Genomic DNA, 57,223 nt, shown 5'->3' with positions numbered 1-57,223 from the left:
TGCGTTGCCTCTTTTGGCGGCAGTTTGTCCTCAACCATGACACGTTCAACGTTCTCGACAACCACGATAGCGTCATCAACCAGCAGACCTATCGCCAGCACCATCCCGAACATCGTGAGGGTATTGATTGAGAAGCCGAATGCTGCCAGCACCGCAAAAGTGCCCAGCAGGACGACCGGCACCGCGATAGTCGGGATGAGCGTCGCCCGCAGGTTTTGCAGGAACAGGTACATGACCAGGAAGACGAGAACGATCGCTTCAAACAGGGTCTTCACCACTTCGTGGATGGAGATTTTCACAAACGGCGTGGTGTCATACGGGTAGACAACCTTCAGACCTTGCGGGAAGAATTGTTGCAACTGCGCCAGTTTGCTCTTGATGGCTGCTGCCGTATCCAGCGCGTTTGCCCCGGTTGCCAGTTTAATCCCCAGACCTGTTGCCGCCTGCCCGTTGATTTTGGTCACCATATTGTAGTTTTCGCCACCCAGTTCAATGCGAGCCACGTCCTTCAGGTGAACCATGGAACCGTCCTGGTTCACCTTGAGCGTCACGCGGCCAAACTCTTCCGGTGATTTCAGACGGGTTTGTGCGATGATCGAGGCATTCAACTGCTGTCCTGGGATGGATGGCGTCCCGCCCAACTGGCCTGCCGCTATCTGGTCGTTCTGCGTTTTCAACTGGTTGATAATATCCAGCGGCGTCAGCTGGTATTTGTTCATCGCATTGCTGTCGAGCCAGATGCGCATCGCATATTGGGCGCCAAACAGCTGCACGTCACCGACACCAGACGTTCGGCTGATGGCATCTTTGACGTTCGAAGCGACATAGTCGGAGATGTCATTCTGCGTAAGGTTTTTATTGTCTGATACAAAACCGGCGACCAGCAGGAAGCTGCTGCTGGATTTCTCCACGCCAATCCCTTGCTGCTGCACCTCTTGCGGCAGCAGCGGCATGGCGAGCTGCAGCTTGTTTTGTACCTGCACCTGGGCGATGTCCGGATCGGTTCCTGACTGGAAAGTCAGGGTGATAGTGACGTTACCCGCTGAATCGCTGGTGGAGGACATATACATCAGGTTATCAATACCGTTCATGTTCTGTTCGATAACCTGGGTCACGGTATCCTGCACCGTTTGAGCATCTGCTCCCGGGTAAGTTGCGGATATGGCCACGGCGGGAGGGGCGATGGTCGGATACTGTGCGACGGGAAGTTTGAGAATGGCCAGCCCGCCTGCAATCATCAAAATGATGGCAAGTACCCAGGCGAAAACAGGCCTCTGAATAAAGAAATTAGCCATGTCGTCGTCCCTTAACCGGCTGGTGTCGTGGTGGTATCCGGCGTGGCGACGACGGTAGCCCCCGGTCTGACTTTCTGTAAACCGCTGACAATCACACGGTCACCGTTTTTTAAACCTCCTGTCACCAGCCACCGATCGCCAATCGCCTGAGGCGCAACAACGGTACGCGACTCCACCTGGTTTTTGTCGTTAACCAGCAGTACGGTAGCGTCGCCCTGTGGTGTGCGTGTCACACCTTGTTGTGGAACCAGAATGGCATCCGGTTGTATGCCTTCATCAATACGGGCGCGAACAAACATACCGGGTAACAGCAGGTGTTGAGGATTAGGGAAAATGGCACGCAGAGTAATCGAACCGGTACTTTCGTCGACGGTAACATCAGAGAATTGCAATGTGCCTTTCAGCGGATAGGGCTGACCATTCTCCATCAGCAACTCAACGGTGCTGGTGGCATCGCCTTTCTGCAGGCTGGTCTGTTTCAGTCGCATGAAATCATTGCTGGACTGTGTGACATCGACATAAATCGGATCAAGCTGCTGGACTGTTGCCAGTGCGGTGGCCTGTCCGCTCGTAACAAGCGCTCCCTCGGTTACGCTGGATTTACCGATGCGACCAGCGACAGGTGACGTCACTTTGGTATAGGCAAGATTGATACGTGCAGATTCCACACCTGCCTGGGCGGCGGCAACGCTGGCGTCTGCCTGTTGAGCCGCCGCCACTGCCTGATCGTATTCCTGTTTGCTCACATATTGTGTGCCAACCAGCGGGAGATAACGCTTCACCGTCAGATGCGCGATATTCGCTGCTGCCTGAGACTTCAACAGTTCGGCTTTGGCGTTGTCATAGGCCGCCTGCCAGGTCGCGGGATCAATCTGGTAAAGTGACTCACCTGCTTTAACATCGCTCCCTTCCGTGAAATTGCGACGGAGGATTATGCCGCTAACCTGCGGGCGAACCTCCGCAACGCGAAATGCATCTGTTCTGCCCGGGAGTTCAGTGGTGACAGCCAGAGGGGCGCTTTTCACTATATGGACGCTGACCTGAGGTGCCTGTGGATGTTGTTGATGATTTTCCTGTCCATCGCATCCAGTGAGCAGTACCGCACAGACAATGAAACCGGATAAGGGTAAGCGTCTGAAATGATTTGTCATTACTGTTCCTTTAAATACCCATTAACCGATATTTGCCGTGGCTCGGTAGCTGGGGCAGAGGGATAAAAATAAAATGTAGCTGCGTATAATAATGAGGGTATTTAATGTTTTTTAATTTATAAGTGAGAATGACCAACTATGTTGGAAAAATCAGAATCAGACCCGGTGTAATCAGCGTTATACTTCTGGCGTGTTAATCAGATAAATAGAGTTTAATTTCTCATGCTATTCATTTGGTGAATTTAATTGTGCTTATGTATTTACCTTAATTATAAATTAAGTTAATTGACTTTTTTTGTGCAAAATTAAAACTGATTTTGGTGAATACTTTCCTTCAACTGAACCCGGTATGACGTACAAATCTTGTGAGTAACGAGTAGTTATCTATGGCGCGTAAAAAGAAAGAAGAGGCTCAACAAACCCGACAGCAGCTGATCGAAGCGGCTATTGAACAGTTTGCGATGCGTGGCGTGGCCAACACGACGCTGACGGATATCGCTGATGCTGCTAAGGTTACGCGCGGTGCGATCTACTGGCACTTTACCAGTAAATCAGAAATATTTAATGCCATCTGGGAACAGCAATTACCACTTCGGGACATTATTCGCGACAGACTTTCTGTTTCTGAAAATGATGATCCGTTGTTAATACTTCGTGAGCAATTTATTACTGCATTGCAATATATTGCGCGTGAGCCCCGACAATGTGCACTTTTACAAATTTTGTATCATAAGTGTGAATTCAGCAATGATATGACTCAAGAGAGTGAAATCAGAAAGCGCATTGGATTCAATTATGACTATTTACGTGCCACGCTGGAGGCATGTATTGCGCGAAAAAACATTTCGGCACAGGTAAATGTTGATCTTACTTTGATTGTATTTCACGGTTTTTTTAGCGGAATAATTAAAAACTGGTTAATGAATAACGACAGTTTTAATCTATATCAGCAGGCTCCGGCACTGGTCGATAGCATTCTGGCGACACTCCCTGTCATCCGAGTATCGCCCGATGATGCTTACTGCTCAGCGTCAGGTAACATTTCTCCCCTGGCACAAAGCGCCTCTATGGTCTGTGCGCTGACAGGTTTACCTAACAGATAACCCTGAAGGGTGTTACAGCCTAGCTCTGTCAAAAAGGTTTGCTGTGCTTCGGTTTCTACACCTTCAGCCACGACTTTCAGGTTGAGTGTTTTTGCGAGAGCCACAATCGCCGAGACAATGGTTGCATCTCCGCTTTCCCCACTTAACTCTTTCACAAATGCTTTGTCGATCTTCAATTCACAGGCCGGTAAACGCTTGAGATACAGCAGGCTCGAATATCCGGTACCAAAGTCATCAATGGAGGCTTTCACACCCGCATCGGTCAGCTCCGTCAACACACGTACACTCTCATCCGGGTTACTCATTGCCGTGGTTTCCGTCACTTCGAGGATCAACTTTTCCGGTGGCACATTGTGGTGCGCCAGACAGTCGAGAACGGTTTTTACCAGTGACGGTTGTTCAAACTGCAATGTCGAGAGGTTTACGGCCATCGACCAGCTTTGATGGCCCTGAAGATGCCATTCCCTCAACTGGCGACAGGCTTCATTGATTACCCAGTTACCGATGGGAATGATGAGCCCCGTTTTTTCCGCCAGCGGCAGAAAAAGGTCTGGCGTCAGTAATCCTTGTTTCGGGTGTTGCCAGCGCAGTAACGCCTCGAAACCGAGGACAGGGCCAGCTGGCGCGTGAAATTTTGGCTGATAAACAAGGCGGAGCTCATCACGATTAATAGCCATCCACAGGTCGTTCATTAACTGGAGATGGGTCTGCGCCAGAGTGTTCATGGAGGGCTGGAAGAAGTGGTAGCCATTTCGTCCCATATGTTTGGTGTGGTACATCGCTGCATCCGCATTAAACATCAGCTCACGCTCGGTTTTGCCGTCGTGAGGATACAATGCGATACCAATGCTGAGTGTCACCATCAGTTCATAGGGATCGAGATTGAACGGGCTATCTATCGCGTGAACCAGTGAGTTTGCCAGAGAAGCCGCATCGTCCGGACCTTCTCCTTCTGCAAGCAGAACAAACTCATCACCACCGATACGTGCAAGGGTGAACTGGCCTTTCAGGGGAAGCAACAGACGCTGCGTCACGGCGACCAGCAGCTTGTCACCGATATCATGGCCGTAGGCGTCATTGATGGCTTTAAAACCGTCAAGATCCATGAACATCAAGGCAAAATTGCTGCCTTCACGAGCGGCTTTGCAGATGGCCTGATCGAGTCGGTCTTCCAGCAGTACACGATTGGGCAGACGCGTTAGCGTATCTTGCAGCGCCAGCTGCGCGAGTTCCCGGTTAGCCTCTGCAAGCGATGAGGCAAGAAGGGCGGTACGTGCCTGAAGGCGGGCATCCAGCATCGACACCAGCAGGCTGATCCCAAGAATAGAGAGAGCAACAACGCTGACCAGCACCGCCAGCCAGCTCCCGTTAATGCCGTCATGGTGCACCATCGTCGACATTGGAAACTGTGCGGCTTTCATTCCGGCGTAGTGCATACCGGCAATGGCAATCCCCATGGTGATGGCAGCACCCATGCGCATCAGTACGACCTGAGCGGCTTCCTGGCGCAAGCGGAACGTCAGCCACAATGCCGCGAGTGAAGCGGCAAGTGCAATGGCGACCGAAATGGCGACCCATAGCTTGTCCCAGATAATACCCGGTGTGACCTCCAGCGCTGCCATACCGGTGTAATGCATGGCCACGATGCCACTTCCCATCACTAACGCCCCGGGCAATAGACGGCGTAAACGCAATCGCTCGCAGCTGACGAGCCATAGAGCAAACAGTGACGAACCCACCGCTATGATCATGGATAACACCGTCAGATTGGCGTTGTAACTCATGCTCATGGAGAGGTCCATCGCCAGCATGCCGATGAAATGCATCGCCCACACGCCAATACCCATGGCAATCCCGCCACCAGCCAGCCAGATACGGGCTGCGACACCCTGGCTCCCGGCAACGCGCGCGGCCATATTCAGCGCGGTATACGCGGCAAGGATAGCAACAACAAAGGAGAGGACTACAAGGATATGGTTGTATTGGCTAACCAGCATGGTCGGTTCTACTCGAGTTTGACGTTACGCCAGAGCGGTTGAGAAGGGCGAGACATTATCATCGGAAAGTAATGGCTCAAAGGGATTTAAATCCCTGTTTTTAGTGTGTAATAACAGGGAGGCTGGCGGGGAAAGAGGCTTAGTCGAGTTCTGAACAGTTCACTAATTTCAGCGGATTGACGGAGTTCATATTGCGACACTTATCGGTTTCGGTGCTCATCAGTTCAATCCACTGCATCAGGAGTGCATCGAAAATGAAAATGGAGATTGCGAAGACAACCAGCCACCAGTATTTACGAATCATTGTGTCATTCCGCGAGAAGAGAGTCAGTAATGTGGTGGAAATATACACGAAACGTCGCGGTTTAAAAGCGGGATAAGTGAAGGTTTACAAAGCATTGACGGTCACAGGTGCGGGCAATAAAAAAGGCGCATCCCCATGCCAGGTAGCGCCTTTTTAAACATGCATTTCGCTAATCGGAATTAGTTCATGCCGTACTGTCATATTAGCTGTTTTCATGCTTTTAGATGATTATAATATTCATATAATAATCAATGTGTTGTATAAATTCATGCCTGTATATTGTTCCAGTGTTTTTCTTTGTTTATGCTATTATGCAAGCAATTCTGTATAAACATTTGTATAAACACTTTGGGCTGGGTGGTCTATGGCTGGCGAACTTAACAAACTGAGCGACAGGAAGTTAAAGGGATTACATGGTATCCCGGCCAGTAAGATTGAGTTCTATGCTGATGGTGCCGGGCTGAGCGCCAAGGTAACGAAAGCTGGTGGTATTAGCTGGGTGTTTACTTACCGACTCGACGGGCAGAAGCTGCATCGTCTTACTCTGGGACGATACCCGGATATGAGCCTCAAAGAAGCCCGTTCTTCGCGTGATAAATGCCGCCAATGGCTGGCCTCAGGTAAAGATCCAAAGCACCAGTTGGCGCTGACCACTCAGGAAACGCTTAAACCGGTCACTGTTAAGGAAGCTATAGAATACTGGATACGCGAATATGCAGAAGAGAACCGCGCGAATGTTGAACGGCACAAAGCGGAGCTGCGAAAACACATTTATCCTTATATAGGGAAAATGGCGCTCGCTGACTGTGAAACACGATACTGGCTTGACTGCTTTGACAGGATGAAAAAGAAAACTCCAGTCGCCGCAGGTTATGTGTTCCAGATGTGCAAACAAGCCCTGAAATTCTGCCGGGTTCGTCGCTATGCTGTGAGTACCGCGCTTGAAGATTTAACAATTCCAGATGTCGGTAAAAAACAGGCAAAAAAAGACCGGGTATTAAACGATAAAGAGGCTGGCGATTTATGGGCTGCCATTTCCTCTGGCACTTGCTTCATGCCTTACTACACCAGGCTACTGACAATCCTAATGGTGTTTGGGTGCCGAACGCAGGAGGCCAGGCTATCAGAGTGGAGTGAATGGGATATGGATGCCTGGGTCTGGACAGTTCCCAAAGAGCACAGCAAGGGCGGCGAGAAGATTGTAAGACCTGTGCCGGATGCCATGCGCAAATTCATTGAAATACTGCATGATGAAACGAAACGATCCGGCCTTTTGCTTGGGTCGGTTAAAGGCAGTGAAGCGGTAAGTCAGTGGGGCCGCGGCGTTTATAAAAAGCTGGGGCATTCTGAACCATGGACACTGCACGATCTAAGACGAACTTTAGCAACGCATATGAATAATATGGGTATAGCACCACACGTTGTCGAACAGTTGTTGGGGCACTCAATGCCGGGCGTCATGGCGATTTACAACCGTAGTCTGTACTTGCCTGAGAAACTGGATGCGCTGAATAAATGGTATGACCGTCTCGATATTTTGGCGGGTAATCACTCGAATATTGTTATTTTAAAGGCTGGTGAGAAATGAAAAAGATAAATAAAATGACCGATTTGCCGAAATGGTTTTCATTGGACAATTACAATTCTATCAATGGGCTGAGTGATCTTGATTTAATTAATCAGTTAGCTATGAGAATGGAAGTTGCTAATGATGATTTTGAATGGCTTGATACCTATCCCGGAGCAAGAAATGAGTTCGCTTCATTTATGGAAGAAAGATTTAGTAACCCAATTCGGCCGCTGAGCGGAAAATTATTTGCAGAGAAAATAAAAAGAAAAAAATATTCTGAATGGCAAATGGATGCCGTCGGAGGTGTTGAGCCTTTAAGATTAATTGATGTGATGCAGTTGTCTAAGAAAGCCTCTCATTATATTGATGAAAATAAAATTAATCGCTCATTGCGTGGACAAAAAAGGTCTGTAAGTAAGACCATAAGCGATAATGATCAAATGCACATTACTTTAGATTTGTCTTGGCCTGATGAAATTTTATTAAGCGATTTGGCTGCATTGTTGCCAATATGGCGAATGGATCTTGAAAGGAAAAGTGAAAATAGTTGTAAGTTAAGTAATAGCTGGAGTGTAATCAAAAAGAAAATATTCGATTACAAGATATTGCCAATGTTAGACCTTATGGAGTGGGCTAAAATTAACAATGCAACAATCACTAACAGAGTTTTATCTTTAGCCCTGTTTCCTAATGCAGAGTATGACGCCATTGGTATCGCTCAAACGATCAAACCGTTCATTAGAAATTTTTCCGCAGATTTTTCTATAGAAATATTAAAGCGCAAAGCTATGGATTCATTTTAATCGGGAAATCCATATAGAAATAATTAAAAATTATCTAATAGTGAACCATGCTTTTTAATAGCAAATAATAGCCTCCACAAAACGTAGAAACAGTGGAGGCAACATGCAAAATATCACCTTTACCCCGCCAAATCCTGAGCAGCGCCGCACCCTTTTAGAAGAGTACGGCTTTAAGTTCGACCGTCGGATCCGTGAAGAAGAATGTAGCGAGATCACCAGCCTTTCCCGTTCCAGCCGTTGGAAAATGGAGCAGCAGGGGCGTTTCCCGCCACGCTGCCACTTCGGCCGCAATAGCTGTGCCTGGCTTCTTTCTGATGTGCTCTGGTGGGTTCGTAATCCGCCTGCAGTAGAGAACGTCAATAACCCATACAGCCGCAAATCTGCTTAATTAACCACAGGTAATCAGAGATGAAAAAAATTAATGCCCTCAACGGGCAGGGATTCGCTCACCCTGAAGCCAGCCAGAGCGATATTTTAATTAATCACAAATCGGAGCCGCGTATAGATTCCCGCCTTATTTCAGAGCGAGCCGGAATACAACATGAAAGCCTAAGCGCGACGATTAAATCGCACCAGAGCAGATTGCGCGAGCTGGGATCACTGCCTCGTCAGTCACTCAAGGAATTAACCGATTTGAAATCGGGAAAATCCGGCCGAAAGCGTGGGCGTCCTGAGATTAGTTATCTGCTGAATGAGCCGCAGCTCGACTATCTGCTGCGTATCACCCGAGGGCGTGATCCTGAACGTATTAACCAGTTCAAGCTGGATGTTACGAAGGCATTCACTAAGCGCCGCGCCGCAGAACCTATCCGCCGTGAGTACCTGCCTGGCTACCACGAAAGCCGCGACGGATTAAAAGCCCTGGGCGCACAACGGCACCATTACATCAATCTGGCCCGCGCTGAAAACCGCGTGGCTGGTTTGTCTGATGGTGAGCGCGGTACCGCAGACGAACAGCAATTGGGGCTGTTGGTGGTGATGCAGAAAATCGAACAGGCGGCCTTTAATGAGGCGGTGCGTAATGGCATGAGTCCAGGCGATGCGGTGCGTGAAGTTGCCCGCCGTATGGATGCGTTCGCCAGCCTGATCACTTCATCGCCAGTGTTGGAGATTCGCTGATGCGTCTTATGCCTAAAATTTTGCGCTCCCCCGTTTGGGGGCGCTCAAGTCCTTTTGAGTTAGCCGCGTGCTATTTGCATAACTCAATCATGGTTGCGCAGAATTTGAGCCGACGAAATTCGCACGCGCAAATCAAGCTCGGTGATATGCCGAGTTTAAACAACCGCGTACGTTTAACGTACGGACATTGCAACCCATTGAAAAAAAATCAAGACGGGAATTCACGTCTTGCTCAGAACATACTCAACTTACTGAATTTGCGTAATTATCGCGAAACGCGAGAATTGGCGAGCAACAAGCACGAACAGTATTCGGGTTCGCTTGAACATCAACACTGCTTAGGTTCAGAGGTTCCGACGAATAACGTAGAGAGCTGCAATGGCAGCGCATTTTTGCTCTACGAGGGAAATCAACAACGTACAGTTTTGTACCGTAATCCAGATTTGGCTTACGAGAGGGTAGTACCTCAAAGTCACGAGGTTAACCAAGCAGCAAAAAGATATGCGCAAAACAGACCCTTTTTAAGAGGGGCAGTCCACAGCATTACGGGGAGTAACCCTGTTCAGCCTTTTGGCTCGATGCCCTGTCGGCGCAATTCCGCGCGGGCCAGTTCTTTCAACCAATTACCGAGACTAACGCCCTCACGTTCTGCGGCATCATTAAGCTGCTGCCGTAATTCTGGAGTGATTCGGATCTGGAAAGTAGGCGACAGCCCTTCTCCTTTTGGTGTTTTATCTCGTTTGATAGTTGACATGTACGTACGTAACCTTATAGCATGGATTTTGTTATGTACGTACGTTATCACGACGAACATGCAAAAGACAACGCCCCGGACTGCGGGAACAGTGCCAGGGCGTCTGACCTCCACCGATAAGTTACGTATCGAGGAAGCTATGAAAGATCATATCACACACCCGCAAGGGCGGAAGTCCTACATCTGGCGTTTTCTTGCACTGAGCGCCATCGGGCGCAACGTCATTCACATCACCGCTACCACTGAGCGCGAAGCCCGTGAGCAATCACCGGCTGGCTGCGTGATGGTATTCGCTGGCCGTCTGCCTGTGGAGGTGCGCCATGCGTGATCCAATCTGTCTGGAGCAGGCCGAATATAAATCAGCGCTGGCTTCATCACTTTACGAAACCATCCTGGAAAAAGCCTCTGGTGAATGTTCAGAAACGCTGCTGAATCTGATTTCTATTGCCTGTGATTTTAATCAGGAAATCCACCGGGCATTAGTCGCCGAGCTGCACATGGGAGAGACAAAATGAGACAGGTTCCTTTTGAAGTCCTGATGCACGCCGAAGACGCACTGGCATACAGCAATCAGGCTCTGGCTATGCTGGAAATCTGGATGAACTCCCTCGGCGAAGGTGATGAACACGAATCTAACTGTGTGGCCGCCATTTTCAGCTTGGTTCATGAGTCAAAAGATCGTCTGCAGAAAGCGCAGGAGGCTTACAGTGAAAAACGCGCCTAATGTGAAAACCCTCCCGCGCGACAAAATGGAGGAGGCCATCATCTTTGCTGGAACGGGAGCATGGAAAGCCGCTCAGGATTACCAGAAAGGGAAGGGCGAGCATGGAGACGATGTTCCGCCTGTGGTTCTGGATCACACCCAACTGGCGGAATTGCCCCACCTGCGCATTGTTGATAAAGGCCGTCGGTTTGCCCGTGTCTGTCAGGCCGGACTTATCGAGCAAAACCAAATCAGCATGATTGCAAATAAGCTGTGTGAGGCTGGCGTTACCAATGCTGAGTTTATCAACGAAAAAGGTGAGAAAGAGGACTGGACGCCATTAATGAAACGCCTGGAAGACGAGCCACTAATGGTGACTACGAGGGGTAGTGCTACGCCAGCGCTTAACCAGATGGGAGCCAGCCAGCGCGGGGAGGTTCTGCTTGCTCATTACGATGGCAATCTGGCGATCCATGCTGATTCCGACACGGTTCATCATTACAACGGCGTGGTGTGGGTTCCGCTTTCGGATAAAGAGCTACAGCGGGAAATGGCGCAAATTTTTATTGATGCCGAAGTAGCCTATTCGCAGAACGCGATTAAATCCGCTGTCGATACAATGAAGCTGGGTCTGCCAGTGATGGGTAATACAGCCCGAAATCTTATTGGTTTCAGCAACGGGGTTTTTGATACCCGGTTAGGCCAATTTCGACCGCATGATAAAAAGGACTGGCTTATCGTTGCGAGCGAATTGCCATTCAGCGAACCAGCAGAAGGAGAGACTCTGGCAACCCATGCGCCGAACTTCTGGAAATGGCTCCGCCGCTCTGTGGCGGATAATGACCGAAAAGCAGACCGCGTACTGTCTGCGCTGTTTATGGTGCTGGCGAACCGGTACGACTGGCAGCTGTTTCTTGAGGTAACGGGGCCGGGCGGAAGTGGTAAAAGTGTTATGGCGGAGATCTGCACGATGCTGGCGGGCAAGGCCAACACCGTATCGGCGAGCATGGCGGCGCTGGAGAACCCAAGGGAAAGGGCACTGGTAGTGGGATATTCGCTGATTATCATGCCGGATATGACCCGGTACGCTGGCGACGGAGCAGGGATTAAAGCTATCACTGGCGGGGATAAGGTGGCTATCGACCCAAAACACAAAGCACCATATTCAACCCGTATTCCTGCGGTGGTGCTTGCCGTCAATAACAATGCCATGTCGTTCAGCGACAGAAGCGGGGGGATTTCCAGACGGCGGGTGATTTTCAACTTCTCCGAAGTGGTACCGGAAAACGAACGCGATCCTATGCTGGCCGAGAAGATTGAAGGTGAGCTGGCTGTAATCATTCGCCACCTGCTCACTCGCTTTTCCAGGCAGGACGAAGCCAAACAGCTTTTGCATGAGCAGCAGAAATCAGAAGAAGCGCTGGCCATCAAACGTGAAGGGGATTCACTGGTGGACTTTTGCGGCTACCTGATGGCTTCGGTGGTTTGTGATGGAATGCTGATTGGCAATGCCGAGATCGTGCCATTCAGCCCGCGCCGTTATCTGTATCACGCTTATCTGGCTTACATGCGGGCCAATGGTCTGAGCAAGCCGGTGTCGCTGATGAGGTTCGGTACGGATATGCCAGGCGCAATGGCTGAATACGGTAAGGAGTATCAGAAGCGCAAAACAAAACATGGCATAAGGTCAAACGTCACGCTTCACGACGACTCAGAAGACTGGATGCCTATGTGGAATGATACATCTCATAACAGCGGAGAAAATCAAAAGTAATGGGAAAAGTGTTCACCACTGTTCACCATGTGCAAAAATCATTAAATAACAATATGTTAATGGGTGAACACTTTTTTATGAAGTGTTCACCAAGTATTCACCTGTTCACCTTTAAAGATCTTTTCTTTTAAAAGGTGAAGGGTTAGGGTGAACACTAGTGAATACTTAAAATAATAGTCTTCACCCTGTAACCGAATGAATTTAAATAGAAAAAATGCAAAGGTGAACAGGTGAACACTTAAACGCATATTTTTAAATTTTAAAGGAGGGGCTACATGCCAATCACTAATGAGGAACGCAGGGAACACCTGGAAAAGTTTGGTTTAACCAGTCTTGATACAATGCACACTGCCGATTACCGTAAAGCCCTTGAAGAGGAAGCGTTCTTTTGGGATGACCCACACGGTTTTGTGATGCACACGCTTTCCGGAGAACGACTCGTTACGAATACAGAACAGCTGGATGCCTTGCTGGAGCATCTAGAAGGATACCGGGCTCTATTGCCTGCCCCTCCAGAATGGATGAGTGGGAAATAGCAGCCTTAAGCATATGCAGTGTTGTTCTGTGCTTTGATGATTGATTTATGTTGTTCTTGAGTTATCTTAAGGGCTGGGATTTACAATTTAAATTCATGTTGAATTATTAGCATTCTATTGAAAGAAATTAAGGATCTTAGATGACTACACAAGAACCTACAACATACAAAAGAAGAACTGTTCATTATAAAAGGGCGGTGATTGGTGGTTCAAAGCAATATCTGCAATCTATTTTAGAGGAAGCCTTGGGTGAAGGCGGTGCTTATGAATTAGCATCTAGCAGAAAAGAGCAAATAGACCCTAATGATCCGTCTGCTGGATTTCACCTCATTAATAAAAGCCAGCATTACGAAAGTATTTTCTTCGGGCAGTTTTTACTCTTCGAACCTGGTAAAACCCAAGCAACTATAACGATGGAAGATAATGCCCAAGCTTATAAAATAGATCCTATAACAACCGCATCGCTTAAGAAGCGTAAAGGCGATAAAGGGACGGAAAAAGAGTTTGTAGAATCTATTCTTTATTTTGGGGTTTATAAGAATCATGTCTTAATTGTCCAGTCTGCCGCATTGAGAACAAAAGAGTTTGAGCAGCATGTAAATAACCTGTTTGCCAATAATACATTATCTACAACAGGCGTTACTTCCATAATTTTTAAGGACAAGCCTGCAAACTCTATAGTGAAAAAATTAGAGGAATCCCCGGTTAAGAGTGTGGTGTTAGGGCGTTCTCCTATAGAAAGTGAACAATTACAACTCAATCCCAAAAGAGATAAAGAAGCGGCAAAAAGAGAAATTCAGCGTCTCGAATCTAAAACAGTACAATTTAAGCCTGCTGGAATAGGAACTAAAATTCTTGATACAGTTCTGGGCGATGGTTGGGCTAGTAAATTAGATCTCGACGATTCACTGGATGAAGCGAATCTTAATGTTAAACTTGAGATAAGCTATAATCGAACTACCACAGGCAGCGGTCAGTTCGTACTGGATACTATCGCCAGCTCCTTGCGAGATCTTGATAATGATAGCGTTAGGGTAGAGCTCAAAAATGGTGGAATTATAACGGGTAAAGAACTGAAACTTTCTGATTCTCTAAATGTCCAAGTTCATGAAGGTTTGTTGTCAGAAGATGACTTATATCTTAAAATGTTTAAATGGTTGTCTGCAAACATACTTAATGGAGAAATAGACAATAGGGGGTAATATGAAGGTGTTAAGTACATTTATATTCACTATCCTGTCTTTTTTGATAGGAGCATTGTGTCTATTCGGCCTTATCCATCATTTCGGTGTGGATAAGTTGACTGCGCCTTCCCCAATCATTGCGGTTTTAGTCCTTCCTTTAGCTTACTGCTTGCAAGCGATTTATAAATTAAGCGATTTGAAAGAAAGCCAGCAATTAAATGGCGATGAAGCTAGGCGGCTTTTTTATATAGTTGATTTGAAACGTGGTAGGTTATTTACTTGTATAGTCTTTTATTTTCTTTCGGCTATCTTTGTTGGCATATCTATGATGATTGGCGACGGTGGGCAATTATTTAAAAAAATAACTCTAATAATATCAGGTGGGCTGCTTGGGGTTACAGTTTTTACAATCTTTATCATTTATTCATTGATGAACGAAGTTACAAATTTCAAAGCTAAATTGGTTCGTCGTGAACAGGATGAGAAACACCGCAAAATGTAACTTACAAAAGATTTGTAAATTATTTGTACTCATGTTTACCCGTGATTACCCCTGTCTCTGATGGGGGTTTTCTTTATATTTTTCATGTATATCTTGAAGAGTGGCACTCAGACGTGAGCCGCCACTGGCCGTTAAGTCAAGCTGTAGCGAGTACAGCCTGCGAGAGGCAGAAAAAGATTTAACGGCCTCCCCTCCAAGCGCTGGTTTCACGTCTCAACGTTAATTGTTACGGAAACCACTCCATGAAGAAACTACTCGAATTACGCCAGCAGAAAGCCGCACTCAAAACACAGATGCGTTCCATGCTGGACAAAGCCGACACCGAAAAGCGCAGCCTGAACGAAGAAGAGGGCAAAAAGTTCGACGAACTCCGCGCACAGGCTGATGCGCTTGAAGTTGAAATCACCCGCCTTGAAGCCGTCGCCGACGATCAGCGCAATCTGCCTGGTACTTCCGTCGAAGGTGAGCCAGTAAGCAACAACGAGCTGCGCCACTATATCATGACAGGTGATACCCGCTCTCTCTCCACGCTGGTGCAGGCTGACGGCGGCTATACCGTTATCCCTGAGCTGGACAAAGAGATTATGCGCCAGTTGCAGGATGATAGCGTGATGCGCTCCATCGCAACGGTGAAGACGACCAAAACCAACGAATACCAGAAGCTGGTATCTGTGGGCGGCACTACCGTTAATCGTGGTACCGAAGGTGAGGCACGTACCGAAACCAGTACGCCGAAGATGGAGCGCGTTGATATCAAACTCAACCCGATCTACGCCTACCCGAAAACCACTCAGGAGATTCTCGACTTCTCCGAGGTGGATATTTTGGGCTGGCTGTCTTCTGAAATTGCCGACACCTTCACCGCGACCGAAGAAAGCGACTTTGTGAACGGCGACGGTGATAAAAAATCCAAAGGCTTCCTGTCTTACCCTCGCGCGGCCACTGCCGACAAAACCCGTCCGTTCGGTACGCTGGAGAAGATGGAAGCGGCTGACGTTTCCTCTGATGGCCTGATCGACCTGCTGTATAAGCTGAAAGCCAAATACCGCAAGAACGCCGTATGGGTGATGAATTCCAACACCGCCGCCAAACTGCAAAAGCTGAAAAACGGCAACGGGGATTACATCTGGCGCGATCGTCTGGTTGCCGGTTCCCCCGATACTCTGCTGGGCCGTCCTGTTCAGTATCTGGAAACCATGCCGGATGCGGAGGCAGGTAAAGCGTTCCTCGCGGTTGGCGACTTCAAGCGCGGCTATTTCATCGTGGATCACACCACTGGCGTACGTACCCGCCCCGACAACATCACTGAACCGGGTTTCTACAAGGTGCATACCGATAAATACCTGGGCGGCGGCGTGGTGGACTCCAACGCCATCAAGGTGCTTGAGCTTTCCGGCTCCGGTTCCTGATTTGACGTTTAAGGGGCTTCGGCCCCTTTTTGCCCTCTGTGGAGTCCAGTAATGAAAACAACCGATTTTGAAATCCGTACTTCCGAAGTGAGTGCCAGCAACAAAAAGCTGGTGGGCTATGCCGTGCGCTGGAACAGTCTGTCAGAAGTTATCTGGGATGAGTTCCGCGAGCAGTTTGCGCCGGGAGCATTTAAAGACAGCCTGGCATCCGGTAGTGATGTGCGTGCGCTGTATGAGCATAACTATACCCAACTGCTGGGGCGTACCAAGTCCGGCACGCTGGTACTGTCCGAAGATGATACCGGGCTTCGTTTCGAACTGACCCCGCCGAATACCCAGCTTGGCAACGATGTGCTGGAGCTGGTGGAGCGCGGGGATATCTCCGGCATGAGCTTCGGTTTCCGTGCGCTGAAAGAGGCGTGGGATATTGCTCAGTCTCCATATCTGCGCACAGTCACAGCCGCCGAACTGCGGGAGATTACCGTTACCTCTATGCCTGCCTATCCTGAGTCTGGCGTGGAAATCGCGCACCGTTCGCTTTTCTCCCAACATCCTGAACTGCGCCGCGCTGGCGATAACCGTCGCCGCTGGGCTGAATTAGCGGGGCTCTGATATGTGGAATATCTGGCCGTTTGGCCGTAAGTCTGAACCCTCCGAACAGCGCAGTATGACCATTGATGAGTGGCTGGCGATGGCAGGGATTCCAAATACCGGATCAGGCGAGTATGTGTCTGCTGGTACTGCGGAATCTCTGCCTGCGGTGATGAACGCCGTGTCAGTTATTAGTGAGGCTGTGGCGACAATGCCCTGCTACCTCTATCGCGTCCGTAATGATAATGGTCGCGAGGCGCGGGAGTGGCTGAGTAATCACCCGGTGGATTTTCTCCTGAACGAGCAGCCGAACGACTGCCAGACGCCTTATCAGTTTAAACGCACGATGATGCGCCATTGTCTGCTGAACGGTAACGCCTATGCGGTGATCCAGTGGGGGCGCGACGGTCAGCCGCAATCCCTGCATCCGTATGCGCCGGGGGCGGTTGTTCCTGAGCGTATCGGCCAGCATAAGTACAAATATACCGTTACCGAGCCGTTTACCGGGGCTGTGCGCACCTACCTGCAGGAAGAGATTCTGCACCTGCGTTACTCCACCGATGATGGCTTTCTGGGGCGCTCCCCGATCTCCATCTGCCGTGAGGCGCTGGGGTTAGGTCTGGCCCAACAGCGCCACGGTGCCAGCATTATGAAAGATGGCATGATGGCGGCGGGAGTCATAACCACAGCTGAGTATCTCGACAGCGTGAAGGGCAAGCAGGCTATGGATGCGCTGGATCGCTACAAAGGCGCTAAAAATGCAGGGAAAGTGCCGATCCTTGAAGGTGGGATGGACTACAAGCAGCTTGGCATGAGTAATCAGGATGCCGAGTGGCTGGCCTCCCGTCGCTTCACCATTGAAGACATTGCCCGCATGTTCAACGTGTCGCCTATCTTCCTGCAGGAATACAGCAACAGCACCTACAGCAACTTCAGCGAAGCGAGCCGCGCCTTTCTCACCATGACGATGCGCCCGTGGCTGGCGAATTTCGAACAACAAATCAAATCTGCGCTGCTGGTGGCCTCTCCTGTTCCGGGAACCCGTTATCAGGTGGAGTTTGACTCCGCTGACCTTCTCCGTGCCACGCCAACCGAACGCTACGCCACTTATGAGCGCGGCATCAAGAACGGGATCATGAACCCGAACGAAGCCCGTGAGCGTGAGGGGATGCCGCCGCGTGAAGGTGGTGACGAGTTCAGCCAGGCATGGAAGCAGGAAGTGAAGATCAGTAAGGACGGCAAGGAAGGTGACGCATGAGAGCCGGGGGACTGAGAAACCGGCTAACAATCCGGGTATTCACTACTCACAGAGATCCATCTGGTCAGGTTATTCAGACCTGGGAAGACGGGGAAACTATCTGGGCTGAGGTTAAGGGGATCAGCGGTCGTGAACTGGTAGCGGCTGGTGCTGAGGTTGCCGAAGCAACGATCCGCGTCTGGGTGCGATTCCGCCGCGATATTACCGCCGCCAACCGCCTTAAGGTGCTGACTGGCCCGTTTGCCGGGGCGACGCTCAACATTATCGGGCCGCCCATACCGGACTCAGGTATGACGCGCCTTGAGATTCTATGCAAACAGGGGACCGAGAAATGACTACTGAAATCACCCTGGCTGAAGCAAAGCTGCATTGTCGTGTTGATGGCTCAGAGGAGGATGCGCTGATTCAGGCGTACATCGATGCGGCGCTGGAGGTCTGCCAGAAGCATATCGGCAAGCGGTTTGATAACGGGCTGGAGTTTACCCCGGCTATCAAGATTGGTTGCCTGATGTACGTCTCTCAGCTGTACGAGTACCGCACGATGATTGCCGATGCTGAGTCGAAAGAGGTTCCGCTGGCTATCTCTGCGCTGTGGTCTGTCTATCGTGATGTGGGGGTGTACTGATGCCATGGCAGCCAATGCGCCGGTGCACAGAGCCGGGATGCAATAAGCGGGTGAAGTCCGGTAAGTGCGACGAGCATAAGCGGGAAGCGTGGCGGGAACAGGATGCCAGACGCGGCCACCGTCGCGCCCGTGGCTACTCAGCCTCATGGGAGAAGTACCGCGCTCAGTATCTGAAACGTCACCCCCTTTGTGTTGAGTGCCAGAAGCTGGGCCTCTACGTTCCTGCAAAGATTGTCGATCACATCATCCCTATCAATGGTGGTGGTGATGTTCTGTTCTGGCCTGAGTGGAATCACCAGCCGTTATGCCAAATGCATCATAACCAGAAGACCACGCAGCAAGACCCCATTACCAAAGCCAACCGCAAAGCAGGGCTCTACATCGAGCAGGAAGAGCGGGCAGCACAGCGCAATAACTGGATGTATGAGGCAAGCGATGAATGAGAAAGACGTGGTGAATCTGTATCAGTCGCTGGCCCGATGCCGTGATGGCTTTATGCAGACCCGCACCAGACGCAATGAGCGCCAGCCAGTGAAGCGCATGAGCGAACGTGAGCGGGAGGTGATGCAATGCTTCCGCAACCGCTGACAGGCCGCATGGATGGGGTGGGGGAGGTTTTCAGGACAAAACCCCAGCCGCAAGGCACCACCCGCCCCCTCAAATTTTTACGCACGGTGATTTTTTTGAAAATAAAACAGACAGGAAAACAGTAAGTTATGGCAAGACCACCCAAACCGCCCGCCTATCTTGATGAAATCGCGGCGCAGCAGTGGAAAGCGAAGGCGAAGCAGCTGGCGGAGCGTGGTGATCTGACGCCTGCCGACTGGAACAACCTTGAGCTGTACTGCGTCAATTACTCGATGTACCGCAAAGCCGTGGAAGACCTTGCCACGCGGGGATTCAGCATAGTGAACAGCCAGGGCGGTGAGAGCCGGAATCCGGCACTGAGCGCAAAAGCGGATGCCGAAAAAATTCTTATAAAAATGTCGTCGCTGCTGGGCTTTGATCCGGTAAGCCGCCGCCGCAATCCGGTAGAAACGGAAGAGGAGGACGAGCTTGACCGTCTGGAATGATTACGCAAACGCCATTAAATCGGGTGAAATTCCGGCATGTAAGCGCGTAAAACAGGCCGTCGAGAGGTACTTTTCAGACCTGAATGACCCCCGTTATGAGTTCGATACGGCGACCGTGGAGCGGTTTATTGCCTTCTCCCGGCTCTGTCCACACGTCAAAGGCCCGCTGCGGGGCCAGCCTATCGAGCTTGAGCCCTGGCAGCAGTTCGCCTTTGCTAACCTGCTGGGCTTTAAGGTCAGGGAGTCAGGCCGCCGGAAGTACAGCAGTGCCTTTATTGAAGTGCCACGCAAGAATGCAAAATCCACCGTGGCCGCCATGCTGGCTAACTGGTTTCTGGTAATGGAGAAGGGCCAGCAGGATATCTACACGGCGGCGGTAAGCCGGGATCAGGCCCGAATCGTGTTCGACGATGCCCGCCAGATGTGCCTGCTGTCAAAACCGCTGAAAAAGCGCGTCAATATCCAGGCGCATAAGGTCATTTTCCCGAAGAGCAACAGCCTGTTAAAGCCGCTGGCGGCGAAAGCGGCCACCATTGAGGGGACTAACCCCAGCCTGGCAATTGTCGATGAATACCACCTTCACCCGGATAACGGCGTTTATTCCGCGCTTGAGCTGGGTATGGGCGCACGTCCTGAGGCGATTTTGTTCGCCATCACGACCGCCGGGAGTAACGTTGTCTCCGCCTGTAAACAGCATTACGACTACTGCTGCCAGATTCTTGCCGGGGAAGAGAGCAACGATTCGCTGTTTGTCCTGATCTACGAGCTGGACGACGAAAGCGAGGTTGAGCAGCCTGAGATGTGGATCAAGGCCAACCCTAACCTGCATGTGTCCGTTGACGCGGCGAAACTGGAATCCACAATCCAGAAAGCGCGGGGCATACCGTCGCAATGGGTGGAAATGCTGACCAAACGTTTCAATATCTGGTGTCAGGGCTCCACGCCGTGGATGGGCGCCGGTGCATGGGATGCCTGTGCGCTCGACTATAACGAAGACGATCTGGCCGGAATGGAGTGCTACGCCGGGTTTGACCTGTCCTCTACCAGCGACATCACCAGCGTGAGTTACGCTTTCCCGTTCGACAGGGAGATCCGCCTGCTGACCCGTCATTATCTGCCGGAAGCCCAGCTACTTAACGTCGCCAACAAAAACCGCGCCATCTACCGCCAGTGGGTAAAAGCGGGATGGATACGCACCACGCCCGGCGACTGCATCGACTATGACCGCATCCGTGACGATATTCTGCGCGACGCTGAAATCTTCAATATCAGGCTGGTGGGTTTCGATACGTGGAACGCCACGCACCTGCGCACCCAGCTACAGGGGGCGGGGCTTGATGTGGAGCCGTTCCCGCAAACCTATCTCAAATTCAGTCCGGTGGCGAAATCATTTGAGGTATTCGTTAACCGTAAGGTGGTGCGTCATCGTGGCGATCCGGTTCTGGCCTGGGCAATTGGAAACGTGGTGATGGAGTCCGACGCTAACGCCAACATTAAGCCCAACAAAAAGAAATCCTCTAACAAGATAGACCCTGCGGTATCTGCGCTGATGGCGTTCGGCACCTTCCAGGCTGAGCATGAGGATTTTGCTTTCGATATGAGCGACAGCCACAAACAACGGCTGGCGACATTTAACGGTATCTGACTGGAGTAAAACTATGAATACAGCAAACCATGAAACCATGAGCACGATCCTTCTGAGCGGCTCGCTGGCTAAACTTTTTGGCCGTACTCACCAGCGGCTTATTGGCCCGACACGTGAGGCGTTTACTGCGTTATCCGCCACCATTCCCGGCTTTCAGAAATTCATGAATACCAGCAAAGCCCGAGGGCTAACGTTCGCTGTATTCGTGGACAAAAAGAACGTTACTCAGGATGATCTCGATTTTCCGAACGGCAACAGGACTATTCGAATTGTTCCCGTCATAATCGGGAGCAAAAAAGCTGGCGTACTGCAAACAATTCTCGGCGCTGCGCTAATTGCAGTGGGGGCTGTGCTGAGTTTTACACCCTGGGCAGCAGCTTCACCATTTTTCTATAAATTTGGCGCAGCGATGGCCTTGGGCGGTGTTGTTCAGATGCTATCACCTCAACCTACGGGTTTAGCCAGCAAACAAAGTGCCGATAATAAAGCCTCGTATGCGTTTGGTGGCGTTACTAATACTGCCGCGCAGGGCTATCCGGTACCATTGCTTTACGGTAAGCGCCGTATCGGCGGTGCAATCATATCGGCGGGTATCTATGTGGAGGATCAGCTTTGACAAATCAGGTGCAACTCTGGCCGGAAGGTGAGGTATTTACCCGAGAGGTATTGATACCGACGAAATACGAGCCATTACCAGTGGAGGTAACTTACACCGTTCCTCCTTTCGAGATCGTTGTGGAAACGTGGCAGAACAGAGACCCAGCTAAGGCTTACGCTCTGTTTAGACAGTTCATTGTTGACTGGGATCAGCAGGACAAACTCACCGACGATATTCTGATGTGCTTTCTGGCAGGCTACCCGGGAACCGATGAGGCTATTTTTGCCGGATGGTATGAGCATATGAAAGAAGTGCTGACGGTAAATGCGCAGCTCTTCGCAGGTTACAGCCAGTCAATTAACTGAGGGTTTGTATGCTGGATCGGACAGTATTAGAGAAAGCAATAATGGTAGCGGCTGAGTTGCAGGGTCATGAACTCAACGGGCGAGATCGTCTTATGGTGCGTAATCGCGTTGCCACTTGCTTGGCTGCGAAAGAACGCCTCCGGCAAAGGATGGATGCCGAACCGTATCAATGGAGAAAGCCGGAAAGGCCAAGGTGATGAACCCAACCAATCAAAGCACTGGACTATGTTCTGGTGCTTTTTTATTTGTGCGAGCCAACGTGTATAAACATATGTATAAACACAAATAAAAAAGGCGCTTCCCCATGCCGAAGAGCGCCTTTTTAAACAAGCATTTAACTGATTAGTATCAGTTCATGCCGTATTTTTTCAGTTTCTTACGCAGAGTACCACGGTTGATACCCATCATCAGCGCAGCGCGGGTTTGGTTACCGCGGGTGTATTGCATCACCATGTCCAACAGTGGCTGTTCAACTTCAGCCAGTACCAGCTCATACAGGTCATTAACATCCTGACCGTTCAGTTGAGCAAAATAGTTCTTCAGTGCCTGTTTAACCGAGTCACGCAGGGGCTTTTGAGTTACCTGGTCCTGAGAGTTAACGGTAGAAACGGTCAGTACGTCAGAATTTACGCGTTGTTCGAACATAGTTCTGTCAGCTCTTTATTTCATTACGCAAGATTTTCGAAGTATGCCTCCAACGCCTCCAGCTGTTCGCTGGCATCCTCTATGGCGTTGAATGTGCGCCGAAACTGGTCATCTGGAGCGTGCTCCTGGAGATACCAGGAGACGTGTTTACGCGCAATTCGGTACCCTTTTGCCTGACCGTAGTGGTCATGCAGTTCCCGAACATGCGAACAAAGCAAGCGCTTAACCTCTGCCAGAGGCAGCGGGGCAAGCAGCTCCCCAGTGTCCAGATAATGCTGGATTTCCCGGAAGATCCAGGGTCTTCCCTGAGCTGCACGTCCTATCATCAGAGCATCAGCTCCCGTATAGTCGAGTACAGCCCTGGCTTTAAGCGGGTCAGTTATGTCGCCATTCGCGATAATCGGAATGGAAACTTTCTGCTTAACTGCCCGAATGCTGTCGTATTCAGCTTCACCATTGAACAAACAGGCGCGAGTGCGTCCATGAATGGTCAGGGCCTGAATGCCACAGTCTTCGGCCAGTTGGGCAATCTCTACACAGTTACGGTGTTCCGGCGACCAACCCGTGCGAATCTTCAACGTAACAGGAACGTCCACTGCGCTGACAACCGCCGTCAGGATAGATTTCACCTGGTCGGGGTATTGCAGAAGGGCTGAACCTGCAAGCTTGCGATTCACTTTTTTGGCCGGGCAACCCATATTGATATCAATAATCTGGGCACCACTTTCCACGTTAATACGCGCGGCATCTGCCATCTCTTCAGGCACGCTTCCGGCAATTTGCACGGTGCGGATACCTGGTTCATCAATGTGCACCATCCGAAGGCGGGATTTATCGCTTTCCCATACCTGCGGGTTAGACGACATCATCTCGGATACGGTTAAACCGGCTCCCATCTCATAGCACAGCGTCCTGAACGGCCGGTCTGTAATACCTGCCATAGGGGCTGCGATCAGGCGATTTCTAAGCTGGTGGTGTCCGATGCGCATGAGTTAAGAAATGACCATACTGTGACTGCAAGGCGGCGTATATTACGCATTTTTCGCACGAGATGAAAGGCCAAACTTTGAACAATCCTCTGTTGTAGATCAAGGAATCGCCGCTCAATCGCTCTGTTAAAAATTATTCACCATGTAAATCATTGTGTTATGCGATAATGCTTGTTTTATGTACGCTTACAATTTCCCGTAACTTCTCATCATTTCTGAATAAATGTCTCGCTGAAGCGGGATAATCTGCTGTTTTTAGCAACAGTTTTACCGCCATCTTTGAGATCTGGCTCTCATTTTAGAACAAGATATTCAGAGACGAGGGAGGCGGTTTTATGCAGCAAAACGAGATAAGGCGTGGCCTGATGACCACGCCCGGGGCTTATTTTTTACGGCCGGTAATACGACACCACTCTTCTTTCTCCACCACCGGGTCGAGCGCAAAGAGATCGGCATAGGCTTCGCAAACGCTGTCCGCCTGGCTTGCCAGGATACCCGAAAGTCCAAGCAGACCGCCCTCAACGGGCAGCACGCTGATTAACGGAGCCAGTTCGCGTAATGGGCCTGCCAGAATGTTTGCGACCACCACATCGGCTTTCATGGCTTCTGGCTGCGCATCCGGCAGATACAGTTCCAGACGATCGGAGACACCGTTACGCTCGGCGTTATCACGGCTGGCCTGAATGGCCTGCGGATCGATATCGATCCCGATGGCTTTTGCTGCACCCAGTTTCAGTGCCGCAATGGCCAGGATCCCGGATCCGCAACCGAAGTCGATCACCGTCTTGCCGTCCAGATCCAGACCATCCAGCCACTGCAGGCACAGGGAGGTGGTTGGGTGAGTGCCGGTACCAAATGCCAGGCCCGGATCAAGCATCACGTTAACCGCGTTCTCATCCGGAACGTCGCGCCAGCTTGGGCAGATCCACAGACGTTTGCCGAACTGCATAGGGTGGAAGTTATCCATCCACTCGCGTTCCCAGTCTTTGTCTTCCAGCTGTTCGATTTTGTGCACAAAACCCACGCCGAGCAGAGGATGGTTTTCCAGAATTGCGACGACTTCTTTCATGTCGGTTTCGGCATCAAACAGGCCAATAACGTCGGTATCACCCCACAGGCGGGTTTCGCCCGGCAGTGGCTCGAAGACAGGCGTGTCATGCGTGTCCTGGAAGGTGATGGAAACCGAGCCGGCCTCCATCAACGCATCGCTCAGCTCTTCGGCGTTTGCGCCAGTTGTATTCAGTTTTAGTTGGATCCACGGCATGGCAAAACTCTTTATTTATCAGTAGAAATCATAGCGGGTTGTGGGACGGGCTGACCAAAACGGTTTCCCACCACAAACGCCAGTAAACTTAGCAGTAACGAAGGCACAATCGGATGGAAGCCCAGGTACTGAATCTTAAACGTTGCGAGGACGGCATACAGCACACCGCCGACAATCATGCCGCTCAGCGCGCCCGCCGCGTTTGCACGTTCCCAGTAGAGCCCTAACACCAGCGGCCACAGGAATACAGCTTCAAGCCCACCAAATGCCAGCAGGTTCAGCCAGATGATCATCTCAGGCGGACGCCATGCGGCGAGCATCATCAGAATGCCGAGCACCAGCGTGGTCCAGGTTGAGATTCGTTTCAGCTTCTGCTCATTATGCATTTTAGCCGGACGCGCGCTAAGCCACAGATCTTTGATGATGGTGGCGGAAGCCTGAAGCAGGTGCGCGTTAACGTTGGACATGATCGCTGCCATCGGTGCCGCAAGGAACAGCCCGGCGGCCCACGGCGGCAGAACCTGTACCATCAGCGTTGGGATCACCTGATCCGGCACGGTCAGGTGAGGTAATACGGCCCGTCCGAGCGCGCCCGCCAGATGCATACCCAGCATCAGAAGGGCGACAACGACGGTACCAATCACAATCCCCCGATGAACGGCTTTGCTGTCTTTATAGGAGATACAGCGCACGGCGGTGTGCGGCAAACCGATCACGCCAAAGCAGACCAGCACCCAGAAGGAGGTCATAAACGCGGGCGTCAGAATATCATCAGCACCGTGGGGGCTGACCAGTTTCGGGTCAATCTGCTCAAGCGTTTCTACCGCATTGTGTAAACCGCCTGCCGCGTAGATGACGCCAACCAGCAGCACCAGAGTGCCTATCAACATCACCATGCCCTGCATCGTGTCGTTCAGCACGCTGGCGCGGAAACCGCCAAACGCGGTGTACAGCGCAATCGTGATCCCGAAGATGAGCAAGCCAGTCTCGTACTTGATACCCGCTGCCGTTTCCAGCAGGCGCGCGCCGCCAATAAACTGAACGGCAATGGCGCCAACGAAGGCGACAATCAGGCTGATACTGGCAATCCAGACCACCGCGCGGCTTTGATAACGTGCCTGCAGCATGTCGTTCAGCGTTATGGCGTTATAGCGACGGGCAAGGATGGCAAATTTTTTGCCCAGAACGCCCAGCGACAACCAGATGGTGGGCACCTGAATCATGGCCAGTAATACCCAGCCCAGGCCATATTTGTATGCGGCTCCTGGCCCGCCGATAAACGAACTGGCGCTCACGTAAGTCGCGGTCAGCGTCATCGCCAGCACAAACCCGCCCATCGAACGGCTGCCGAGGAAATATTCGCTCAGAAACGATCCGGTACTGCGTTTGCGCATGGCATAGAAAGAGAGGCCAAACACGACGATCAAATAGACAACCAGCACGGTGATGATTTCAGTTTGCATCACTATCCTCCAGCGGGAAATCGCGGAAGATAAAGCGCACCATAAACCAACTGAGGAGAATGAAAATCAGTGGTACCAGCAGGCACGCCATTTCAAACCAGTGCGGCAGGCCGGTAATACCTGCTGTTGAATCTGGTAAGTAAGCGGTTACTAACCATGCTGCGAGATAAAGAAGGGTCAGCCACAGCGCCCAGCGCGCTTCTTTATGGGCCTGAACAAAACGTTTGTCCATTTTTTGTCCCTTGTGGATGAAGAAAGCGGGGATTGTACATGATGAGGCTTTCCAGGCCCCAGAAATAAAAAAGGCCGGATAATCCGGCCTTTTCGCAAAGATGCTGTATTACTTCTCGTTCAGACCGAGTTTCTTCTCCAGATAGTGGATGTTGGTTCCACCATTCTGGAAGTGCTCGTCGCTCATGATACGCATCTGCAGATCAACGTTGGTTTTGATACCGTCGATGATCAGCTCCTGCAGGGCATTTTTCATGCGGGCAATCGCCACGTCACGGTTTTCGCCGTAGCAGATAAGCTTGCCGATCATTGAGTCATAGTACGGCGGTACGGTGTAACCAGCGTAGATATGCGACTCCCAGCGGACACCAAAGCCACCCGGCGCGTGGAAACGCGTGATTTTACCCGGGCTTGGCAGGAAGGTGTTCGGGTCTTCGGCGTTGATACGGCATTCTACCGCATGGCCTTTCACCACAACTTCTTCCTGCTTGATGGACAGCGGCTGGCCTGCAGCGATACGCAGCTGTTCTTTGATCAGGTCAACGCCGGTGATCATTTCGGTAACCGGGTGTTCAACCTGAATACGGGTGTTCATCTCAATGAAGTAGAACTCGCCGTTTTCGAACAGGAACTCGAAGGTACCTGCACCGCGATAGCCGATATCGACACACGCCTTGGAGCAACGCTCGCCGATGTAGCGACGCAGTTCCGGGGTAATACCCGGTGCGGGTGCTTCTTCGACCACTTTCTGGTGACGACGCTGCATGGAACAGTCACGTTCTGCCAGATAGATTGCGTTACCCTGACCGTCAGCCAGCACCTGAATTTCGATGTGGCGTGGGTTTTCCAGGTATTTTTCCATGTACACCATGTCGTTGCTGAAAGCGGCTTTCGCTTCAGCTTTGGTCATGGAGATGGACTGAGCCAGTTCAGCGTCGCTGCGCACAACGCGCATACCGCGACCGCCGCCGCCGCCGGACGCCTTGATGATCACCGGGTAGCCAATGCGTTTAGCATGAGCACGGTTAGCATCCATATCGTCGGTCAGAGGGCCGTCAGAACCTGGTACGGTTGGAACACCGGCTTTTTTCATTGCGGTGATGGCAGACACTTTGTCGCCCATCAGGCGAATGGTGTCAGCTTTCGGGCCGATGAAGATAAAGCCAGAGCGTTCAACCTGCTCAGCAAAGTTGGCATTCTCAGAGAGGAAGCCGTAACCCGGATGAATTGCCACCGCGCCGGTGATTTCAGCGGCGCTGATGATAGCCGGGATGTTCAGATAGCTTTTTACGGACGGAGCCGGGCCAATACAGACCGTCTCATCCGCCAGCAATACGTGTTTTAAATCGCGATCCGCGCTTGAGTGCACAGCGACAGTCTTGATGCCCAGTTCTTTACAGGCACGAAGAATACGCAGTGCGATCTCGCCGCGGTTGGCGATAACAATTTTATCCAGCATGTTCGCCTCGTTACTCGATGACGACCAGCGGCTCGTCAAATTCAACCGGCTGACCACTTTCGACCAGAATCGCTTTCACAGTACCTGATTTGTCTGCTTCGATCTGGTTCATCATTTTCATCGCTTCAACGATGCACAGGGTATCGCCTACGTTGACTTTCTGACCCACTTCGATGAACGCCTTCGCGTCCGGGCTCGGGGTGCGGTAGAAAGTACCAACCATTGGGGAACGTACGATGTGACCACTGATTTCTGCTGCAGCTGCAGGTGCGGCTTCAGCTGCTGGCGCAACGGCTGCGGAAAGCGCAGGCTGCTGCACTGGCGCAGCATAAGCTTGCTGCATTACCGGGAAGCTAGCGGCTGGTGCTGCACGGCTGATGCGTACAGACTCTTCGCCTTCAGAAATTTCCAGTTCGGAGATGCCTGATTCTTCAACCAGCTCGATCAGTTTTTTAATCTTACGAATATCCATGAGTGGGTTCCGTACTCTTGTTTAGTTTGATTGTGACAAGCGTTTTACCGCTGTCTGTAAAGCGTATGAATAGCCGTCAGCACCCAGTCCGCAGATAACGCCGGCAGCGATATCCGACAGATACGAATGGTGGCGGAACGGCTCTCGGGCGTGCACGTTACTCAGGTGGATCTCGATAAACGGGATACTCACAGCGAGCAGTGCGTCGCGGATAGCAACACTGGTGTGCGTAAACGCGGCCGGATTGATCAGGATATAGTCCACATTGTCTTTAGCCTGATGAATACGGTCGATGAGTGCGTACTCCGCGTTTGACTGAAAATGATCCAAATCCACATTGAGCGACGCGGCTTCCGTTCCCAGACGGTTAACAATTTCACCCAATGTCAGCGTGCCGTACTTCTCAGGCTCGCGGGTACCGAGCATGTTCAGGTTCGGTCCGTTTAAAACTAAGATATGGAATTTATCAGCCATTGTGCTGCTATCTCCTGCGATTTTCCGGTAAAAAACAAAATATACCTTCGAAACGCAATTGTCACCTTTTCAGAGGCCTAAACCTGCTGTCGGGGGAACCAAAGTCGCACATTATAACGATTTCGTAGCATTTGGCAGCTAAATACTGGTCTTATCAGGGAAGATTATCAACCGCTATCCGAAAAAGATTTGCGGTTGACGGGTAATCTGCGGGAAAACGCACAGTTTCGCGAACTATCGCAACCACTGGCGGAACTTTTTGTAACGCCATGCTAAAAGCGCCACGGCCGCCAGCGCATACAGGATTGGCTGGGGCGAGAGGATCTTCACCGACCATAGATAATGAATGGGTGCGAGGATCGCGACAAGATAGACGAAGTTGTGCAGAAGTTGCCAGCGCCTGCCCAGTTTTCGCTGCGCATACTGCGTGGATGTCAGTGCTAGCGCCAGTAAAACCAGCCAGCTCACGATACCCAGCGTCAGATAAGGACGCGTCACCAGTTCACGGCCAAGCAGTGTCAGATTGTTAATTCCCAGTTCCAGTAGGGCGTAGCTGGTGAGATGCAGCGTCGCCCAGGCAAAACACCATAGCCCCAAAAGCCGACGAGTTCGTATCAATAATGGTTGTTTAGCGTAGCGCGCCAGCGGCGAGACGAGCAAGGTTGCCAGCAAGAATTTCAGAGCCATCCTACCCGTAAAGTGCTGGATATCCTTTGCCGGGTCGGCACTAAAGAGTCCCTGGCTGACGGCCCAGAACAGCCAGATGAAAGGAAGCAACCCGGCTAAGTGGAGCAGCACTTTCAGCCAGGTTATCTGCTTTGCCGTTAAACGCACTCAGAAGTTCTCCCGTAAATTGAGACCACGGTAAAGTGAAGCCACTTCATCCGCATAACCGTTAAACAGCAGCGTCGGTTGGCGCTTCACGTCCAGCGCACCGCCGGAACCGATAAAACGCTCGGTTGCCTGCGACCAGCGTGGATGATCCACATGCGGGTTCACATTGGCGAAGAAACCGTATTCGCCCGGTGCGGCCAGATTCCAGGTGGTTGGCGGACGTTCGCGGGTGAGCTTAATGCTGACAATAGATTTAATCCCTTTGAAACCATATTTCCACGGTACGGTTAAACGAATGGGGGCACCGTTTTGCGGTGGAAGCGCTTTGCCGTAAACGCCAACGGTCAGCAGGGTAAGCGGATGCATCGCTTCGTCGAGGCGTAACCCTTCTACATAAGGATAATCAAGCCCGCCGCCGATAAACCGGTCTTTCTGCCCAGGCATCTCGTCAGGAGCATAACGCGTCTGGAAAGCGACATATTTTGCGTTGCTGGTGGGCTCCGCCATTGCCAGCAGTTTATGCAGCGGGAAGCCGATCCACGGCACCACCATCGACCAGGCTTCCACACACCGCATGCGGTAGATACGCTCTTCGAGCGGGAAGCGGGTGGTGAGTTCGTGATGGTCCAGCGTCAGGGGTTTTGCCACTTCACCTTCAATTTTCAACGTCCACGGATCGGTTTTGAGGCTTCCCGCATTGGCGGCAGGATCGGCCTTGTCGAGGCCGAATTCGTAGAAGTTGTTATAGCCGGTGACTTTATCTTCCGGTGTGAGCGTCAACGTGTTTTGCCACTGGGCCGGTTTGGTAAAGGTGAGTGGTGCGCCGGAAGGGGCTTTCGGCCTGTCGTTGCCTTTAAACCAGTCGAGCAGGTCGGCGTGTGCCGTTGGGGAAAGCGTCAGTGCGGTAGCGCTGATACCAAGCATTTTCAGGATCTGGCGGCGCTGTAACATAAAGACAGATTCAGACGTTACGTCGGCTTCCGTCAGTTTTCTATTTTTCATGGCATCCTCCGTCATGCGTTTTTCTAAGCATGACGGAGGAGAAGGATTCGCGCGAATATGTCACGAAAATTTGAAGATTAGGCAATTTTCACCAGCGCGCGACCGTGGAACTGGTTGTCCATGATCTTACTGGCATATTCCGGTGCCTGGCTGAGGCTAATTTCCGTTGCGCTCTGGGTATAGAAGGATTCAGGCAGATCGCGCACCAGGCGTTCCCAGGCTTCATGACGACGGGCCGCTGGCGTCATCACGGAATCGATCCCCTGCAGGCGAACGTTACGCAAAATGAATGGCATCACCGTCGTTGGCAGGGCAAATCCTCCTGCCAGACCGCAAGCTGCCACGCAGCCGCCATAATTCATCTGCGCCAGCACTTTCGCCAACACTTTGTCACCGACGGTATCCACCGCCCCTGCCCACACCTGTTTTTCCAGTGGGCGGGTTTCGGCAAACTCGTCGCGGCCAAGTATGCGGTTAGCGCCGAGCTGGCGCAGGTAATCGTGGGTGCTTTCACGACCAGAAACAGCGGCGACCTGATAACCCAGTTTGTGCAGCAGCGTGACTGCTGTGCTACCCACGCCACCGCTGGCGCCGGTCACGACAATTTCACCCGATTCCGGGCGGATGCCCGCATCTTCCAGCGCCATCACGCACAGCATGGCGGTAAAGCCTGCTGTACCAATGATCATTGCTTTGCGGCCATCCATCCCCTTCGGCATGGGGACCAGCCAGTCACCCTTAACACGCGCCTGCGTTGCCAGACCACCCCAGTGGTTTTCACCTACGCCCCAGCCGGTGAGCAATACCTGCTGGCCGGTATGGAAACGCGGATCTTCGCTGGTATGAACCCGGCCAGCAAAATCAATACCGGGTACCATAGGGAAATTTCGGATGATTTTCCCTTTGCCGGTGATAGCCAGTGCATCTTTATAATTTAAACTGGACCAGTCGATGTCGACGGTGACTTCGCCTTCCGGTAAGCGACTCTTTTCAACGGGTTGCACTGAGGCAAGCGTTTTGCCGTCCTGCTGTTCTAAGATCAAAGCCTGCATACGGGGTCCTCATGACTCGGATGATTGGAAAATAATTTCTGAAGACTATACTCGCTCAGGGAAAAGCAATGTCGATTTAACGCAATAAATTGCCAGTTACAGCCGATTTGATAGTATGCCGCATTTGAAATGCAAGTTAGCGCTTACTCGCTACCCCATCAACCTACGGAGTAATCTCAAGGATGCGATTAACGACGAAGTTCTCAGCTTTTATCACCTTGCTGACGGGGCTTACCATTTTTGTCACACTGCTTGGCTGCTCTCTGAGCTTTTATAACGCCATTCAGGACAAGTTGGTCAACCGGGTCCAGGCTGTTGCTTCGGTGATTGATGTTCGTCTGCTGACGACGCCGCTGCCGGCACTTTCCCGTGAACTGGATGAGTTGATGGCACCTGTTGATATTGTTCAGATAGACATTCAGCAGGGAAAGCATCGGGTTTTTAGCCATATACGGCAGGAAAGTTATCGGCCGGCAGGTGTGGTGAGCCAGTATCGGGAAGTGACTGTGCACTCGCTTAAAAATCCTGGGATGACCCTGCACATGGTCTACCTTGATCCGATGGCCAGTTATTTCCGCTCCATGATGACCACTGCGCCACTCACCGTTGCTGTTGCGTTTATCGTCCTGCTTATTTTTCTTGCTGTCCGCTGGCTGCGTCGCCAGCTCTCCGGTCAGGAACTGCTGGAGGTGCGCTCCGTGCGGATCCTTAACGGTGAACGCGGCCCGCAGGTGCGTGGTTCAGTCCATGAATGGCCTGCACGCGCCAGTAGCGCGCTGGATACGCTGCTCTCAGAAATCCAGTTCGCCAGTGACCAGCGCAGCCGTATGGATACGCTGATCCGCTCTTATGCCGCCCAGGATAATAAAACCGGCCTTAACAACCGCCTGTTCTTTGACAACCAACTGGCCACGTTGCTTGAGGACCCGGAAAAGGTGGGGACGCACGGGGTGGTAATGATGGTTCGCCTGCCTGACTTCGATCTCCTGCGCGACACCTGGGGACAGCGGGTTGCGGAAGAAAATCTCTTTACGCTAATCAACCTGCTCTCCACCTTTATTATGCGTTACCCGGGGGCACTGCTGGCCCGATATCACCGCAGCGATTTTGCCGTATTGTTGCCGCATCGCACGTTGAAGGAGTCGGAAAGCATCGCCAGCCAGCTGCTGAAGGCGGTGGATGCGCTGCCGCAGAGCAAAATGCTCGACAGGGACGATATGGTGCATATGGGGATCTGTGCCTGGCGCGGCGGGCAATCAACAGAACAAGTGATGGAACACGCGGAAGCGGCGACCCGCAACGCCGTGTTACAAGGGGCGAACGGATGGGCGGTTTATGACGACTCGCTGCCGGAAAAAGGGCGTGGCAATGTGCGTTGGCGAACGCTGATCGAGCAAATGCTCAGCCGCGGCGGGCCACGTATTTATCAAAAACCTGCAGTCATGAAAAACGGTCATGTTCATCATCGTGAATTGATGTGCCGTATTTTTGACGGCACAGAAGAAGTCATCTCTGCGGAATATCTGCCGATGGTACTGCAGTTTGGGCTATCCGAAGAGTATGACCGGCAGCAAATTAGCCGCTTGATTCCTTTTTTATCCTTCTGGCCTGAAGAAACCCTGGCGTTACAGGTCACCGTAGAGTCGTTAATACGCCCACGTTTTCAGCGCTGGCTGCGTGATACATTAATGCAATGCGAAAAATCGCAACGCAAACATATTATTTTTGAACTTGCTGAGGCGGATGTAGGTCAACACATCAGCCGGTTGCGCCCGGTGGTACGTTTGATCAATGCGCTCGGCTCGCGTGTAGCCGTTACGCATGCCGGGTTAACGCTGGTCAGTACTAACTGGATCAAAGAGCTGGATGTGGAGTTATTAAAGCTACATCCGGGGTTGGTGAGGAATATTGAGAAGCGCACGGAAAACCAGCTGCTGGTACAGAGTCTGGTTGAAGCGTGCAAGGGAACGCGAACGCAAGTATTTGCCACAGGTGTGCGCTCCAGAGGCGAATGGCAGATGTTAACAGAGCGCGGTGTTACCGGTGGTCAGGGGGATTTTTTTGCCGCCTCTCAGCCGCTTGACACCAACGTGAAAAAATATTTGCAAAGATACTCTGTTTGACCTGCCGTTTACGCTGTTTTCACGTAGAATATCGCGCCTGTAGCTTTGAGTATGTCGAGCAAAAAGCCAGTGAACGACCTTTAACGGGTTACAAATGTCAGTGAGGGACGCTGCTGTTGACTCAGTCCTGAGGGAATCAGGGATCAATTTTGTAACATCAGGAAACGTACTGCACAAATTTTCACCGTTGCAGATGATTTTTGCGCCTTGTCGCTGCTGCGTGTGGTTGGTAAAGTAAGCGGATTTTGTTTTCCGCCCCAGCTTTCAGGATTATCCCTTAGTATGTTGAAAAAATTTCGTGGCATGTTTTCCAATGACCTGTCCATTGACCTGGGTACCGCGAATACCCTTATTTATGTAAAAGGACAAGGCATCGTATTGAATGAGCCTTCTGTTGTGGCCATTCGTCAGGATCGTGCAGGCTCGCCGAAAAGCGTCGCTGCAGTGGGTCATGACGCGAAGCAGATGCTGGGTCGTACCCCTGGCAACATCGCCGCCATTCGCCCAATGAAAGACGGCGTTATCGCTGACTTCTTCGTGACTGAAAAAATGCTTCAGCACTTCATCAAGCAGGTTCACAGCAACAGCTTCATGCGCCCAAGCCCGCGTGTTCTGGTGTGTGTGCCGGTTGGCGCAACCCAGGTTGAGCGTCGCGCAATCCGTGAATCTGCCCAGGGTGCAGGTGCTCGAGAAGTGTTCCTGATTGAAGAGCCAATGGCTGCGGCAATTGGTGCAGGTCTGCCTGTGTCTGAAGCAACCGGTTCAATGGTGGTGGATATCGGTGGTGGTACCACTGAAGTTGCCGTTATCTCTCTGAACGGTGTGGTCTACTCCTCTTCTGTACGTATCGGTGGTGACCGCTTCGATGAAGCCATCATTAATTATGTGCGCCGTAACTACGGCTCTCTGATCGGTGAAGCCACTGCGGAGCGTATCAAACACGAAATCGGCTCTGCGTATCCGGGCGATGAAGTGCGTGAGATTGAAGTACGCGGCCGTAACCTGGCTGAAGGTGTTCCACGTGGCTTTACCCTGAACTCCAACGAAATTCTGGAAGCACTGCAGGAACCGCTGACCGGCATCGTAAGCGCGGTAATGGTTGCGCTGGAACAGTGCCCGCCAGAACTGGCGTCCGATATCTCCGAGCGCGGTATGGTTCTGACCGGTGGTGGTGCGCTGCTGCGTAACCTCGACCGCCTGTTAATGGAAGAGACAGGTATTCCTGTCGTAGTTGCAGAAGATCCACTGACTTGCGTCGCCCGTGGTGGTGGCAAGGCGCTGGAAATGATCGACATGCACGGCGGCGACTTGTTCAGCGAAGAGTAGTCATTGTGAAAGGGTAGCGCATCGCTACCCTTTCTCTCTGACGCGAGAATACGCATAGCCTATGAAGCCAATTTTTAGCCGTGGCCCATCGCTACAGTTTCGCCTCATTCTGGCGGTTCTGGTGGCGCTTGGGGTCATTATTGCCGATAGCCGCCTCGGTACGTTCAGTCAGATCAGAACGTACATGGATACCGCCGTCAGTCCTTTCTACTTTGTATCAAATGGTCCCCGCGAACTACTCGACTCCGTTTCTCAAACGCTGTCTTCGCGTGACCAACTCGAACTCGAAAACCGGGCGCTACGCCAGGAACTGCTGCTGAAAAACAGCGAGCTGCTGATGCTGGGGCAATACAAGCAGGAAAACGCGCGTCTGCGTGAACTGCTCGGCTCGCCGCTGCGTCAGGATGAGCAGAAGATGGTGACGCAGGTGATCTCCACCGTAAACGATCCTTACAGCGATCAGGTTGTGATCGACAAAGGTAGCGTGAACGGTGTGTATGAAGGTCAGCCAGTCATCAGTGATAAAGGCGTTGTGGGCCAGGTTGTTGCCGTGGCCAAACTGACCAGCCGCGTTCTGCTTATTTGCGATGCTACCCATGCGCTGCCGATTCAGGTCCTGCGTAATGACATTCGCGTGATCGCCGCCGGTAACGGTTGTACGGACGATCTGCAATTGGAACACCTGCCAGCGAACACGGATATCCGTGTCGGTGACGTTCTGGTGACCTCCGGTCTGGGTGGACGTTTCCCTGAAGGCTATCCGGTTGCGGTGGTCTCTTCGGTGAAGCTCGATACTCAGCGTGCCTATACCGTGATTCAGGCGCGTCCAACCGCAGGTTTACAGCGTCTGCGCTATCTGCTGCTGCTGTGGGGCGCCGATCGTAATGGTGCTAATCCGATGACACCTGAAGAGGTGCATCGTGTGGCGAATGAGCGTCTGATGCAGATGATGCCGCAGGTTCTCCCGCCTGCGGATTCCATGGGGCCGCCTGCGCCAGTCCCGGCGCCAGCAACAGGATTAACGCAGCCGCTGCCGGATGCGCCACCACCGCCTAAACTCTCTTCGGGAGGGCAGTAGTGGCAAGTTATCGTAGCCAGGGACGCTGGGTCATCTGGCTCTCGTTTCTCATTGCGCTGTTACTGCAGGTTATGCCCTGGCCGGATGACATTCTTGTTTTCCGGCCAAACTGGGTGTTACTCATTTTGCTCTACTGGATCCTTGCCCTGCCGCATCGCGTAAATGTCGGCACAGGTTTTGTGATGGGTGCCATACTGGATCTCATTAGTGGCTCTACGCTTGGCGTGCGCGCGTTGTCCATGAGCATTATTGCGTACCTCGTCGCACTTAAATTCCAGCTCTTTCGTAACCTCGCGCTCTGGCAACAGGCCCTGGTGGTGATGTTGTTGTCGCTTGCTGCGGATATTGTTGTTTTCTGGGCAGAGTTTTTAGTGATCAACGTCTCTTTCCGACCGGAAGTGTTCTGGAGTAGTGTAGTAAACGGTGTGCTCTGGCCGTGGTTATTCCTGCTGATGCGTAAGATTCGCCAGCAGTTTGCCGTGCAATAAAAGGTTTCTATGACGTCTTTGTATCTCGCTTCTGGCTCCCCGCGCCGTCAGGAACTCCTGACGCAGTTAGGGGTATCTTTTGAACGCATCGTGACCGGCATTGAAGAAAAACGTGCTGAGGGCGAAAGTGCTCAACAGTACGTGTCTCGCCTTGCGCGCGAGAAAGCGCAGGCTGGCGTAGCCAGTGTGCCGCGTGACCTTCCGGTGCTGGGGGCAGATACCATCGTTATTCTTAACGGTGAAGTGCTTGAGAAACCGCGCGACGCCGATCATGCGGCGCGTATGCTGCGCAAAATGTCCGGGCAAACGCATCAGGTGATGACGGCCGTCGCACTGGCAGACAGCCAGAACGTGCTGGATTGCCTGGTCGTGACGGATGTGACATTCAGAGTGCTTACCGACGACGAGATCACCGCTTACATTGCCAGCGGTGAACCGATGGATAAGGCAGGTGCATACGGTATTCAGGGGCTGGGTGGCTGTTTTGTCAGGAAGATTAATGGCAGCTATCACGCCGTAGTCGGCTTACCGCTGGTGGAAACGTATGAGTTGCTGAGCAATTTTAACTCACTGCGTGAGGGAAGGGATAATTATGACGGCTGAATTGTTGGTAAACGTAACGCCATCGGAAACCCGTGTGGCCTACATTGATGGTGGCATTCTTCAGGAAATTCATATTGAGCGCGAAGCGCGACGCGGAATAGTAGGCAATATCTACAAAGGTCGTGTCAGTCGTGTACTACCGGGTATGCAGGCGGCTTTTGTAGATATTGGACTGGATAAGGCGGCATTTTTACATGCCTCCGATATCATGCCGCACACCGAGTGCGTTGCAGGTGAAGAGCAAAAGCAATTTGCCGTCCGCGATATTTCTGAACTGGTGCGTCAGGGTCAGGATCTGATGGTACAGGTGGTGAAAGATCCCCTCGGCACCAAAGGTGCCCGTCTGACCACCGACATCACTTTACCTTCCCGTTATCTGGTCTTTATGCCCGGCGCATCGCACGTGGGCGTTTCGCAGCGTATTGAGAGTGAAACCGAGCGCGAGCGTCTGAAGAAAGTGGTCAGCGCCTACTGCGATGAACAGGGTGGGTTTATCATCCGTACCGCAGCGGAAGGGATCAGCGAAGAAGACCTGGCGTCTGATGCGGCTTACCTGAAGCGCGTCTGGACCAAGGTGATGGAGCGTAAAAAACGCAACCAGACCCGCTACCAGCTCTATGGTGAGCTGGCGCTTGCTCAACGTGTTCTGCGTGATTTTGCCGATGCACAGCTCGACCGTATTCGCGTGGATTCCCGCCTGACCTATGAAGCCCTGCTGGAGTTTACCGCTGAATACATCCCCGAGATGCCTGGCCTGCTGGAGCATTACACTGGCCGTCAGCCGATCTTCGATCTTTATGATGTCGAAAACGAGATCCAGCGTGCGCTTGAGCGCAAGGTTGAACTGAAGTCTGGTGGGTATTTGATCATCGATCAGACCGAAGCGATGACCACCGTTGATATCAATACGGGCGCGTTTGTTGGTCACCGTAACCTGGATGACACTATCTTCAACACCAACATCGAAGCCACGCAGGCGATTGCGCGCCAGCTTCGTCTGCGCAACCTGGGCGGCATTATCATCATCGACTTTATCGATATGAGTAATGAAGACCATCGCCGCCGCGTGCTGCACTCGCTGGAGCAGGCGCTGAGTAAAGATCGTGTGAAAACCAGCATCAACGGTTTCTCGCAGCTCGGGCTGGTGGAAATGACGCGCAAGCGTACCCGTGAAAGCGTTGAACATGTACTGTGTAATGAATGTCCAACCTGCCATGGACGCGGAACGGTAAAGACGGTTGAGACCGTCTGCTACGAAATCATGCGCGAAGTCGTCCGTGTTCATCATGCCTACGACTCCGATCGTTTTCTGGTCTATGCTTCCCCTGCGGTGGCTGAAGCGTTGAAAGGCGAAGAGTCGCACGCGCTGGCGGAAGTGGAAATCTTTGTCGGCAAACAGGTAAAAGTACAAATTGAACCGCTCTATAACCAGGAGCAGTTTGACGTCGTGATGATGTAAGCGCAGTACGCTGCGTGACGAATGCTGACAAGGAGAGATGCGTGAGGCGATTGCCGGGGATTTTATTGCTTACAGGGGCAACGCTGGTCGTGATTGTCGCGTTGCTCGTGAGCGGGCTACGCCTCGTATTACCGCATCTGGACAGCTGGCGTCCGCAGCTGCTGGCGAAAATCGAATCCACTACCGGCGTGCCGGTAGATGTAAGCCAGATCAGTGCTAACTGGCAGAATTTTGGCCCGACACTCGATGTCCGGGATATCAACGCCAGCCTGAAAGATGGCGGCTACCTGAAAATCAAACGCGTGACCCTGGCGCTGGACGTCTGGCAAAGCCTGCTGCATCTTCGCTGGCAGTTTCGCGATCTCACCTTTTATCAACTCCAGTTTTTGACCAATACGCCGCTGTCGGGTGGTGACAGTAGCCAGGGTCTTGAAGCCAACCGTTTCAGCGATCTCTTCCTGCGTCAGTTCGATCATTTCGATCTTCGTGACAGCGAAGTGAGCTTTATTACCCTTTCTGGCCAGCGCGCTGAACTGGCGATCCCGCAACTAACCTGGCTCAACGGTAAGGATCGGCACCGCGCGGAAGGACAGGTGAATCTCTCCAGCCTGAACGGTCAGCACGGCGTGATGCAGGTGCGCATGGATCTGCGAGACGACGATGGCTTGCTCAACAACGGCAAGGTATGGCTTCAGGCCGACGATGTGGATGTAAAACCGTGGCTGGGAGACTGGCTTCAGCAAAATATGCAGCTGGAAACCGCCCGTTTCAGCCTTGAAGGCTGGCTGACCCTGACGAAAGGCGAATTTGCCAGCGGTGATATCTGGCTCAAGCAGGGGGGCGCAAGCTGGAAAGGCGAAAAACAGCAGCATCAGCTTTCCGTTGATAATCTCACCGCGCACGTGACGCAGGAGAAAGGGGGCTGGCAGTTTGCCATTCCGGACACGCGCATCACCATGGATAACAAACCGTGGCCGCGCGGCGCGCTGACGCTTGCCTGGATGCCTGAGCAGGACGTTGGCGGCACGGCCAGTAAACGCAGCGACGAGCTGCGCATCCGTGCCAGTAACCTGGATTTGGCTGCCATTGAAGGCCTGCGCTCAATGGCGGCAAAGCTCTCTCCGGACCTGGGCGAGATCTGGCTGGCAACGCAGCCGAGTGGGAAGATAGACGCTCTGTCGTTGGATATTCCGCTCCAGGCGACGGAAAAAACCCGTTTCCAGGCAACCTGGAAAGACCTTGCCTGGAAGCAGTGGAAGCTGCTGCCGGGCGCGGAACACTTTAGCGGCAAGCTGGAAGGCAGCGTAGAGAACGGCAGGCTGACGGTCGATATGCATGACGCCAAAATGCCTTACGAGACGGTCTTCCGCGCGCCGCTTGAAATTGAACAAGGCAGTGCGGTACTTAACTGGCTCAATAACGATAAGGGCTTCCAGCTTGATGGCCGCCATATCGACGTAAAAGCCAAAGCCGTGCATGCGCGCGGTGATTTTCGCTATCTGCAACCAGAAGGTGATGAGCCGTGGTTGGGTATTCTGGCCGGGATCAGTACCAACGATGGTTCTCAGGCCTGGCGCTATTTTCCGGAAAACCTGATGGGGAAAGCGCTGGTTGACTATCTGAGCGGCGCGATCCAGGGCGGACAGGCGGAGAACGCCACGCTGGTCTATGGCGGTAACCCGCATCTTTTCCCGTACAAACATAATGAAGGTCAGTTCCAGGTACTGGTGCCGTTGCACAATGCCACCTTTGCGTTCCAGCCGGGCTGGCCCGCGCTGAAAAACCTGGATATCGAACTTAACTTCCTCAATGACGGATTATGGATGAAGTCAGACAGCGTCGCGCTGGGCGGTGTGACGGCCAGCAATCTGACGGCAAACATCCCGGATTATTCAAAAGAGAAACTGCTCATTGATGCGGATATCAACGGTCCAGGGAAAGCGGTAGGACCGTATTTTGAGGAGACGCCGTTGAAAGAGTCGCTGGCGGCGACGCTTCAGCAACTGCAGCTTGATGGCGATGTGAATGCTAGCTTACATCTCGATATCCCGCTGGACGGTGAGATGACCACTGCCAAAGGCGACGTCCGTCTGAAGAATAACAGCCTGTATATCAAACCTCTTGAAAGTACGCTGAAAAATCTCAGTGGGCAGTTCAGCTTTGTGAACGGTAACCTGAAGAGCGAGCCGCTCACTGCCAGCTGGTTTAATCAGCCCGTAAATATCGACTTTACGACCACCGAGGGTGAAAAGGCGTATCAGGTGGCTGTCAATCTCGACGGTAACTGGCAGCCAGCGCGTATGGATGTCCTGCCGAAACCGATTGAAGGGTCAGTGGATGGCTCGGCATCCTGGAAGGGGAACGTGGCAATCGAACTGCCTTATCACGCTGGCGCACATTATAAGGTCGACATTACGGGAGACCTGAAAAACCTTCATAGTCAGCTACCTGCGCCGCTGGAGAAACAGGCCGGACTGCCGCTGCCAGTAAAGCTTAACGTCGATGGTAACCTGAACAGCTTCGAGCTGACCGGAAGCGCGGGCGGGACAAACCACTTCAACAGCCGCTGGCTGCTCAACCGCAAACTCACTCTCGACAAAGCCATCTGGACAACTGATAGCCGTTCGACACCGCCGCTGCCGGAGCAGACTGGTATTGAGCTGAATCTCCCGCCTTTGGACGGTGCTGAGTGGCTGGCGCTGTTCCAGAAAGGTGTTGGACAAAACGTTGATGAAACCGCTCAGTTCCCGCAGACCATTACCGTACGCACGCCGTCACTAATGCTGGGGGGACAGCAGTGGAACAACCTGAGTATTGTCTCTCAGCCAACGCCTAACGGCACGAAAGTCGAGGCTCAGGGCAGAGAGATCAATGGCGCACTGACCATGCGCAATCATGCGCCGTGGCAGGCGGCGATCCGCTATCTCTACTACAACCCGGCAAGCACCACGATCGGGAAAGATAAACCGGCAGAGACGTCACCGCTGAGCAAAACCGCTCGCGTCGATTTTAACGGCTGGCCCGATCTCCAGTTGCGCTGTGCTGAATGCTGGCTGTGGGGGCAAAAATATGGCCGTATCGACGGTGATTTCGCCATTCAGGGAAATACGCTCACGCTCACCGGTGGCCTGGTCGATACCGGTTTTGGACGCATGACGGCCGCAGGCGAATGGGTGAATAACCCGGGCGAGCAGCGTACCTCCCTGAAGGGTGACATTAAAGGCAACAAGCTGGATGCCGCGGCCAATTTCTTTGGCATTACCACGCCGCTTCGCGGTTCGTCATTTGATGTTGATTACGATCTTCACTGGCGTGCCGCGCCGTGGACGCCGGATGAAGCCTCGCTCAATGGCATTCTGAAAACCCGCTTCGGTAAAGGTGAAATCGCCGACGTGAGCACGGGGCGCGCCGGGCAGATCCTGCGCCTGCTGAGTTTTGATGCACTGCTGCGCAAGCTGCGCTTCGATTTCAGCGACACATTCAGCGAAGGTTTCTACTACGATTCCATTCGCAGCACGGCGTGGATCAAGGATGGCGTTCTGCATACGGACGACACGCTGGTGGACGGCCTGGAAGCGGATATCGCGATGAAAGGCTCGGTCAATCTCGTGCGTCGAGAGCTGGATATGGAAGCCGTGGTGGCGCCGGAAATTTCCGCGAGCGTTGGCGTGGCAGCGGCCTTTGTGGTGAACCCGATTGTTGGTGCGGCGGTGTTTGCCGCCAGTAAAGTGCTGGGTCCGCTATGGAGCAAGGTCTCCATTCTGCGCTACCACATTACCGGCCCGGTAGATAAACCGCAGATTAATGAAGTGCTGCGCCAGCCGCGCAAAGAAGCACAGCAATGATTTGACGTGGGCAGGTAATTGCCTCACTCTCAATAAATACGATCTTTATACCGCCACAGGCGGCAACGAACGAGTAGCAATACGATGAGTCTGAACCTGGTAAGTGAACATTTGCTCGCAGCGAACGGCCTGAGCCATCAGGACCTGTTCTCCATTCTTGGTCAACTGACCGAACGCCGTCTCGACTACGGCGATCTCTATTTCCAGTCGAGCTATCACGAATCCTGGGTTTTAGAAGACAGCATCATCAAAGACGGCTCTTATAACATCGACCAGGGCGTCGGTGTACGTGCCGTTAGCGGCGAGAAAACCGGTTTTGCTTATGCCGATCAGATTAGCCTGGCCGCGCTGGAGCAGAGTGCTCAGGCTGCGCGTACCATTGTGCGTGATACCGGCGATGGTCGTGTGAAAACGCTGGGTGAAGTGCAGCACTCTGCGCTCTATACCAGCATTGATCCGCTGCAGAGCATGAGCCGCGAAGAGAAGCTGGATATCCTGCGCCGCGTGGACAAAGTGGCGCGTGCTGCCGATAAGCGTGTGCAGGAAGTCTCTGCCAGCCTGAGCGGCGTCTATGAGCTGATTCTTGTTGCGGCGACGGACGGTACTCTGGCCGCGGATGTTCGTCCACTGGTCCGTCTCTCCATCAGCGTGCAGGTCGATGACGACGGCAAACGCGAGCGCGGCTCAAGCGGCGGTGGCGGCCGTTTCGGCTATGACTGGTTCCTGGGCGATGTTGACGGTGAAGCACGCGCTGACGCGTGGGCAAAAGAAGCCGTGCGCATGGCGCTGGTGAATCTAAATGCCGTCGCGGCGCCGGCGGGGACATTCCCGGTCGTTCTGGGGGCTGGCTGGCCGGGTGTTCTGCTGCACGAAGCGGTGGGCCACGGTCTGGAAGGTGACTTTAACCGTCGTGGTACATCCGTATTCAGCGGCCAGATGGGGCAGCTTGTCTCGTCTGAGCTTTGCACTGTGGTGGATGATGGAACCATGCGCGATCGCCGTGGCTCGGTGGCTATCGACGATGAAGGTACGCCTGGCCAATACAATGTGCTGATCGAAAACGGTGTGCTGAAAGGCTACATGCAGGACAAACTCAACGCGCGCCTGATGGGCGTCGCGCCAACGGGTAACGGCCGTCGTGAGTCCTATGCACATCTGCCGATGCCGCGTATGACTAACACCTATATGCTGCCGGGCAAATCCACACCGCAGGAGATTATCGAATCCGTCGATTACGGCATCTTCGCGCCAAACTTTGGCGGCGGTCAGGTGGACATCACCTCCGGTAAATTTGTCTTCTCTACCTCAGAAGCGTACTTGATTGAGAAGGGTAAAGTGACCAAAGCGGTGAAAGGTGCGACGCTGATTGGCTCCGGTATTGAAGCCATGCAGCAGATTTCCATGGTCGGTAACGATCTGAAACTGGATAACGGTGTGGGCGTCTGCGGTAAAGAGGGGCAGAGCCTGCCGGTTGGCGTAGGCCAGCCGACGCTGAAAGTCGACAATTTGACGGTGGGTGGCACTGCCTGATCTGACGATGCATAAAAAAATGGCGCTACAGAGGTAGCGCCTTTTTTTTAACGTAAGTTACCCAGCGGTATTTCCGGATCGGGCTCGTGCGTGATGCGGTTACGCAAATCACGACGAATGATTTCGATCGACCAGAACCAGACTAAATGACCCACGATTTCTGAGACGTGTTCGTACCATGGAAGTTCGAACAGCGGCGGTGTCAGACCCATCAGCGGGAAGGAGATCATGTGGACAAAAAGCTGGGCTAACGCACCCGCCAGCAAACCTTGCCAGAGTTTAATTTTCGGGAAGACTTCCGCAACTACACAATACCCTACGGCGAAGACGATTGAGAAAATAATATGTGTTACGCCGACCCAGTTAAATATATGTCCGGCGAATGTATAAACCGCCGCGTTAGGATCGACAACGCCCAGCCAGTCGCGTAAAAATACATAAGGTGGATTGAGAAAATTACGCGAGCAGTCAATCTGACTTGCGGCTCTTATTAATTGCTCTGGTCCGCATGCGGCAGTGAATAAATCACCAGGGCTACGTGGCGGAAGTGGCACCTCCGCTCCCCATTTCACGAATGCAGAGACAATCCCTGCAATCAAACCAATGAACGCGGCGAGTCCATAGCGCCTGCGCGAAGGTGGTGTTTGTTCAAATATATTCATTTCTTTTCCTTGTTCAATGTCATCCTGCGGAATACATTTTATTATTCATATCAGTAACAAATTAATAACAGTCTGAGTGCCAGACTTCTAATAAGGTAAGGGACGGGTAACAGAAGTGTCAATTAGCTATTACTGATAGTGGTGAGGGAATATTCCTGAATGAATGTGCATCTCATCCAGGACATATTCATATAATATATGCTTATCCGCGATAATCAATTATTCCTTACTTCTTCCTCGCATCCCCTGAAACAGCTCCGCCACGTCCACAAAATAGTCTGTCAGATAGTTAATACACACCTGCACCTTGAGCGGTAGTTTGTCTTTTTCTGTGTACAGGGCGTATACCGGGCGCGGATCGGACTGGTAGCGAGGGAACAGGATCTCCAGTACACCGCTGTTGATTTCGTTGATCACCCACATCAACGGCACGTAGGCGATCCCGGCTCCTGCCACTAACCAACGCGAAATGGTCATTGGGTCGTTGGTGATAAACCGGCCTTCTGGCAGCAGTCTGGTGGAGAGCCCTTCCGGAGCAATCAGTTCAAATTCATTGTCGGGTCGAACGCTGTATTCCAGCCATGAGTGGTTGGTGAGATCGGCGGGTTTCTCAGGGACACCGTACTGCGCCAGATAGCTTTTCGAGGCGCAAACGACCATCGGCATACTGCCCAGCCTGCGCGAGAAAAGGCTGGAATCCTGTAATGCCCCAACGCGGATCACCACGTCCAGCCCGTCAGCAATCAGGTCCGGCGCAGGGATACCCGTTACCAGATTCACGGTTAATCCTGGATACTCTTTCAGCATGTCCGCTGTCATGGCAGCGAGGACATTTTGTGCCATAGTTGAAGAACAACCGATGCGCAGTGTGCCGATAGGTGTGTTGTTGAAAGCATAGAGTTGTTCGTGGACATCCTGCACTTCAAGCAGCATGCGGCGACAACCCTGATAGTAAATTTTACCCGCTTCTGTCAGCCCGATGCTGCGGGTACTGCGATTGAGCAGCTTGACCTGAAGCTCATCTTCCAGTTTGGACACCGTCTGGCTGATTGAAGAGACGCTCATCTGAAGCTGGCGTGCAGCAGCGGTAAAAGAGCCCAGTTCAACCACTTTGGCGAAGACTGACATGCGTTTTAAACGTTCCATTGTTCACTCTGGCTTAAAAGTGATTTAGATCACATATTATAGATAACAGCATAACAGTTACGTTAATATATTATTAATTACTTAACGGCTGCGCCATTCTCGCCCGGCATTTCTTGCTCTTCTGCGATGGCGTGCGCTAAAAAATTCTGTAGCCTGCACTCTCTCTTATCAAGGTCAACATGAGTCTGTTTCCCGTTATCGTGGTGTTCGGTCTGTCGTTCCCACCGATATTTTTCGAGCTTCTTTTATCACTGGCGATCTTCTGGCTGGTGCGCAAGGTGCTGGTTCCTACCGGGATCTACGATTTCGTCTGGCACCCTGCATTGTTCAATACCGCGCTGTATTGCTGCCTGTTTTACCTGATATCGCGCATGTTTGTCTGAGGTTGATGTGAAAACACTAACAAGAAAAATCTCCCGAACCGCCATCACCATGGCGCTGGTTATCCTCGCCTTCATCGCTATTTTTCGGGCCTGGGTCTATTACACGGAATCACCATGGACGCGTGATGCGCGTTTCAGTGCCGATGTCGTGGCCATTGCCCCCGACGTGGCCGGTCTTATCACGGCGGTCAACGTTCACGATAACCAGCTGGTGAAAAAAGATCAGGTTCTGTTCACCATCGACCAGCCTCGCTACCAGAAAGCACTGGAAGAAGCGGAAGCTGACGTGGCCTATTATCAGGCGCTGGCGGCAGAGAAACGCCGTGAGGCAGGCCGCCGTAACCAGTTAGGTATTCAGGCTATGTCCCGCGAAGAGATCGACCAGTCCAATAACGTGCTGCAAACCGTGCTGCACCAGATGGCCAAAGCGCAAGCGACGCGCGATCTGGCAAAGCTCGATCTGGAGCGCACCGTGATCCGCGCGCCAGCCGATGGCTGGGTCACTAACCTTAATGTCTATGCCGGTGAATTTATCACCCGTGGCTCAACGGCCGTGGCGCTGGTTAAACAGAACTCCTTCTACGTGCTCGCTTATATGGAAGAGACCAAACTGGAAGGCGTACGTCCGGGTTATCGTGCTGAAATTACACCGCTTGGCAGTAACCGCGTCTTTAAAGGTACCGTCGACAGCGTCGCGGCAGGGGTGACCAACGCCAGCAGTTCTAAGGATGCAAAAGGGATGGCGACAGTGGACTCCAACCTGGAATGGGTGCGTCTGGCTCAGCGTGTGCCGGTGCGTATCCATCTGGACGAACAGCAGGGGAATGTGTGGCCTGCGGGTACCACGGCGACGGTGGTGATTACCGGCGCTAAAGACCGGGATGCCAGCCAGGAGTCGATCTTCCGTAAAATTGCCCACCGTCTGCGCGAGTTTGGCTAATCGCTATGGGTATCTTCTCCATCGCCAACCAACACATTCGCTTCGCCGTGAAGCTGGCGTGTGCCATCGTGCTGGCACTGTTTGTTGGCTTCCACTTCCAGCTTGAAACCCCGCGCTGGGCGGTGCTGACGGCGGCAATTGTCGCGGCTGGTCCGGCATTTGCCGCCGGTGGTGAACCTTACTCTGGTGCGATCCGCTATCGCGGGATGCTGCGTATCATTGGGACGTTTATCGGCTGTTTCGCGGCGCTGACCATTATTATTTTGATGATCCGCACCCCACTGCTGATGCTGATGGTGTGCTGTATCTGGGCGGGCTTCTGCACCTGGGTCTCGTCTCTGGTGAAAGTGGAAAACTCCTACGCCTGGGGACTGGCGGGTTACACCGCGCTGATTATCGTCATTACTATCCAAAGCGAGCCGCTGCTTGCGCCACAGTTCGCCGTGGAGCGTTGCAGTGAGATTGTGATTGGTATTGTTTGCGCGATTGTTGCTGACCTGCTTTTCTCCCCTCGCTCTATCAAGCAAGAGGTGGATCGCGAGCTGGATGCGTTGATTGTGGCCCAGTACCAGCTGATGCAGCTCTGCATCAAGCATGGTGACAGTGAAGAGGTGGATAAGGCCTGGAGCGGTCTGGTACGTCGCACGCAGGCGCTGGAAGGGATGCGCAGTAACCTTAATATAGAGTCTTCGCGCTGGGCCCGGGCGAATCGTCGGCTTAAAGCCCTCAATACGGTCTCCTTAACGCTGATTACCCAGGCGTGCGAAACCTATCTGATCCAGAACACGCGCCCCGAAGCGGTCACCGATACGTTCCGCGAGCTGTTTGCCGAGCCGGTGGAAACCGTGCAGGACGTGCATAAGCAGCTTAAGCGCATGCGGCGGGTCATTGCCTGGACAGGGGAACGCGACACACCAGTGACCATCTACACCTGGGTCGGGTCCGCGACGCGTTACCTGCTGCTGAAACGCGGCGTGGTTAGCAATACCAAAATCAGCGCGACGGAAGAAGAGGTGCTGCAGGGAGAAGTGGTGATTAAGGCGGAATCTGCCGAGCGTCATCACGCGATGGTCAACTTCTGGCGCACGACGCTCGCCTGCATGCTCGGTACGCTGTTCTGGTTGTGGACAGGCTGGACGTCCGGCAGCGGTGCAATGGTGATGATTGCCGTTGTGACTGCCCTGGCGATGCGTCTGCCCAACCCGCGTATGGTCGCCATTGATTTCCTGTATGGCACCATTGCCGCCCTGCCGATAGGCGCGCTCTATTTCCTGGTGATCATCCCGTCCACGCAACAGAGCATGTTGCTGCTTTGCATAAGCCTGGCGGTGATGGCGTTCTTTATTGGCATAGAAGTGCAAAAGCGCCGTCTGGGATCGTTGGGGGCGCTGGCCAGTACGATTAACATCATTGTGCTGGATAACCCGATGACCTTCCATTTCAGCCAGTTCCTCGACAGCGCATTGGGTCAGCTGGTGGGGTGTTTCCTGGCAATGATGGTTATTCTGCTGGTGCGCGATAACTCACAGGCAAGAACGGGCCGTGTATTGTTGAACCAGTTTGTTTCCGCTGCCGTGTCGTCGATGACCACCAATACCGCACGCCGCAAAGAAAACCACTTACCGGCGCTCTATCAGCAGCTGTTTTTACTGCTTAATAAGTTCCCGGGTGACATCGCTAAGTTCCGGCTGGCATTAACCATGATCATCGCGCACCAGCGTCTGCGTAACGCGCCTGTGCCGATCAACGACGATCTGTCGGCTTTCCACCGTCAGCTACGCCGCACTGCCGACCATGTACTTTCCGCGACCAGCGATGACAAACGCCGTCGTTACTTTACGCAACTGCTTGAAGAGCTCGATATCTACCAGGAGAAGCTTAAAGTCTGGGAAGCTCCGCCTCAGGTAACCGAGCCAGTAGGGCGGCTGGTGTTTATGCTGCACCGCTACCAGAATGCCCTCACAGATAACTGACTGAAGTAAAAAAGCCGACGCCAAAGCGTCGGTTTTTTTGTGGCTATACTTAATTCCAGCACGTTCTTACATTCAGAAAGGGAGGACACATGACGACTGAGAAGCTTCAGGACCACATCCTTTTTCAGACCGGTTATCTGGTTAATGGCATCTGGAAAACGCTGGACACGACGTTTGATGTACTTAACCCGGCGACCGGCGAGGTCATCGCTAAAGTCGCGAAAGCGGGTAAAGCGGAAACCGAAGCTGCGATTGCCGCAGCCACCAACGCTTTCCCGGCATGGCGAGCCAAAACCGCGAAAGAACGCTCGGCCATCCTTTACCGCTGGTACGAACTGATTATTGAAAATAAAAGCTGGCTCGGGCGGTTAATGACCACCGAGCAGGGCAAGCCTCTGAAAGAAGCGGAAGGAGAGGTGGAGTACGCGGCCAGCTTTATCCAGTGGTTTGCCGAAGAGGCCAAGCGCGCTAACGGGGAAATTATTCCGCCGATCAAACCCGGTTCCCGCATTCTGGCAACCCGCGAGCCCATTGGTGTGGTCGCGGCGATTACACCATGGAACTTCCCGATGGCGATGCTCACCCGTAAATTAGGCCCGGCGCTTGCTGCGGGCTGTACCGGGGTGATCAAACCGGCCAATAACACGCCGCTCAGTGCTTTTGCGCTGCTTACCCTGGCTAAACAGGCCGGTGTGCCCGACGGTGTTCTCAACGCCGTGGCCGGGAATACCCATGAAATCAGCGATGCGATCATGGCCAGCCGGGACGTGCGTAAAATCTCCTTTACCGGTTCGACCTCCGTCGGCAAAACGCTGGTGCGTAACGCCGCAGACACCATGAAAAAAGTCTCAATGGAGCTGGGGGGAAATGCCCCATATATCGTTTTTGAGGATGCGGATATCGACGCAGCGGTTAAGGGTGCTATCGCCAACAAATTCCGCAATGCCGGGCAGGTCTGCGTGAGCGTTAACCGTTTCTATATTCAGGAAACCGTCTACGACAAGTTTGTGAATAAACTTGCCGATGCGGTAAAGGCGCTGAAGGTGGGGAATGGTCTTGAAGAGGGGGTTGTCGTCGGACCGCTGATTGAACCTGCTGCGGTCAACAAGGTGCGTGAGCATGTCGACGATGCCGTTGCCCGCGGGGCAACCGTGCTGGCAGGGGGGAAACCCCATTCGCTTGGCGGGAATTTCTGGATGCCAACCGTACTGGGTGACTGCCATGAAGGCATGAAGCTGGCAGAAGAAGAGACGTTTGGACCGGTTGCGGCGTGCTTCCGTTTCACTTCAGAAGATGAGGTCATCCAGCGTGCCAACAACACGCCTTATGGCCTGGCGGCTTACTTCTACACCCAAAACCTTTCACGCGTTTTCCGTGTTTCTCAGGCCATCGAGAGCGGGATGATTGGCATTAACGAGTGCGCCGTCTCTACGGAACTGGGGCCTTTTGGCGGGGTAAAAGAGTCAGGCCTTGGACGCGAGGGCTCCGTGCTGGGGCTGGAAGAGTATCTGGAAGTCAAAACCCTGCATATTGGGGGATTATAATAGACAGGGCGGCAACTGCTGCTCGCCTGGACTGGGTGGCTGGCAATGAAAACCTATACGTTTGATTTTGACGAGATCGACAGTCAGGAAGACTTCTATCGTGAATTTATCCGCGTGTTTGATCTTGAACGGGAAAGCGTGACGAATCTGGATACCCTGTGGGACGTGGTGACCGGCAGTCTGTTGCCACTCCCGCTGGAGATTGAGTTCATTCATTTACCCGATAAGCTGCGCAGACGTTTTGGCGCACTGATATTACTGTTCGATGAAGCGGAAGAAGAGCTGGAAGGGCAACTGCGTTTTAACGCGCGCCATTGAATGACATAAAAAAAGCCCCTGACCAGCAGGTCAGGGGCAAGTCGTATGATGAAATACGACGAGGGTTTATTTATACAGTTCTGCCGTAGCATGCCAGTGGTCACCCTGATTCAGTTCGGTGACACGATAGCTGCTGGCACCTGCTTTTTCAGCTTTTGCGGCCAGTTCGTGACGAATATCCATTGGTGAACCAGTGACAGACGTTACGGATACACTGCCCATAGGCTGCAGATTTTGTGCCTGGTCGGCATTCACTTGCTGTACGGCTGCACTTGCGCCGAAAGAGAGAACTGAGGCCAGACCGAGGGTTGCGATGATCAATTTGGTTTTCATAGTCTTTACTCCTGAATAGGGTTGTTGCTCAACGGCGAGAAGGGTTAAACAGCTATTTTTATGCCTGGTGCCGTTGAGTGGAGATTTATGTCTTCAGTTATTGCTAAAACTTATTTGTACAGCTCAGCAGTAGCGTGCCAGTGGTCACCTGAACGAGCTTCAATGATGCGGTAGGATGATGCACCCTGTTCTTCCGCTTTCTTGTTCAGCATCTCATGCATGTCCATCGGGGACGTACCGATTGCACCGACAGAAACCGTACCGATTGCCTGGCGGGATTGCGCCTGGTCAGCATTGATTGAATCAGCAGCGAAAGCACCGAATGACAGGACAGACAGGACGCTCAGCGCCGCTACAGTAGTTTTAATGTTCATGATTTTTACCTCGTCGAATTTTTTCGTGGGGTCTTGTTTCGTGACCCTCATCACAAAATCAAGTATACACTAATAACCAAAAAAATTAATACCAGACTAATTGTTACTATTGTTATTACGTGTTAACCCGTTCGTTTTTTATAACCAAATTGCATAATATTGGCTATTTATCGTCCACTTCGTGCAGTTATATCTAATAAAATCATATTGATATCAGCTTTTGATTTTTTGTGCGATTTTTTGATTTAGCATTCACTGGGTGAATGTTAATGGGTGGTAAAAAGCATTATTTGTCAAAGTCAGGGCAGTGGAATCGAGTGGGAAACGCAGCGGGAGCAGAACGATCCCCGCAGCGGTGCTGCGGGGAGGGGGGATTAGAGTTCCTGTTCGAACAGAACCAGAATTGCCTCGTAGAGGTCTTTGACGGAGAAACCATTTGCCGGGGTGGTAAAGATGGTGTCGTCCCCAGCGATTGTACCGAGAATACCTTCCGCTTTACCTAAGGAATCCAGCAGGCGAGCAATCAACTGCGCAGCGCCAGGGCTGGTGTGGATCACTACGACGGCGTCGTTATAGTCGATATCCAGAACCAAATTCTTCAGCGGGCTGGAGGTCGTCGGCACGCCAAGTTCAGCTGGCAGGCAATAGACCATCTCCATTTTGGCGTTACGGGTACGCACCGCGCCAAATTTGGTTAACATGCGGGAGACTTTCGACTGATTGATGTTATCGAAACCTTGTTCCTGTAACGCCTGAACAATTTCTCCCTGAGAACTGAATTTCTCTTCTTTGAGTAGCGCTTTAAACGCCTTTACTAATTCTTCTTGCTTAGACGAGCTTCGCATAAGTCACCCGGAATATGACGATAGAAACAACATTATTATGCATGTGGATGAATTTTTATGCAAATTATCTACCGGGAGGTAGTCTGAAATAATGTTATGAAAGGGAGTGATTTTATCAGATTTCGTTATCAGAAAACATGCCTGGGTCACGCCACGCAAATAAGCTTAAAAGTAAATTAAATGTTATCAAAATGATGTTGTTTTGGTGGCGGGGCAGGGTGTATTGTAACCACCTCTTAATTCGTTGCCGTCTGTCGTCAGATAGTCTTCTGGTGAGAGATAAAGCCGCGTGACCTCAAATTCTTTAGCTACGAAAATTGTAATTATTTACTCGCTGAATTATGGTCGCCGCAACGGAGTTACAGATACTTAAGTTAACCATAATAAGGAGTTTAGGATGAAAGTCGCAGTCCTCGGCGCTGCTGGTGGTATCGGCCAGGCGCTTGCCCTACTACTGAAAACTCAACTGCCTTCAGGCTCAGAACTCTCCCTGTACGATATTGCTCCGGTAACCCCAGGTGTGGCGGTTGACCTGAGCCACATCCCGACAGCTGTGAAAATCAAAGGCTTCTCCGGTGAAGATGCGCGTCCTGCTCTGCAGGGTGCCGACGTGGTGCTGATTTCTGCAGGCGTGGCGCGTAAGCCCGGTATGGATCGTTCAGACCTGTTCAATGTCAACGCTGGCATCGTGAAAAACCTGGTGCAGCAGATCGCTGAAATCTGCCCGAAAGCGTGCATCGGTATCATCACTAACCCGGTGAACACCACTGTTGCTATCGCGGCAGAAGTGCTGAAGAAAGCCGGTGTTTACGATAAAAACAAACTGTTCGGCGTGACCACGCTGGATATTATCCGTTCCAACACCTTTGTTGCTGAGCTGAAAGGCAAACAGCCAACAGAAGTGGAAGTTCCGGTTATTGGTGGCCACTCAGGCGTCACCATTCTGCCTCTGCTGTCGCAGATCCCTGGCGTTAGCTTCACCGAGCAGGAAGTGGCTGACCTGACCAAACGTATCCAGAACGCGGGCACCGAAGTGGTGGAAGCGAAGGCGGGTGGCGGTTCTGCAACTCTGTCTATGGGCCAGGCGGCTGCACGTTTCGGTCTGTCACTGGTTCGCGCTCTGCAGGGTGAGAAAGGCGTTGTTGAATGCGCTTACGTTGAAGGCGACGGCGAACACGCTCGCTTCTTCTCTCAACCGCTGCTGCTGGGTAAAAATGGTATCGAAGAACGTCAGCCTATCGGCAAACTGAGCGCGTTTGAACAACACGCGATGGAAGGCATGCTGGATACCCTGAAGAAAGATATCACCCTGGGCGAAGAGTTCGTTAACAAGTAAAACGAACCGTCTCTCGTAGGCCGGGTAAGCGTTAGCGCCACCCGGCAAAAAAAACCGAAGCACTCACTGGCTTCGGTTTTTTTATGGCTGTCAGTTTGTTGCCGGGTATTCCTGAACCGTCACCTGCAGCGTGAGTTTCTTATCATTGCGCATGACTTCAACAGGGATAATAGAGCCCGGTCGGATCTCTGCGACCTGGTCCATGGTCTCCAGTGCCGAGACCGCTGGCGTACCATTAACTGACACAATGACATCGTTAACCTGAATTCCCGCGTTGTCTGCCGGGCCGCCAGGTGATACCTCGTTGACCACGATGCCCTGAATCTGATCAATACCGCCGCCCTGGTTATGCATTGGTGCAATTTCACGGCCACCTATTCCGATATAACCACGGATCACCCGTCCATCACGGATCAGTTTATCCATAATTTTGGTCGCCAACTGGAACGGAATGGCAAAGCCGATCCCTTCCGGTGTCTCGCCGTCGTTGCTCTTGTCGAACGAGAGGGTATTGATACCCATCAGCTCACCCAGTGAGTTAACCAGCGCACCGCCGGAGTTACCGCGGTTGATCGACGCATCGGTTTGCAGGAAGTTCTGCCGCCCGGAGGGGTTGAGGCCAATACGACCCGTCGCACTGATAATTCCCTGGGTAATCGTCTGGCCCAGGTTATAAGGGTTACCGATAGCCAGGACGACATCGCCAATGTGAGGGGTACGTTTACGATTAATGGGAATGATCGGCAAACCTCCCGTGGCGTTGATTTTCAGGACGGCCAGGTCGGTCAGGCTGTCAGACCCCACGAGTAATGCCTCAAACACGCGGCCATCCTGCAGGGCAACGATAATCTGGTCGGCATCGTTAATCACGTGCTTGTTGGTAATAATGTAGCCGCGCTCGTCCATAATCACCCCGGAGCCGAGGGTGCGGATCTCCAGTTGGTTATGGGTTGAGCTATTAAGGCCGCGGTTATAGACATTAACCACGGCAGGTGCTGCACGGCGAACGGCCTGGTTGTAGGTGGCCGGCGTTTCATCCGTACTGTCGAACTGGGGAGCCGTCAGTTTATTAAACTGACGTAAAGACGGCATTGCCGCCAGCAGCAGGCCAGCGACAATCAAACCGATGACAATTGAACGTAAGAGCTTTAAAAGCATGATGCGCGTGTCGTTAAAAAAGGGACGATTTGCAGCATAACATGAGTTATCCGGACATCACACGCAGCGGTGATGTCCGGCATCGCAAATGCTTAGCGCAACAGAATATAGATAGATTCATTGCCACGCATAACCTGCAGGGCAATAACCGCCGGTTTACTTTCCAGCACCTTGCGCAGCTCGGCAATGGATTGCACGCGATTACGGTTTACGCCAATGATGACATCATCCTGATGTAATCCTGCTTGCGCGGCAGGGCTGCTCTTCTCAACGGTGTCGATGCTAATGCCCTTCGTTCCGTCTTTCAACTGCCCATCGCTTAACGTTGCCCCTTGCAGCGCTGGGGCGATAAGCTCCGCACTGGCAGATGACGAGGTACTCTTATCCAGCGTGACTTCAACGTCCAGTGGCTTGCCGTCACGAATCAGGCCCAGCTTCACTTTGGCGCCAGGTTCTGTCGTGGCAATGCGTGAACGTAGCTCTGCGAAGCTGCTCAACGGCTTGTCATTCAGGCTGACGATCACATCGCCCGATTTCACGCCGGCTTTTGCCGAACCGGAGTTTGGCAGGACTTCACTCACAAATGCGCCCCGCTGCACGTTGATGTTGAACGCTTTGGCGATATCCGCGCTCATCTCCATTCCCTTGATCCCCAACAGCCCGCGCTTGATTTCACCGAACTGGATCAGCTGCTGGGCAAGCGTTTTGGCCATGTTACTGGGGATGGCAAAACCAATTCCAATGCTGCCGCCGCCAGGGGCCAGAATAGCCGTGTTAATCCCAATCAGCTCGCCATTCAGGTTGAGCAATGCCCCGCCGGAGTTCCCACGGTTGATGGAGGCATCCGTCTGAATAAAGTTTTCCAGCCCCTCCAGATTCAGGCCGCTACGTCCCAGCGCCGAGACGATCCCGGAGGTGGCGGTCTGCCCTAAACCAAAGGGGTTACCCACGGCAACGGCAAAATCACCGACACGCAGTTTGTCGGAGTCCGCAATGGTAATCTGAGTCAGGTTGCTCGGGTTCAGCACCTGCAACAGCGCGATATCGCTCTGGTCATCGCCGCCAATCAGTTTGGCATCAAATTCACGTCCATCATTAAGCTGTACGCTGATTTTATCGGCCTGGCTGATGACATGGTTGTTGGTCAGAATATAGCCTTTGGCCGCATCAATAATGACGCCTGAACCCAGACCTTCAAAAGGCTGAGCCTGCTGGTCGGGAGCTTCATCGCCAAAATATTTTTTCAGTTCTTCCGGTACGCGTTGGCTTTGTACAGCCGTACCCTCAACCTGTACGCTGACGACCGCAGGCAACACTTTTTCCAGCATCGGTGCGAGGCTTGGAATGGCTGCCTGACCGGGCACCTGAGAGGGGATGGCGGCAAGGGCAGGGAAGGACGCCGAGAGAGATAACCCGACACTTAACGCGATAGCGCTCAACAGCTGGTTTTTTTTCTTCATCGATGTTGACTCTCGTAACCTGGAATAAAGGAAAAACGGCCCCAAAAACACGTTG

Annotated in this window: 61 protein-coding genes (1 of these 61 only partly in view); 38 read left to right on the top strand and 23 right to left on the bottom strand. The window is 52.3% G+C overall.

Annotation, left to right across the window (positions count from 1 at the left end; genetic code table 11):
• Positions 1–1,295, bottom strand: partial view of an efflux RND transporter permease subunit gene (locus tag LCD46_20630; GenBank protein UOY70407.1) — the start only. 1,819 nt of this gene lie to the left of the window's left edge; 1,295 of the gene's 3,114 nt are visible here — the first part of the coding sequence; its start codon is at positions 1,293–1,295; its stop codon lies beyond the left edge, outside the window.
• Positions 1,296–1,306: 11 nt separating this feature from the next.
• Positions 1,307–2,446 carry an efflux RND transporter periplasmic adaptor subunit gene (locus LCD46_20625; protein UOY70406.1) on the bottom strand — a complete coding sequence of 380 codons (1,140 nt, stop codon included), beginning with the start codon at positions 2,444–2,446 and terminating at the stop codon, positions 1,307–1,309.
• A gap of 386 nt (positions 2,447–2,832) precedes the next feature.
• Here LCD46_20625 and envR point away from each other — a divergent pair, with 386 nt between their 5' ends.
• On the top strand, positions 2,833–3,549 hold the full coding sequence (gene envR, locus LCD46_20620) for an acrEF/envCD operon transcriptional regulator (protein ID UOY70405.1): 717 nt from the start codon (positions 2,833–2,835) through the stop codon (positions 3,547–3,549).
• On the opposite strand, the gene LCD46_20615 is transcribed toward envR, so the two are convergent.
• Positions 3,465–5,546 carry an EAL domain-containing protein gene (locus LCD46_20615; protein ID UOY70404.1) on the bottom strand — a complete coding sequence of 694 codons (2,082 nt, stop codon included), beginning with the start codon at positions 5,544–5,546 and terminating at the stop codon, positions 3,465–3,467. The genes envR and LCD46_20615 overlap by 85 nt on opposite strands.
• Positions 5,547–5,685: 139 nt before the next feature.
• On the bottom strand, positions 5,686–5,850 hold the full coding sequence (locus tag LCD46_20610) for a DUF2556 family protein (protein UOY70403.1): 165 nt from the start codon (positions 5,848–5,850) through the stop codon (positions 5,686–5,688).
• Positions 5,851–6,214: 364 nt separating this feature from the next.
• Between LCD46_20610 and LCD46_20605 the strand changes: the two genes are divergently transcribed.
• From LCD46_20605 to LCD46_20590, 4 genes are all read left to right on the top strand, one after another.
• The gene (locus LCD46_20605; GenBank protein ID UOY70402.1) at positions 6,215–7,438 is read left to right on the top strand and encodes a tyrosine-type recombinase/integrase; all 1,224 of its coding nucleotides are present in this window, start codon (positions 6,215–6,217) and stop codon (positions 7,436–7,438) included.
• A complete protein-coding gene (locus LCD46_20600) occupies positions 7,435–8,223 on the top strand; it encodes a DUF6387 family protein (protein ID UOY70401.1) in 789 nt (262 codons plus the stop codon). Before LCD46_20605 ends, LCD46_20600 begins: the two co-directional genes overlap by 4 nt.
• 103 nt (positions 8,224–8,326) lie before the next feature.
• A complete protein-coding gene (locus LCD46_20595; GenBank protein ID UOY70400.1) occupies positions 8,327–8,611 on the top strand; it encodes an AlpA family phage regulatory protein in 285 nt (94 codons plus the stop codon).
• A 20-nt stretch (positions 8,612–8,631) separates the two neighbouring features.
• A complete protein-coding gene (locus LCD46_20590) occupies positions 8,632–9,342 on the top strand; it encodes a Rha family transcriptional regulator (protein ID UOY70399.1) in 711 nt (236 codons plus the stop codon).
• Between the two features lie 562 nt (positions 9,343–9,904).
• Here LCD46_20590 and LCD46_20585 read toward each other — a convergent pair.
• Entirely contained in the window at positions 9,905–10,096 is a 192-nt protein-coding gene (locus tag LCD46_20585) for a toxin-antitoxin system HicB family antitoxin (GenBank protein ID UOY70398.1), read from the bottom strand.
• A gap of 139 nt (positions 10,097–10,235) precedes the next feature.
• Here LCD46_20585 and LCD46_20580 point away from each other — a divergent pair, with 139 nt between their 5' ends.
• The 19 genes from LCD46_20580 to LCD46_20490 all read left to right on the top strand — a co-directional run bounded on the left by LCD46_20580 (position 10,236) and on the right by LCD46_20490 (position 22,556).
• Positions 10,236–10,424: a host cell division inhibitor Icd-like protein gene (locus tag LCD46_20580; GenBank protein ID UOY70397.1), complete on the top strand. Its 189-nt coding sequence runs from the start codon at positions 10,236–10,238 to the stop codon at positions 10,422–10,424.
• Positions 10,417–10,611, top strand: coding sequence for a hypothetical protein (locus LCD46_20575; GenBank protein ID UOY70396.1), 195 nt, complete (start codon positions 10,417–10,419; stop codon positions 10,609–10,611). Before LCD46_20580 ends, LCD46_20575 begins: the two co-directional genes overlap by 8 nt.
• A complete protein-coding gene (locus tag LCD46_20570) occupies positions 10,608–10,820 on the top strand; it encodes a hypothetical protein (GenBank protein UOY70395.1) in 213 nt (70 codons plus the stop codon). Before LCD46_20575 ends, LCD46_20570 begins: the two co-directional genes overlap by 4 nt.
• Positions 10,804–12,573 carry a DUF5906 domain-containing protein gene (locus tag LCD46_20565; GenBank protein ID UOY70394.1) on the top strand — a complete coding sequence of 590 codons (1,770 nt, stop codon included), beginning with the start codon at positions 10,804–10,806 and terminating at the stop codon, positions 12,571–12,573. The genes LCD46_20570 and LCD46_20565 overlap by 17 nt, the downstream gene beginning before the upstream one ends.
• Positions 12,574–12,848: 275 nt before the next feature.
• Entirely contained in the window at positions 12,849–13,109 is a 261-nt protein-coding gene (locus LCD46_20560; GenBank protein ID UOY70393.1) for a hypothetical protein, read from the top strand.
• Positions 13,110–13,249: 140 nt separating this feature from the next.
• Positions 13,250–14,311 (top strand): hypothetical protein, encoded by a 1,062-nt coding sequence (locus tag LCD46_20555; GenBank protein ID UOY70392.1) that lies wholly within the window; start codon positions 13,250–13,252, stop codon positions 14,309–14,311.
• A gap of 1 nt (position 14,312) precedes the next feature.
• Positions 14,313–14,795 (top strand): hypothetical protein, encoded by a 483-nt coding sequence (locus LCD46_20550; GenBank protein UOY70391.1) that lies wholly within the window; start codon positions 14,313–14,315, stop codon positions 14,793–14,795.
• 242 nt (positions 14,796–15,037) lie between these two features.
• Positions 15,038–16,204 (top strand): phage major capsid protein, encoded by a 1,167-nt coding sequence (locus LCD46_20545; GenBank protein ID UOY70390.1) that lies wholly within the window; start codon positions 15,038–15,040, stop codon positions 16,202–16,204.
• A gap of 51 nt (positions 16,205–16,255) precedes the next feature.
• Positions 16,256–16,816, top strand: a complete 561-nt coding sequence (locus LCD46_20540) for an HK97 family phage prohead protease (GenBank protein ID UOY70389.1) — start codon at positions 16,256–16,258, stop codon at positions 16,814–16,816.
• Position 16,817: 1 nt separating this feature from the next.
• Positions 16,818–18,053 carry a phage portal protein gene (locus tag LCD46_20535; GenBank protein ID UOY70388.1) on the top strand — a complete coding sequence of 412 codons (1,236 nt, stop codon included), beginning with the start codon at positions 16,818–16,820 and terminating at the stop codon, positions 18,051–18,053.
• Positions 18,050–18,388, top strand: a complete 339-nt coding sequence (locus LCD46_20530; GenBank protein ID UOY70387.1) for a phage head closure protein — start codon at positions 18,050–18,052, stop codon at positions 18,386–18,388. Before LCD46_20535 ends, LCD46_20530 begins: the two co-directional genes overlap by 4 nt.
• Positions 18,385–18,678: a head-tail connector protein gene (locus LCD46_20525; protein UOY70386.1), complete on the top strand. Its 294-nt coding sequence runs from the start codon at positions 18,385–18,387 to the stop codon at positions 18,676–18,678. Before LCD46_20530 ends, LCD46_20525 begins: the two co-directional genes overlap by 4 nt.
• Positions 18,678–19,121 (top strand): HNH endonuclease, encoded by a 444-nt coding sequence (locus LCD46_20520; protein UOY70385.1) that lies wholly within the window; start codon positions 18,678–18,680, stop codon positions 19,119–19,121. The genes LCD46_20525 and LCD46_20520 overlap by 1 nt, the downstream gene beginning before the upstream one ends.
• Entirely contained in the window at positions 19,114–19,266 is a 153-nt protein-coding gene (locus LCD46_20515) for a hypothetical protein (GenBank protein UOY70384.1), read from the top strand. Before LCD46_20520 ends, LCD46_20515 begins: the two co-directional genes overlap by 8 nt.
• Before the next feature lie 128 nt (positions 19,267–19,394).
• Positions 19,395–19,751 carry a phage terminase small subunit P27 family gene (locus tag LCD46_20510; protein UOY70383.1) on the top strand — a complete coding sequence of 119 codons (357 nt, stop codon included), beginning with the start codon at positions 19,395–19,397 and terminating at the stop codon, positions 19,749–19,751.
• Positions 19,735–21,396: a terminase large subunit gene (locus LCD46_20505; GenBank protein ID UOY70382.1), complete on the top strand. Its 1,662-nt coding sequence runs from the start codon at positions 19,735–19,737 to the stop codon at positions 21,394–21,396. The genes LCD46_20510 and LCD46_20505 overlap by 17 nt, the downstream gene beginning before the upstream one ends.
• Before the next feature lie 13 nt (positions 21,397–21,409).
• A complete protein-coding gene (locus LCD46_20500) occupies positions 21,410–22,012 on the top strand; it encodes a tail assembly protein (GenBank protein ID UOY70381.1) in 603 nt (200 codons plus the stop codon).
• On the top strand, positions 22,009–22,359 hold the full coding sequence (locus LCD46_20495; protein UOY70380.1) for a hypothetical protein: 351 nt from the start codon (positions 22,009–22,011) through the stop codon (positions 22,357–22,359). The genes LCD46_20500 and LCD46_20495 overlap by 4 nt, the downstream gene beginning before the upstream one ends.
• Before the next feature lie 41 nt (positions 22,360–22,400).
• Positions 22,401–22,556, top strand: coding sequence for a hypothetical protein (locus LCD46_20490; GenBank protein UOY73016.1), 156 nt, complete (start codon positions 22,401–22,403; stop codon positions 22,554–22,556).
• 151 nt (positions 22,557–22,707) lie between these two features.
• Here the strand turns inward: LCD46_20490 and fis are convergent, their stop codons facing one another.
• The 11 genes from fis to LCD46_20435 all read right to left on the bottom strand — a co-directional run bounded on the left by fis (position 22,708) and on the right by LCD46_20435 (position 32,244).
• Entirely contained in the window at positions 22,708–23,004 is a 297-nt protein-coding gene (fis, locus tag LCD46_20485) for a DNA-binding transcriptional regulator Fis (GenBank protein UOY70379.1), read from the bottom strand.
• Between the two features lie 23 nt (positions 23,005–23,027).
• Positions 23,028–23,993 carry a tRNA dihydrouridine synthase DusB gene (dusB, locus tag LCD46_20480; GenBank protein UOY70378.1) on the bottom strand — a complete coding sequence of 322 codons (966 nt, stop codon included), beginning with the start codon at positions 23,991–23,993 and terminating at the stop codon, positions 23,028–23,030.
• Between the two features lie 382 nt (positions 23,994–24,375).
• Positions 24,376–25,257 (bottom strand): 50S ribosomal protein L11 methyltransferase, encoded by an 882-nt coding sequence (prmA, locus tag LCD46_20475; GenBank protein UOY70377.1) that lies wholly within the window; start codon positions 25,255–25,257, stop codon positions 24,376–24,378.
• An 11-nt stretch (positions 25,258–25,268) separates the two neighbouring features.
• Complete coding sequence (panF, locus tag LCD46_20470; GenBank protein UOY70376.1) at positions 25,269–26,720, bottom strand: sodium/pantothenate symporter; 1,452 nt, start codon at positions 26,718–26,720, stop codon at positions 25,269–25,271.
• Positions 26,710–26,952: a YhdT family protein gene (locus LCD46_20465; protein ID UOY70375.1), complete on the bottom strand. Its 243-nt coding sequence runs from the start codon at positions 26,950–26,952 to the stop codon at positions 26,710–26,712. Before LCD46_20465 ends, panF begins: the two co-directional genes overlap by 11 nt.
• A gap of 108 nt (positions 26,953–27,060) precedes the next feature.
• Positions 27,061–28,410 carry an acetyl-CoA carboxylase biotin carboxylase subunit gene (accC, locus tag LCD46_20460; GenBank protein UOY70374.1) on the bottom strand — a complete coding sequence of 450 codons (1,350 nt, stop codon included), beginning with the start codon at positions 28,408–28,410 and terminating at the stop codon, positions 27,061–27,063.
• Between the two features lie 10 nt (positions 28,411–28,420).
• Positions 28,421–28,882 carry an acetyl-CoA carboxylase biotin carboxyl carrier protein gene (gene accB, locus LCD46_20455; GenBank protein ID UOY70373.1) on the bottom strand — a complete coding sequence of 154 codons (462 nt, stop codon included), beginning with the start codon at positions 28,880–28,882 and terminating at the stop codon, positions 28,421–28,423.
• A 21-nt stretch (positions 28,883–28,903) separates the two neighbouring features.
• Positions 28,904–29,356, bottom strand: coding sequence for a type II 3-dehydroquinate dehydratase (gene aroQ / locus LCD46_20450; protein UOY70372.1), 453 nt, complete (start codon positions 29,354–29,356; stop codon positions 28,904–28,906).
• 234 nt (positions 29,357–29,590) lie between these two features.
• Entirely contained in the window at positions 29,591–30,190 is a 600-nt protein-coding gene (gene msrQ, locus LCD46_20445) for a protein-methionine-sulfoxide reductase heme-binding subunit MsrQ (protein UOY70371.1), read from the bottom strand.
• Entirely contained in the window at positions 30,191–31,192 is a 1,002-nt protein-coding gene (msrP, locus tag LCD46_20440) for a protein-methionine-sulfoxide reductase catalytic subunit MsrP (protein UOY70370.1), read from the bottom strand.
• A gap of 77 nt (positions 31,193–31,269) precedes the next feature.
• Positions 31,270–32,244, bottom strand: a complete 975-nt coding sequence (locus LCD46_20435) for an oxidoreductase (GenBank protein ID UOY70369.1) — start codon at positions 32,242–32,244, stop codon at positions 31,270–31,272.
• Positions 32,245–32,426: 182 nt separating this feature from the next.
• Here LCD46_20435 and csrD point away from each other — a divergent pair, with 182 nt between their 5' ends.
• The 8 genes from csrD to tldD all read left to right on the top strand — a co-directional run bounded on the left by csrD (position 32,427) and on the right by tldD (position 44,696).
• Positions 32,427–34,367, top strand: coding sequence for an RNase E specificity factor CsrD (gene csrD, locus LCD46_20430; GenBank protein ID UOY70368.1), 1,941 nt, complete (start codon positions 32,427–32,429; stop codon positions 34,365–34,367).
• 282 nt (positions 34,368–34,649) lie between these two features.
• Entirely contained in the window at positions 34,650–35,693 is a 1,044-nt protein-coding gene (gene mreB, locus LCD46_20425) for a rod shape-determining protein MreB (protein UOY70367.1), read from the top strand.
• Positions 35,694–35,754: 61 nt separating this feature from the next.
• Positions 35,755–36,771, top strand: a complete 1,017-nt coding sequence (gene mreC, locus LCD46_20420) for a rod shape-determining protein MreC (protein ID UOY70366.1) — start codon at positions 35,755–35,757, stop codon at positions 36,769–36,771.
• Positions 36,771–37,259, top strand: a complete 489-nt coding sequence (gene mreD, locus LCD46_20415) for a rod shape-determining protein MreD (GenBank protein UOY70365.1) — start codon at positions 36,771–36,773, stop codon at positions 37,257–37,259. The genes mreC and mreD overlap by 1 nt, the downstream gene beginning before the upstream one ends.
• Before the next feature lie 9 nt (positions 37,260–37,268).
• Positions 37,269–37,862, top strand: coding sequence for a Maf-like protein (locus LCD46_20410; protein UOY70364.1), 594 nt, complete (start codon positions 37,269–37,271; stop codon positions 37,860–37,862).
• Positions 37,852–39,321, top strand: a complete 1,470-nt coding sequence (gene rng, locus LCD46_20405) for a ribonuclease G (GenBank protein ID UOY70363.1) — start codon at positions 37,852–37,854, stop codon at positions 39,319–39,321. The genes LCD46_20410 and rng overlap by 11 nt, the downstream gene beginning before the upstream one ends.
• Positions 39,322–39,362: 41 nt before the next feature.
• A complete protein-coding gene (gene yhdP, locus LCD46_20400; GenBank protein UOY70362.1) occupies positions 39,363–43,166 on the top strand; it encodes an AsmA2 domain-containing protein YhdP in 3,804 nt (1,267 codons plus the stop codon).
• A gap of 84 nt (positions 43,167–43,250) precedes the next feature.
• Positions 43,251–44,696: a metalloprotease TldD gene (gene tldD / locus LCD46_20395; protein UOY70361.1), complete on the top strand. Its 1,446-nt coding sequence runs from the start codon at positions 43,251–43,253 to the stop codon at positions 44,694–44,696.
• A 47-nt stretch (positions 44,697–44,743) separates the two neighbouring features.
• Here tldD and LCD46_20390 read toward each other — a convergent pair whose 3' ends face one another.
• Positions 44,744–45,358 carry a YagU family protein gene (locus LCD46_20390; protein ID UOY70360.1) on the bottom strand — a complete coding sequence of 205 codons (615 nt, stop codon included), beginning with the start codon at positions 45,356–45,358 and terminating at the stop codon, positions 44,744–44,746.
• A gap of 219 nt (positions 45,359–45,577) precedes the next feature.
• Complete coding sequence (gene aaeR / locus LCD46_20385) at positions 45,578–46,504, bottom strand: HTH-type transcriptional activator AaeR (GenBank protein ID UOY70359.1); 927 nt, start codon at positions 46,502–46,504, stop codon at positions 45,578–45,580.
• Between the two features lie 179 nt (positions 46,505–46,683).
• Here aaeR and LCD46_20380 point away from each other — a divergent pair, with 179 nt between their 5' ends.
• The 5 genes from LCD46_20380 to LCD46_20360 all read left to right on the top strand — a co-directional run bounded on the left by LCD46_20380 (position 46,684) and on the right by LCD46_20360 (position 51,662).
• Positions 46,684–46,887, top strand: coding sequence for an AaeX family protein (locus LCD46_20380; GenBank protein ID UOY70358.1), 204 nt, complete (start codon positions 46,684–46,686; stop codon positions 46,885–46,887).
• Positions 46,888–46,894: 7 nt separating this feature from the next.
• Complete coding sequence (gene aaeA / locus LCD46_20375; GenBank protein UOY70357.1) at positions 46,895–47,827, top strand: p-hydroxybenzoic acid efflux pump subunit AaeA; 933 nt, start codon at positions 46,895–46,897, stop codon at positions 47,825–47,827.
• 5 nt (positions 47,828–47,832) lie between these two features.
• A complete protein-coding gene (gene aaeB, locus LCD46_20370; GenBank protein UOY70356.1) occupies positions 47,833–49,800 on the top strand; it encodes a p-hydroxybenzoic acid efflux pump subunit AaeB in 1,968 nt (655 codons plus the stop codon).
• 89 nt (positions 49,801–49,889) lie between these two features.
• Positions 49,890–51,344 carry an NAD-dependent succinate-semialdehyde dehydrogenase gene (locus LCD46_20365; protein UOY70355.1) on the top strand — a complete coding sequence of 485 codons (1,455 nt, stop codon included), beginning with the start codon at positions 49,890–49,892 and terminating at the stop codon, positions 51,342–51,344.
• A 45-nt stretch (positions 51,345–51,389) separates the two neighbouring features.
• A complete protein-coding gene (locus tag LCD46_20360; protein ID UOY70354.1) occupies positions 51,390–51,662 on the top strand; it encodes a barstar family protein in 273 nt (90 codons plus the stop codon).
• 66 nt (positions 51,663–51,728) lie between these two features.
• Here LCD46_20360 and yhcN (LCD46_20355) read toward each other — a convergent pair whose 3' ends face one another.
• From yhcN (LCD46_20355) to argR, 3 genes are all read right to left on the bottom strand, one after another.
• Entirely contained in the window at positions 51,729–51,995 is a 267-nt protein-coding gene (gene yhcN, locus LCD46_20355; protein UOY70353.1) for a peroxide/acid stress response protein YhcN, read from the bottom strand.
• 110 nt (positions 51,996–52,105) lie between these two features.
• A complete protein-coding gene (yhcN, locus tag LCD46_20350) occupies positions 52,106–52,369 on the bottom strand; it encodes a peroxide/acid stress response protein YhcN (protein UOY70352.1) in 264 nt (87 codons plus the stop codon).
• A 374-nt stretch (positions 52,370–52,743) separates the two neighbouring features.
• Positions 52,744–53,214 carry a transcriptional regulator ArgR gene (gene argR, locus LCD46_20345; protein UOY70351.1) on the bottom strand — a complete coding sequence of 157 codons (471 nt, stop codon included), beginning with the start codon at positions 53,212–53,214 and terminating at the stop codon, positions 52,744–52,746.
• A 397-nt stretch (positions 53,215–53,611) separates the two neighbouring features.
• Between argR and mdh the strand changes: the two genes are divergently transcribed.
• Positions 53,612–54,550 carry a malate dehydrogenase gene (gene mdh / locus LCD46_20340; protein ID UOY70350.1) on the top strand — a complete coding sequence of 313 codons (939 nt, stop codon included), beginning with the start codon at positions 53,612–53,614 and terminating at the stop codon, positions 54,548–54,550.
• A 90-nt stretch (positions 54,551–54,640) separates the two neighbouring features.
• On the opposite strand, the gene degS is transcribed toward mdh, so the two are convergent.
• Positions 54,641–55,708 carry an outer membrane-stress sensor serine endopeptidase DegS gene (gene degS, locus LCD46_20335; GenBank protein ID UOY70349.1) on the bottom strand — a complete coding sequence of 356 codons (1,068 nt, stop codon included), beginning with the start codon at positions 55,706–55,708 and terminating at the stop codon, positions 54,641–54,643.
• A gap of 92 nt (positions 55,709–55,800) precedes the next feature.
• Positions 55,801–57,168, bottom strand: coding sequence for a serine endoprotease DegQ (degQ, locus tag LCD46_20330; GenBank protein ID UOY70348.1), 1,368 nt, complete (start codon positions 57,166–57,168; stop codon positions 55,801–55,803).
• Positions 57,169–57,223 lie beyond the last annotated feature (55 nt).

Source organism: Enterobacter ludwigii, assembly GCA_023023105.1.
GTDB lineage: Bacteria > Pseudomonadota > Gammaproteobacteria > Enterobacterales > Enterobacteriaceae > Enterobacter > Enterobacter adelaidei.
This window is presented reverse-complemented; position numbering and strand designations above follow the sequence as displayed.

Bases quoted from the DNA above. Each gene is read 5' to 3' on its own strand.
- fis (UOY70379.1), bottom strand. From the start codon at position 23,004: ATGTTCGAACAACGCGTAAATTCTGACGTACTGACCGTTTCTACCGTT.
- LCD46_20580 (UOY70397.1), top strand. From the start codon at position 10,236: ATGAAAGATCATATCACACACCCGCAAGGGCGGAAGTCCTACATCTGG.
- LCD46_20465 (UOY70375.1), bottom strand. From the start codon at position 26,952: ATGGACAAACGTTTTGTTCAGGCCCATAAAGAAGCGCGCTGGGCGCTG.
- LCD46_20435 (UOY70369.1), bottom strand. From the start codon at position 32,244: ATGCAGGCTTTGATCTTAGAACAGCAGGACGGCAAAACGCTTGCCTCA.
- LCD46_20380 (UOY70358.1), top strand. From the start codon at position 46,684: ATGAGTCTGTTTCCCGTTATCGTGGTGTTCGGTCTGTCGTTCCCACCG.
- panF (UOY70376.1), bottom strand. From the start codon at position 26,720: ATGCAAACTGAAATCATCACCGTGCTGGTTGTCTATTTGATCGTCGTG.
- LCD46_20490 (UOY73016.1), top strand. From the start codon at position 22,401: ATGGTAGCGGCTGAGTTGCAGGGTCATGAACTCAACGGGCGAGATCGT.
- aroQ (UOY70372.1), bottom strand. From the start codon at position 29,356: ATGGCTGATAAATTCCATATCTTAGTTTTAAACGGACCGAACCTGAAC.
- LCD46_20560 (UOY70393.1), top strand. From the start codon at position 12,849: ATGCCAATCACTAATGAGGAACGCAGGGAACACCTGGAAAAGTTTGGT.
- LCD46_20585 (UOY70398.1), bottom strand. From the start codon at position 10,096: ATGTCAACTATCAAACGAGATAAAACACCAAAAGGAGAAGGGCTGTCG.
- argR (UOY70351.1), bottom strand. From the start codon at position 53,214: ATGCGAAGCTCGTCTAAGCAAGAAGAATTAGTAAAGGCGTTTAAAGCG.
- LCD46_20535 (UOY70388.1), top strand. From the start codon at position 16,818: ATGTGGAATATCTGGCCGTTTGGCCGTAAGTCTGAACCCTCCGAACAG.
- LCD46_20600 (UOY70401.1), top strand. From the start codon at position 7,435: ATGAAAAAGATAAATAAAATGACCGATTTGCCGAAATGGTTTTCATTG.
- LCD46_20520 (UOY70385.1), top strand. From the start codon at position 18,678: ATGCCATGGCAGCCAATGCGCCGGTGCACAGAGCCGGGATGCAATAAG.
- LCD46_20500 (UOY70381.1), top strand. From the start codon at position 21,410: ATGAATACAGCAAACCATGAAACCATGAGCACGATCCTTCTGAGCGGC.
- aaeR (UOY70359.1), bottom strand. From the start codon at position 46,504: ATGGAACGTTTAAAACGCATGTCAGTCTTCGCCAAAGTGGTTGAACTG.
- LCD46_20540 (UOY70389.1), top strand. From the start codon at position 16,256: ATGAAAACAACCGATTTTGAAATCCGTACTTCCGAAGTGAGTGCCAGC.
- LCD46_20365 (UOY70355.1), top strand. From the start codon at position 49,890: ATGACGACTGAGAAGCTTCAGGACCACATCCTTTTTCAGACCGGTTAT.
- LCD46_20515 (UOY70384.1), top strand. From the start codon at position 19,114: ATGAATGAGAAAGACGTGGTGAATCTGTATCAGTCGCTGGCCCGATGC.
- LCD46_20410 (UOY70364.1), top strand. From the start codon at position 37,269: ATGACGTCTTTGTATCTCGCTTCTGGCTCCCCGCGCCGTCAGGAACTC.
- LCD46_20605 (UOY70402.1), top strand. From the start codon at position 6,215: ATGGCTGGCGAACTTAACAAACTGAGCGACAGGAAGTTAAAGGGATTA.
- dusB (UOY70378.1), bottom strand. From the start codon at position 23,993: ATGCGCATCGGACACCACCAGCTTAGAAATCGCCTGATCGCAGCCCCT.
- yhcN (UOY70352.1), bottom strand. From the start codon at position 52,369: ATGAACATTAAAACTACTGTAGCGGCGCTGAGCGTCCTGTCTGTCCTG.
- degQ (UOY70348.1), bottom strand. From the start codon at position 57,168: ATGAAGAAAAAAAACCAGCTGTTGAGCGCTATCGCGTTAAGTGTCGGG.
- LCD46_20570 (UOY70395.1), top strand. From the start codon at position 10,608: ATGAGACAGGTTCCTTTTGAAGTCCTGATGCACGCCGAAGACGCACTG.
- rng (UOY70363.1), top strand. From the start codon at position 37,852: ATGACGGCTGAATTGTTGGTAAACGTAACGCCATCGGAAACCCGTGTG.
- LCD46_20525 (UOY70386.1), top strand. From the start codon at position 18,385: ATGACTACTGAAATCACCCTGGCTGAAGCAAAGCTGCATTGTCGTGTT.
- accC (UOY70374.1), bottom strand. From the start codon at position 28,410: ATGCTGGATAAAATTGTTATCGCCAACCGCGGCGAGATCGCACTGCGT.
- degS (UOY70349.1), bottom strand. From the start codon at position 55,708: ATGCTTTTAAAGCTCTTACGTTCAATTGTCATCGGTTTGATTGTCGCT.
- LCD46_20595 (UOY70400.1), top strand. From the start codon at position 8,327: ATGCAAAATATCACCTTTACCCCGCCAAATCCTGAGCAGCGCCGCACC.
- mreB (UOY70367.1), top strand. From the start codon at position 34,650: ATGTTGAAAAAATTTCGTGGCATGTTTTCCAATGACCTGTCCATTGAC.
- LCD46_20390 (UOY70360.1), bottom strand. From the start codon at position 45,358: ATGAATATATTTGAACAAACACCACCTTCGCGCAGGCGCTATGGACTC.
- yhcN (UOY70353.1), bottom strand. From the start codon at position 51,995: ATGAAAACCAAATTGATCATCGCAACCCTCGGTCTGGCCTCAGTTCTC.
- LCD46_20360 (UOY70354.1), top strand. From the start codon at position 51,390: ATGAAAACCTATACGTTTGATTTTGACGAGATCGACAGTCAGGAAGAC.
- msrP (UOY70370.1), bottom strand. From the start codon at position 31,192: ATGAAAAATAGAAAACTGACGGAAGCCGACGTAACGTCTGAATCTGTC.
- LCD46_20615 (UOY70404.1), bottom strand. From the start codon at position 5,546: ATGCTGGTTAGCCAATACAACCATATCCTTGTAGTCCTCTCCTTTGTT.
- envR (UOY70405.1), top strand. From the start codon at position 2,833: ATGGCGCGTAAAAAGAAAGAAGAGGCTCAACAAACCCGACAGCAGCTG.
- LCD46_20590 (UOY70399.1), top strand. From the start codon at position 8,632: ATGAAAAAAATTAATGCCCTCAACGGGCAGGGATTCGCTCACCCTGAA.
- LCD46_20545 (UOY70390.1), top strand. From the start codon at position 15,038: ATGAAGAAACTACTCGAATTACGCCAGCAGAAAGCCGCACTCAAAACA.
- tldD (UOY70361.1), top strand. From the start codon at position 43,251: ATGAGTCTGAACCTGGTAAGTGAACATTTGCTCGCAGCGAACGGCCTG.
- LCD46_20530 (UOY70387.1), top strand. From the start codon at position 18,050: ATGAGAGCCGGGGGACTGAGAAACCGGCTAACAATCCGGGTATTCACT.
- csrD (UOY70368.1), top strand. From the start codon at position 32,427: ATGCGATTAACGACGAAGTTCTCAGCTTTTATCACCTTGCTGACGGGG.
- prmA (UOY70377.1), bottom strand. From the start codon at position 25,257: ATGCCGTGGATCCAACTAAAACTGAATACAACTGGCGCAAACGCCGAA.
- LCD46_20575 (UOY70396.1), top strand. From the start codon at position 10,417: ATGCGTGATCCAATCTGTCTGGAGCAGGCCGAATATAAATCAGCGCTG.
- LCD46_20610 (UOY70403.1), bottom strand. From the start codon at position 5,850: ATGATTCGTAAATACTGGTGGCTGGTTGTCTTCGCAATCTCCATTTTC.
- mreC (UOY70366.1), top strand. From the start codon at position 35,755: ATGAAGCCAATTTTTAGCCGTGGCCCATCGCTACAGTTTCGCCTCATT.
- aaeB (UOY70356.1), top strand. From the start codon at position 47,833: ATGGGTATCTTCTCCATCGCCAACCAACACATTCGCTTCGCCGTGAAG.
- LCD46_20550 (UOY70391.1), top strand. From the start codon at position 14,313: ATGAAGGTGTTAAGTACATTTATATTCACTATCCTGTCTTTTTTGATA.
- mdh (UOY70350.1), top strand. From the start codon at position 53,612: ATGAAAGTCGCAGTCCTCGGCGCTGCTGGTGGTATCGGCCAGGCGCTT.
- LCD46_20555 (UOY70392.1), top strand. From the start codon at position 13,250: ATGACTACACAAGAACCTACAACATACAAAAGAAGAACTGTTCATTAT.
- LCD46_20625 (UOY70406.1), bottom strand. From the start codon at position 2,446: ATGACAAATCATTTCAGACGCTTACCCTTATCCGGTTTCATTGTCTGT.
- LCD46_20510 (UOY70383.1), top strand. From the start codon at position 19,395: ATGGCAAGACCACCCAAACCGCCCGCCTATCTTGATGAAATCGCGGCG.
- accB (UOY70373.1), bottom strand. From the start codon at position 28,882: ATGGATATTCGTAAGATTAAAAAACTGATCGAGCTGGTTGAAGAATCA.